The 57,671-nt window shown below is 36.5% G+C and carries 55 protein-coding genes (1 of these 55 only partly in view); all 55 read right to left on the bottom strand.

All coding sequences use genetic code 11. The features are described 5' to 3' along the window. Window positions 1–1,043 carry the 5' portion of an efflux RND transporter periplasmic adaptor subunit gene (locus tag M030_RS0119575; RefSeq protein WP_024566631.1) on the bottom strand. It extends 196 nt beyond the left edge of the window, so the window shows 1,043 of its 1,239 coding nt (coding positions 1–1,043); the start codon lies at window positions 1,041–1,043; the stop codon falls past the left edge of the window. Between the two features lie 20 nt (window positions 1,044–1,063). Continuing rightward, on the bottom strand, window positions 1,064–2,311 hold the full coding sequence (locus M030_RS0119570) for a TolC family protein (RefSeq protein ID WP_108721186.1): 1,248 nt from the start codon (window positions 2,309–2,311) through the stop codon (window positions 1,064–1,066). 16 nt (window positions 2,312–2,327) lie between these two features. Further along, complete coding sequence (locus M030_RS26000; protein WP_027374966.1) at window positions 2,328–4,274, bottom strand: efflux RND transporter permease subunit; 1,947 nt, start codon at window positions 4,272–4,274, stop codon at window positions 2,328–2,330. Further along, window positions 4,271–5,563 (bottom strand): efflux RND transporter permease subunit, encoded by a 1,293-nt coding sequence (locus M030_RS25995; protein WP_002981091.1) that lies wholly within the window; start codon window positions 5,561–5,563, stop codon window positions 4,271–4,273. The genes M030_RS26000 and M030_RS25995 overlap by 4 nt, the downstream gene beginning before the upstream one ends. A 15-nt stretch (window positions 5,564–5,578) precedes the next feature. Next, window positions 5,579–6,217, bottom strand: coding sequence for a DUF3347 domain-containing protein (locus tag M030_RS0119555; protein ID WP_024566629.1), 639 nt, complete (start codon window positions 6,215–6,217; stop codon window positions 5,579–5,581). A 6-nt stretch (window positions 6,218–6,223) separates the two neighbouring features. Beyond that, window positions 6,224–8,344, bottom strand: coding sequence for a heavy metal translocating P-type ATPase (locus M030_RS0119550; protein ID WP_027374965.1), 2,121 nt, complete (start codon window positions 8,342–8,344; stop codon window positions 6,224–6,226). 18 nt (window positions 8,345–8,362) lie between these two features. After that, the gene (locus M030_RS0119545; RefSeq protein WP_002981094.1) at window positions 8,363–8,668 is read right to left on the bottom strand and encodes a hypothetical protein; all 306 of its coding nucleotides are present in this window, start codon (window positions 8,666–8,668) and stop codon (window positions 8,363–8,365) included. Window positions 8,669–8,682: 14 nt separating this feature from the next. After that, window positions 8,683–9,558 (bottom strand): DUF3347 domain-containing protein, encoded by an 876-nt coding sequence (locus M030_RS0119540; RefSeq protein ID WP_027374964.1) that lies wholly within the window; start codon window positions 9,556–9,558, stop codon window positions 8,683–8,685. A gap of 268 nt (window positions 9,559–9,826) precedes the next feature. Next, window positions 9,827–10,006 (bottom strand): hypothetical protein, encoded by a 180-nt coding sequence (locus tag M030_RS0119535; protein ID WP_027374963.1) that lies wholly within the window; start codon window positions 10,004–10,006, stop codon window positions 9,827–9,829. A 261-nt stretch (window positions 10,007–10,267) separates the two neighbouring features. Beyond that, a complete protein-coding gene (locus tag M030_RS0119530; RefSeq protein ID WP_002981097.1) occupies window positions 10,268–10,489 on the bottom strand; it encodes a heavy-metal-associated domain-containing protein in 222 nt (73 codons plus the stop codon). Between the two features lie 99 nt (window positions 10,490–10,588). Beyond that, window positions 10,589–13,000, bottom strand: a complete 2,412-nt coding sequence (locus M030_RS0119525; RefSeq protein WP_027374962.1) for a heavy metal translocating P-type ATPase — start codon at window positions 12,998–13,000, stop codon at window positions 10,589–10,591. Between the two features lie 88 nt (window positions 13,001–13,088). After that, window positions 13,089–13,652, bottom strand: coding sequence for a helix-turn-helix domain-containing protein (locus M030_RS0119520; protein WP_024566623.1), 564 nt, complete (start codon window positions 13,650–13,652; stop codon window positions 13,089–13,091). 115 nt (window positions 13,653–13,767) lie between these two features. Then, window positions 13,768–14,592, bottom strand: a complete 825-nt coding sequence (locus tag M030_RS0119515) for an RteC domain-containing protein (RefSeq protein ID WP_002981101.1) — start codon at window positions 14,590–14,592, stop codon at window positions 13,768–13,770. Window positions 14,593–14,927: 335 nt separating this feature from the next. Continuing rightward, window positions 14,928–16,973: a heavy metal translocating P-type ATPase gene (locus tag M030_RS0119505; protein WP_002981102.1), complete on the bottom strand. Its 2,046-nt coding sequence runs from the start codon at window positions 16,971–16,973 to the stop codon at window positions 14,928–14,930. Window positions 16,974–16,990: 17 nt separating this feature from the next. Beyond that, window positions 16,991–18,268, bottom strand: coding sequence for an efflux RND transporter periplasmic adaptor subunit (locus M030_RS0119500; protein WP_002981103.1), 1,278 nt, complete (start codon window positions 18,266–18,268; stop codon window positions 16,991–16,993). Between the two features lie 7 nt (window positions 18,269–18,275). Next, window positions 18,276–22,643, bottom strand: a complete 4,368-nt coding sequence (locus M030_RS0119495) for a CusA/CzcA family heavy metal efflux RND transporter (RefSeq protein WP_002981104.1) — start codon at window positions 22,641–22,643, stop codon at window positions 18,276–18,278. Between the two features lie 152 nt (window positions 22,644–22,795). Continuing rightward, entirely contained in the window at window positions 22,796–23,122 is a 327-nt protein-coding gene (locus M030_RS26090) for a DUF6660 family protein (protein ID WP_002981105.1), read from the bottom strand. Between the two features lie 57 nt (window positions 23,123–23,179). Next, window positions 23,180–23,587 (bottom strand): Fur family transcriptional regulator, encoded by a 408-nt coding sequence (locus tag M030_RS0119485; protein WP_002981106.1) that lies wholly within the window; start codon window positions 23,585–23,587, stop codon window positions 23,180–23,182. A 6-nt stretch (window positions 23,588–23,593) separates the two neighbouring features. Beyond that, window positions 23,594–23,932 (bottom strand): hypothetical protein, encoded by a 339-nt coding sequence (locus M030_RS0119480; RefSeq protein WP_002981107.1) that lies wholly within the window; start codon window positions 23,930–23,932, stop codon window positions 23,594–23,596. A 79-nt stretch (window positions 23,933–24,011) separates the two neighbouring features. Further along, window positions 24,012–24,218: a GDCCVxC domain-containing (seleno)protein gene (locus M030_RS25930; RefSeq protein ID WP_081457773.1), complete on the bottom strand. Its 207-nt coding sequence runs from the start codon at window positions 24,216–24,218 to the stop codon at window positions 24,012–24,014. After that, a complete protein-coding gene (merTP, locus tag M030_RS0119475) occupies window positions 24,218–24,820 on the bottom strand; it encodes a mercuric transport protein MerTP (protein WP_002981108.1) in 603 nt (200 codons plus the stop codon). The genes M030_RS25930 and merTP overlap by 1 nt, the downstream gene beginning before the upstream one ends. Next, on the bottom strand, window positions 24,817–25,191 hold the full coding sequence (locus M030_RS0119470) for an ArsR/SmtB family transcription factor (RefSeq protein ID WP_002981109.1): 375 nt from the start codon (window positions 25,189–25,191) through the stop codon (window positions 24,817–24,819). Before M030_RS0119470 ends, merTP begins: the two co-directional genes overlap by 4 nt. Before the next feature lie 263 nt (window positions 25,192–25,454). Then, window positions 25,455–25,733, bottom strand: a complete 279-nt coding sequence (locus M030_RS24565; protein ID WP_002981110.1) for a hypothetical protein — start codon at window positions 25,731–25,733, stop codon at window positions 25,455–25,457. A gap of 89 nt (window positions 25,734–25,822) precedes the next feature. Beyond that, on the bottom strand, window positions 25,823–26,854 hold the full coding sequence (gene arsB / locus M030_RS0119460; protein ID WP_002981111.1) for an ACR3 family arsenite efflux transporter: 1,032 nt from the start codon (window positions 26,852–26,854) through the stop codon (window positions 25,823–25,825). Between the two features lie 7 nt (window positions 26,855–26,861). Then, window positions 26,862–27,239 carry a glycine cleavage system protein GcvH gene (gene gcvH / locus M030_RS0119455; RefSeq protein WP_002981112.1) on the bottom strand — a complete coding sequence of 126 codons (378 nt, stop codon included), beginning with the start codon at window positions 27,237–27,239 and terminating at the stop codon, window positions 26,862–26,864. A 17-nt stretch (window positions 27,240–27,256) separates the two neighbouring features. Then, window positions 27,257–28,030 carry a metallophosphoesterase family protein gene (locus tag M030_RS0119450; RefSeq protein ID WP_002981113.1) on the bottom strand — a complete coding sequence of 258 codons (774 nt, stop codon included), beginning with the start codon at window positions 28,028–28,030 and terminating at the stop codon, window positions 27,257–27,259. 26 nt (window positions 28,031–28,056) lie between these two features. Then, entirely contained in the window at window positions 28,057–28,548 is a 492-nt protein-coding gene (locus M030_RS0119445) for a GNAT family N-acetyltransferase (RefSeq protein ID WP_002981114.1), read from the bottom strand. A 10-nt stretch (window positions 28,549–28,558) separates the two neighbouring features. Beyond that, window positions 28,559–29,032: a DUF6428 family protein gene (locus M030_RS0119440; protein ID WP_002981115.1), complete on the bottom strand. Its 474-nt coding sequence runs from the start codon at window positions 29,030–29,032 to the stop codon at window positions 28,559–28,561. Between the two features lie 56 nt (window positions 29,033–29,088). Further along, window positions 29,089–29,415 carry an ArsR/SmtB family transcription factor gene (locus M030_RS0119435; RefSeq protein WP_002981116.1) on the bottom strand — a complete coding sequence of 109 codons (327 nt, stop codon included), beginning with the start codon at window positions 29,413–29,415 and terminating at the stop codon, window positions 29,089–29,091. A gap of 143 nt (window positions 29,416–29,558) precedes the next feature. Further along, the gene (locus tag M030_RS0119430) at window positions 29,559–34,667 is read right to left on the bottom strand and encodes an Eco57I restriction-modification methylase domain-containing protein (protein WP_027374961.1); all 5,109 of its coding nucleotides are present in this window, start codon (window positions 34,665–34,667) and stop codon (window positions 29,559–29,561) included. A gap of 2 nt (window positions 34,668–34,669) precedes the next feature. Then, window positions 34,670–35,350 (bottom strand): hypothetical protein, encoded by a 681-nt coding sequence (locus M030_RS0119425; RefSeq protein WP_002981118.1) that lies wholly within the window; start codon window positions 35,348–35,350, stop codon window positions 34,670–34,672. 75 nt (window positions 35,351–35,425) lie between these two features. Continuing rightward, on the bottom strand, window positions 35,426–35,851 hold the full coding sequence (locus M030_RS25925; RefSeq protein WP_228375291.1) for a DUF6449 domain-containing protein: 426 nt from the start codon (window positions 35,849–35,851) through the stop codon (window positions 35,426–35,428). Continuing rightward, on the bottom strand, window positions 35,833–37,449 hold the full coding sequence (locus M030_RS25075; RefSeq protein WP_228375289.1) for a hypothetical protein: 1,617 nt from the start codon (window positions 37,447–37,449) through the stop codon (window positions 35,833–35,835). Before M030_RS25075 ends, M030_RS25925 begins: the two co-directional genes overlap by 19 nt. A gap of 21 nt (window positions 37,450–37,470) precedes the next feature. Beyond that, on the bottom strand, window positions 37,471–38,169 hold the full coding sequence (locus M030_RS0119410; protein ID WP_027374958.1) for a hypothetical protein: 699 nt from the start codon (window positions 38,167–38,169) through the stop codon (window positions 37,471–37,473). 13 nt (window positions 38,170–38,182) lie between these two features. Beyond that, window positions 38,183–39,040: a M23 family metallopeptidase gene (locus M030_RS24555; RefSeq protein WP_002981121.1), complete on the bottom strand. Its 858-nt coding sequence runs from the start codon at window positions 39,038–39,040 to the stop codon at window positions 38,183–38,185. A 16-nt stretch (window positions 39,041–39,056) separates the two neighbouring features. After that, window positions 39,057–41,045 carry a type IV secretory system conjugative DNA transfer family protein gene (locus M030_RS0119400; RefSeq protein ID WP_027374957.1) on the bottom strand — a complete coding sequence of 663 codons (1,989 nt, stop codon included), beginning with the start codon at window positions 41,043–41,045 and terminating at the stop codon, window positions 39,057–39,059. Window positions 41,046–41,090: 45 nt separating this feature from the next. After that, the gene (gene traN, locus M030_RS0119395; RefSeq protein WP_027374956.1) at window positions 41,091–41,957 is read right to left on the bottom strand and encodes a conjugative transposon protein TraN; all 867 of its coding nucleotides are present in this window, start codon (window positions 41,955–41,957) and stop codon (window positions 41,091–41,093) included. A 5-nt stretch (window positions 41,958–41,962) separates the two neighbouring features. Further along, complete coding sequence (traM, locus tag M030_RS0119390; protein ID WP_027374955.1) at window positions 41,963–43,168, bottom strand: conjugative transposon protein TraM; 1,206 nt, start codon at window positions 43,166–43,168, stop codon at window positions 41,963–41,965. Beyond that, on the bottom strand, window positions 43,164–43,517 hold the full coding sequence (locus M030_RS0119385; RefSeq protein WP_027374954.1) for a hypothetical protein: 354 nt from the start codon (window positions 43,515–43,517) through the stop codon (window positions 43,164–43,166). The genes traM and M030_RS0119385 overlap by 5 nt, the downstream gene beginning before the upstream one ends. A gap of 1 nt (window position 43,518) precedes the next feature. Then, window positions 43,519–44,133 carry a conjugative transposon protein TraK gene (gene traK / locus M030_RS0119380; protein WP_027374953.1) on the bottom strand — a complete coding sequence of 205 codons (615 nt, stop codon included), beginning with the start codon at window positions 44,131–44,133 and terminating at the stop codon, window positions 43,519–43,521. 22 nt (window positions 44,134–44,155) lie between these two features. Beyond that, window positions 44,156–45,391, bottom strand: coding sequence for a type IV secretion system protein (locus tag M030_RS0119375; RefSeq protein WP_027374952.1), 1,236 nt, complete (start codon window positions 45,389–45,391; stop codon window positions 44,156–44,158). Window position 45,392: 1 nt separating this feature from the next. Further along, on the bottom strand, window positions 45,393–46,220 hold the full coding sequence (locus tag M030_RS0119370; RefSeq protein ID WP_027374951.1) for a hypothetical protein: 828 nt from the start codon (window positions 46,218–46,220) through the stop codon (window positions 45,393–45,395). A gap of 4 nt (window positions 46,221–46,224) precedes the next feature. After that, on the bottom strand, window positions 46,225–46,890 hold the full coding sequence (locus M030_RS0119365; RefSeq protein WP_002981129.1) for a hypothetical protein: 666 nt from the start codon (window positions 46,888–46,890) through the stop codon (window positions 46,225–46,227). Between the two features lies 1 nt (window position 46,891). Further along, the gene (locus M030_RS0119360) at window positions 46,892–47,572 is read right to left on the bottom strand and encodes a hypothetical protein (protein WP_002981130.1); all 681 of its coding nucleotides are present in this window, start codon (window positions 47,570–47,572) and stop codon (window positions 46,892–46,894) included. Window positions 47,573–47,582: 10 nt separating this feature from the next. Beyond that, a complete protein-coding gene (locus M030_RS0119355; RefSeq protein ID WP_002981132.1) occupies window positions 47,583–48,236 on the bottom strand; it encodes a hypothetical protein in 654 nt (217 codons plus the stop codon). Continuing rightward, window positions 48,223–51,294 (bottom strand): TraG family conjugative transposon ATPase, encoded by a 3,072-nt coding sequence (locus tag M030_RS0119350; protein WP_002981134.1) that lies wholly within the window; start codon window positions 51,292–51,294, stop codon window positions 48,223–48,225. Before M030_RS0119350 ends, M030_RS0119355 begins: the two co-directional genes overlap by 14 nt. Then, window positions 51,266–51,580 (bottom strand): DUF4133 domain-containing protein, encoded by a 315-nt coding sequence (locus M030_RS0119345; RefSeq protein ID WP_002981136.1) that lies wholly within the window; start codon window positions 51,578–51,580, stop codon window positions 51,266–51,268. Before M030_RS0119345 ends, M030_RS0119350 begins: the two co-directional genes overlap by 29 nt. A gap of 1 nt (window position 51,581) precedes the next feature. Then, window positions 51,582–51,902 (bottom strand): DUF4134 domain-containing protein, encoded by a 321-nt coding sequence (locus M030_RS0119340; RefSeq protein WP_027374949.1) that lies wholly within the window; start codon window positions 51,900–51,902, stop codon window positions 51,582–51,584. A gap of 119 nt (window positions 51,903–52,021) precedes the next feature. Beyond that, window positions 52,022–52,570 (bottom strand): hypothetical protein, encoded by a 549-nt coding sequence (locus M030_RS0119335; RefSeq protein WP_002981139.1) that lies wholly within the window; start codon window positions 52,568–52,570, stop codon window positions 52,022–52,024. Window positions 52,571–52,597: 27 nt separating this feature from the next. Next, window positions 52,598–53,248, bottom strand: a complete 651-nt coding sequence (locus tag M030_RS0119330; protein ID WP_002981143.1) for a ParA family protein — start codon at window positions 53,246–53,248, stop codon at window positions 52,598–52,600. 39 nt (window positions 53,249–53,287) lie between these two features. Continuing rightward, entirely contained in the window at window positions 53,288–54,745 is a 1,458-nt protein-coding gene (locus M030_RS0119325) for a relaxase/mobilization nuclease domain-containing protein (protein WP_002981144.1), read from the bottom strand. After that, window positions 54,742–54,966, bottom strand: coding sequence for a hypothetical protein (locus M030_RS25920; protein ID WP_228370545.1), 225 nt, complete (start codon window positions 54,964–54,966; stop codon window positions 54,742–54,744). The genes M030_RS0119325 and M030_RS25920 overlap by 4 nt, the downstream gene beginning before the upstream one ends. A gap of 170 nt (window positions 54,967–55,136) precedes the next feature. Further along, window positions 55,137–55,460, bottom strand: a complete 324-nt coding sequence (locus M030_RS0119315; RefSeq protein WP_002981146.1) for a bacteriophage spanin2 family protein — start codon at window positions 55,458–55,460, stop codon at window positions 55,137–55,139. 38 nt (window positions 55,461–55,498) lie between these two features. Beyond that, window positions 55,499–56,590, bottom strand: coding sequence for a hypothetical protein (locus M030_RS0119310; RefSeq protein ID WP_228370546.1), 1,092 nt, complete (start codon window positions 56,588–56,590; stop codon window positions 55,499–55,501). An 84-nt stretch (window positions 56,591–56,674) separates the two neighbouring features. Beyond that, complete coding sequence (locus M030_RS0119305; protein ID WP_002981148.1) at window positions 56,675–57,466, bottom strand: hypothetical protein; 792 nt, start codon at window positions 57,464–57,466, stop codon at window positions 56,675–56,677. Between the last annotated feature and the right edge of the window lie 205 nt (window positions 57,467–57,671).

Below are 57,671 nucleotides of genomic sequence, written 5' to 3'. Positions count from 1 at the left end.
GCTTCTTTAGGTATCCAATTGCCGGAAATTCCAGCCGTTGATATTTCAGATTTAACCTGACTTCCGATTGGTAACTGCATACGGTTATTATCAAAATAGACACGCACGGATAACGTTTTACTTCCGGGTCTGAAAAATGGTTCTATAAACCCAATAGTTCCTATAAATTTCTTCTCCGGAGCTACTTCCGGTATAATACTTACTGTTTGACCTGTCTTTACAAGCGGTACATCCTCGGGGAAAATATTTAACAACACCCACGATTTTCCCGGGTTAAATACATTAAAAATAGTTTGTCCTTTTTGAACATACATACCTTCTTTCAGGCTAAGTTCAGAAGATGTTTCAGATATTTCTCCCATCGAATTTGAGGGTGATGTACTACTGCCCATTGACCCGGCTGTGCCGGTTTCGTGAATATGTCCGGCATAGTTACTGTAAACAGATACGGATAAATCAGGCTTTCCTTTTTGGATGATACTCTGCAATTGGTTTTCGCTCATTCCAAGTAATAGCAATTTTTGCTTAGCCGCATTTATCATCATATTGTTCGTAGCATCATTTTTTAATAGAAACAATAAATTCACTTGCGCTTCCATCAGTTCGGGGCTATAAATATCCATCACTTTCTGCCCCTTTGCTATTTTTTGGAATTTATAACGTATATAAAGCTTTTCAATCCTGCCGGATATTCTGGCGGATATATTTCCCGTTTGTCGGGTATCATAAGCAATATTTCCAAGAGCCTGTACGGTTATGTCTTTATGCTCTGACTGCATCCTAATAGTAGGAATGTCTGATATAACAAATTCATTAGTCGGCTTAAGCAGTGTATTCAACTCAATACTTTCCGTTTCATTTGTATTTACTGTTTTTTGCACCAATTCCATTCCGCACTTGGGGCATTTACCGGGCTTGTTGCTGGTAACTTCGGGGTGCATGGGGCAGGTATATGTCGGGCTATTTTTAGCAGTGTGACTGTTGTCGGGATGACTGGTCTTGTCTGTATTGTTGTTACAACTATACAGTACAAGAATAATCATCAAAAAACAAATTATATATTTCATTTTCTTTCAATTAAACGGTCTATTGTTATTTGCATCTCAAATGCTTTTGATAAAATATCGAGGTATTCCAGTTGTGTCATGTTCAGTTTTTCCCATGCATCATACAGCATAAATAATTCCTCGGTATTTTGCTCGTAACCGAGCTGCATTGTTTTGAAATTATTTTTCAAAGCCGGAATGATGTCATCCCTATAAAGACTAAGCTGATTTTTTTTGAGGTCGAACTCATTTCTCATGCCATATGCCATACCACTGTATTCATTTATCATCATGTTTTTTTGAGAACTAAGGGCATCTGCTTTCCACTTCAAACTTGCAATATTAGCTTTGCTCATCTTTGAAGCCCAATTGACAAAAGGCAGTTTTACCATTGCCATTGCTGTGTATTGCATGGGCTGTCCTCCAAAGCCATACATATTTTCAAATCGAACACCAAATTCAGGTTTCAGGCTTTGTCGCTCTGTTTCCTGTTTCAGAGTTGTTAACCGTATCTGCTGGTCTAATGATTTCAGGTCACTCCGGTTTTTGTTGAACAGTGCAGTATCAAATACCATATCCGAATAATCGTTGAATGAAAATATTGTATCAATTTCAAAAGGAGCCATAGGGTTTCGCCCCATAAGGGTATTTAATCTGATGCGTTTTTCCTTGATATCATTTTCATACATAATCTGCATATTATGGGTGCTTCCGAGCGCTGCTTTAGCTTTATAATATGCACCTATTTTACCTACTCCGTTCTTATACCGTATTTCTGCATTCTTAATCATGAAGTTGAGCATCTTTTCGTTTTCGGCAACTACATCCAGTCGTTTCAGTAACACAATCCATTCGGAGTATAAGAGTTTGGCATCCTGTATAATTTCATTTATGCCCGCTCCTTTATTTTCTTTTTCTACGGATGACATTGCGTTCATATATGCTTCTTCAGCATCCAACTTTTTCTTATTGGGTATCATCTGTTCTATCGACAGCATAGCCGAACCCATTCCTTTCATCTCACCATCTCTTTTCCAAAGGTTCACGTTGTAAGGTGTCATAAACTGTCCAACACCAATTGTTGGCGGCATCCAGCTTCGTGCGCCTTTTGCTGCTTCATCCATAGAACGAATTTCATTGTCGTACATCTTCACAATGGGATGATTGGTTTGTATGCTGTCTATAACATTTTGGAGGCTTATAACCTGTGCATTTATATTGGTAAAAAGACATACTATAAATGCTGTAAAAATTATCTTTTTCATTTCTGATTTTTTGATTTTAATGTGCTGCATCTAATACGTCAATCTTTCCGAATTTTTTCAGCTCATATTCTTTTTGCATCAGGAAGATAATTGGTGTAACCAGCAGAATATGGATTGCTGAAGTAAATACGCCTCCAACCATCGGCAATACGATTGGTTTCATCATATCACTGCCTACGCCGGTACTCCATAATATGGGAACCAGCCCGAACAGGGTTACACACACGGTCATTATTTTTGGACGTAAGCGTTTTGCCGCACCGTGTATTACGTATTCTCTAAGGTCTTCGTTTGTAATGGTTTCACGACTATTTCCTTTTAATAGCACCAATTGTTGCATGGCATCATTGAGGTAGATGACCATAACAATTCCTGTTTCGACAGCAAGGCCAAACAGGGCAATAAATCCAACAGCTACAGCTACAGAAAGGTTTACACCCCATAGACTAATCATAAATACTCCTCCAATCAGAGCGAATGGAATACTGATGAGATTGAAGAAAGCCTCTCTCATAGAATGAAAAGCAAAATACATAGACAGAAATATGATAACTAATACAATGGGCATAATCCATTTCAGTGTTTGTTCGCCCCTTATAAGGTTTTCATATTGTCCACTCCACTCTAAAAAATATCCCTGAGGCATTTTAAGCATCATATTATTCAGCTTGGCTTTAGCTTCTTCTACTGTGCTGCCAAGGTCTCTTTCCCTAACGTTGAACAGAACTGTACCTCTTAACATTGCATTTTCAGAGTTAATCATTGGAGCCCCCTCTGATAGCTTAACTTCTGCAACACTTCCTAATGGAATAGAGCCAAAATCCATTGTTTGAACGGGCAGGCGTTTAAGTGCTTCAATATTATTTCTGAAATCCTGTCCGTAACGGGCATTTACAGAGAAGCGCTGCCTTCCCTCAATGGTAGTGGTCAATTTCATACCGCCCAACGCGCTTTCAACCAAATTGTTTACATCGTCTATGCTTATATTGTATCGGGCAATTTCATCTCGGTTTATAACAATATCAACATATTTACCTCCCGTTATTGGTTCTACATACATATCTTTAATACCTGCCACGCCATCAAGCTCCGTTTTAATTTTTTGCGATAATGAATAGATGCTATCGAGATTTTGACCATAAACTTTTATGCCGACATCGGTACGGATGCCGGTTGATAACATATTGATGCGGTTTATAATGGGCATTGTCCAACCATTTGTTACTCCGGGCATTTGAAGTTTCGCATTTAGTTCATTAATGATGTCATTCTTTTTTATTCCGTCCCGCCATTCATTTTGTGGTTTTAACAAAATGATAGTTTCAATCATACTGATTGGAGAATTATCTGTAGCAGTATTCGCCCTGCCAGCTTTACCTAAAACGTGCGCTACTTCCGGTACAGATTTAATAATCTTATCCTGAACCTGCAATATTCGTTTGGCTTCTGAATTAGAAACATCGGGTAATGTAACGGGCATAAATAACAATGAACCCTCATCGAGTGGTGGCATAAATTCCCTCCCAAGATTTAATATCATTGGAATACTTATAATAAGTGCAGCGATGTTGATACCCAATACGGTTTTTCGCCATTTTACACACCATTTTATAACAGGCTCATACAGCTTTTCCAAGCCCCGGTTTATTGGGTTTGAATGCTCACTTTTAAACTTGCCTTTCATAAAGAAAGAAATCAGCACCGGCGCAAGCGTAAGTACCAATAAAGCATCCACGACCAATATAAACGTTTTGGTATAAGCAAGCGGATGGAAAAGTTTGCCTTCCTGCCCTGTGAGTAGGAATACAGGTAAAAATGAAGTTATAATGATAATCGTTGAAAAAAATACGCCTCTTGAAACCTGCTTGCATGATTTCTCAATGATACTAAGTCGTACTTCCTCTGGAATTTTTTCGTAGCCAACATTTTTATTGGCTTTCTTTTTAAACCATTTTATTTTCATGATGGGTCGGATGTTTTTTGTTTACGCTCATTTTGCCAAACGGAAAGATTTCTATAAGAGTTCTCTGACATTATAATTCCGTTATCTACAATTACCCCGATTGCCAGCGCAATTCCGGTAAGGGACATAATATTGGATGATAACCCAAAAGCGTTCAATATGATAAAACTGATGGCAACGGTAACTGGAATTTGAATAATGATACTTAATGCACTCCGCCAGTGGAACAGGAAAAGAATTACAATAAAGGCGACTGCAATAATTTCCTCTGCGAGCTTATGTTTGATATTTTCGATAGCTGCTTCGATTAATGTACTTCTGTCATAAGAAGTTTTTAATGTTACGCCAGCCGGTAAACCTTTTTCAACATCTTTGATTTTTTCTTTAACGGCTTTTATCACTTGGTCTGCATTTTCGCCATAGCGCATTACTACAATTCCTCCCACAACTTCTCCTTCTCCATTTTGGTCAAATATACCCAGCCGCAAATCTCCGCCCATTTGTACGCTTCCGATGTCTTTTACTCTTACCGGAATGCCATTATAGTTGCCTACTGCAATTTTTTCAATATCAGCAGTATTCTTTATATACCCCAAACCTCGTATAATGTAAGCCATATCTGCCATTTCAAATTTGCGACCACCAACATCATTGTTGTTTGCTTTTACTTTATTCATTACATCCATAAGGGAGATATTGTAATACTGGAGCTTTACGGGGTCAACGACTAACTGATATTGTTTTTCATATCCTCCAAAGGAGGCTACTTCTGCAACACCTGGTACAGTTTGCAGTGCTAACTTGATATACCAATCCTGCAATGCGCGCTGCTCTCCAAGTTCCATCTGCGGTGCATCCAAATGATACCAGTATATATGACCAACGCCTGTCCCATCAGGACCAAGCGTTGGTACAACCTCCTGTGGCAATAGCCTTTGAGCATAATTAAGTCTTTCCATGACTCGTGTACGAGCCCAATAAACATCAACATCGTCATCGAAGATGATATACACGAAACTCATTCCGAACATTGATGTGCCTCTTACGTTCTTTACTTTGGGTATTCCCTGTAAGTTGCTTACTAAAGGGTAGGTTACTTGGTCTTCGATAGTCTGTGGACTGCGTCCCATCCATTCAGTGAAAACTATTACTTGGTTTTCACTTAGGTCAGGAATTGCATCTATCGGATTTTTCTTAACTGCTGAAATGCCCCAAACAAGTAAACCGGCTGCTATAAGCAGCACGATATACCTGTTTTTCAAGGACAGTTCTATTATTTTTTGTACCATGATTTATTTTTCATTTTAATACTGCTTTTTTACAGAACCACAGCTAATCATTTTTGAACCGTAGTAAGGATTTTTGATTTCCTTTGTTTCGCTTAACCAAACAGCACCCTTACCTTCATTGAACATTGGGCAATGGTCTTGATACAATGTTTGTGATGTACCGAACAAATCAATCAGGTCTTTCAAATCTTCGCCAAGTGAGGCTAAATGTTCCCGCTGGTGGTGGATATTACCAACATTTTCGCCAATATGTTCTGCATGCTCTTTTGCATCGTCTGCTATGTCCATGTACTTTTTGTGTTTATCGGCAGGAATGGATTTCATATCCATTTTGTTCAACGTAGCTAACAGTTTTTTCCCTGCACTGGCGGCAGCTTTGTCATCGTCCGAAACAAGAGCATTCTTTAATGATAGATAATCGGTAACTATAGGTGCAATAGAAAAGTTTTTAGCTTCTGCATCCTGACCGCTCGGTGTACCGCTAACGTCGGGGGTAGTTGCAGTGTCATCCCCTTTTAAGTGGGAAGCAGGATGTTCTTGTGATACAACAGTAGTATCTTTTGAAGACTGCTCGTTTTTGTTGGATGCCTGATTGCATGATACTGTTACAAATGCCATGATAACAGCAATGATTGATAATGTTAGATTTTTCATTTTTATTTATTTTTTGATTTTTAAAAAACTTGCGTTAATAGCCACTACAATGGTGCTTACACTCATCAGCACAGCACCCATAGCGGGACTTAAAACAAAATTCGGATAGAGTACGCCTGCCGCAAGCGGTATTGCCACCACGTTGTAGCCAACCGCCCATATCAGGTTCTGTACCATCTTTTTGTAGGTAAGTTTGCCGAAGTCAATCAGTTTGACCACATCCCTCGGGTCGCTGTCTACCAATATGATATCCGCTGTTTCGGCAGCCACGTCCGTACCGGAACCCACGGCAATGCCCACATCTGCCTGTGCCAGTGCAGGTGCATCATTTACACCATCACCAGTCATTGCTACGATTTCGCCTTTTGCCTGAAACTCCTTTACTTTCTCCTGCTTGTTGTGCGGAAGCACATTAGCCAAATACCCGTCCATACCCAATTTTCCGGCTACGGCAGCAGCAATCCTGTCGTTGTCCCCGGTGAGCAGAAAGGACTTGATGCCCATTTTTTTGAGTTCCTCAATCGCCTGTGCCGACCCCTCACGGATGCTGTCTGCCAAAGTAATGAGGCCGATTACCCGGTCATCAATGAGGACAAAGTTGACCGTTTCTGCTTCCTGATTGATTTCGTTTGGAATTTCAGGCAGGGAAAGGTGGTTTTCGGTGAAATAATTCGGGCCGCCAGCTACGACATTTTTCCCGTTCACAACACCTTTAACACCTATGCCCTGCATATAGCTGAAGTTTTCAGACTTCCATAAGGCAAGGCTCTTTTCTTTCAATGTAGCCATAATGCCTTTGGCGATATGGTGTTCCGAATTTTGCTGTACTGCGGCAGCATACTGGATAACCTCATCGGCATTATATTCGTCTGTTAACGGTATAACCTTTTCTACGGCATGGGAACCTTTGGTGAGCGTTCCGGTCTTATCAAAAATGACAGTGGAAAGTTTTCGGGTGGTTTCAAATGCTGTGCGGTTGCGGATGAGCAGACCATTGGTCGCCGATAGCGTTGTGGAAATGGCGACCACCAACGGGATAGCCACGCCCAATGCGTGCGGGCAGGCCGTTACCATTACCGTTACCATTCTTTCAAGCGCAAAGGCAATATCTCCACTGCTTGCATACCAATAGGCAAATGTGCCTATGCCAACGGCAATGGCAATAAAGGTGAGCCATTTGGCAACTTTGTCCGCAAGGTTTTGCGTATTGGACTTAGTAGCTTGTGCCTCCTGCACAAGATTGATAACCCTGTTCAGGTAGCTGTCTTTTCCAACGGCTGTTACCTTAACTTTCAGCGCACCATCGCCATTGATAGAGCCTGCGATGACCTTTCCGTCCTTTTCCTTTTTCACGGGAATACTTTCTCCGGTAAGCATACTCTCGTTGATATACGAAAGCCCCTCCAGTACCAATCCATCGGCTGGAATTTTTTCTCCCGGTTTTATGATAGCCGTTTCACCGCTTTGCAGGTCTTCGAGCTTTATCTTTACAGCTTCTCCGCCACGTTCCACGGTAACATCGTTGGGCAGCAAAGCCACCAATGACTGTAATGCCCGTGAAGCAGCCATTTGGGAACGCATTTCCAGCCAATGCCCTAACAGCATGATGTCAATTAGGGTTGCCAGTTCCCAAAAGAAGTCCATACCCTGCAAGCCAAATACAACGGCTACGGAATAAACATAGGCTACGGATATGGCAATGGCAACAAGTGTCATCATCCCTATGGCTTTGGCTTTCACCTCGCCAATCATTCCCTTTAGGAACGGTAAGCCTCCATAGCAATAAATCACCGTACCCAATGCCAGCAGCACATATTTATCGCCATTGAAAGCAAGGGAGAAACCCAACCATTGCTGTATCATGTGTGACAGGAGCAGGATAGGGATTGTAATGACAAGGCTTATCCAAAAACGTGTGAGGAAATCGCCTGTATGATGCCCCTCATGTTTATTAAAGTTTTCGTCAGCATGGCCATGTTGAGAATGCCCGGAATGCCCATGTCCTGATGTGTGTTCATGAGAAGCTGACGCACCGCCAACGGGAACCAATGCCATGCCACAGAGCGGGCATTTTCCCGGTTCGTCTTTTAGCACCTGTGGGTGCATAGGACACGTGTATTTTTTCATAATAAGGGGTTTTAAAAGTTATGTTGCACTTAATTTTTTTGCCATCTCATGGGTCATTTCTTCGGCATAAGCACCATAGGCATCCACAAGTACGCCTTTATTCTTACCATCATTGGACGATATGGCATAAATCACGGCATTGTTATCAGGACTGCTGTCGAGGCTTTCAAACCTATGGGTTTCCGTAACCGTAAAATCCTCCGGTTTTAGTTTCAGGCTCCTTGACGCACAGTACAGGCAGTCCGGCAACAGACTAAAGTCCATACTGTATCCACGCTGTCTTAGGTCTTTAAGCGCCTGCACCATGTCATTGTACTGTACCATAGCTTTCAGACCTGTTATTTAATGGTTTCAACGGTACTGCCGCAGGTAAGCATCTGTGAGCCGTAATATGGATTTTTAACCGCATTCTCTTTACTTAGCCAATTGGCTCCCTTACCTCCATTGTACATAGGGCAGTGCTGGTAATAAACGGGGGTGTCCTGTTTAGAAACTTTGGCAAGTGTGTAGATGCTTTCCGAAAGTGCCGCAAAAGCACTTCTTTGTTTTGCAACATCTTTTGATTTTGAAATGCTTTCCGCATTGGCCGTCAAGTCCTGCATCACTTTCATCCAAGCCGTATGTTCCTCTGCCGATAGCTTATTCATATCGACTGCTTTAAGGGATGCAGCCAATTCAGCGGCTTTGGCAGATGCGGTCGCCGCATCGGTTTTTATCAAAGCATCTTTCACTGAAAAGTAGTTGTCAAATACAGCCTTTAGCTGTGATTGGTTTTGGGCTGCATCTTTGTTAGCTGCCATTTGGCTATGGTCGTGATTGCCATGTCCGGCATTCATGTCCATTCCCGCCTCCTTGTTTTTGGCAACCGTCTTCACTGGTCTATCATACTGGCAGCAACCAGCCAGTTTAGCATATACGTCATCCGGCGCACGGAACTTCTCACTGTCATAACCAGCCAAAGCGATACGTTTCAGGATTTCATCCTGATTTGTTTTGTCGCCGTCATAGGTGAGCGTAGCCATCTTGGTATCTTTGTTCCAGTCAACACTGGCTACCTTTTTTACGTTACCTGCTTTTTCGATGGTGGTTTTGCATATACCACAATTGCCGTAAATCTTTACGGTTTCTGTTTTCGCATTCTTGATTTGTGCGAAGCCGTTTATTGATGATAGTAATACGGCGATTACCATCACTATTTTTGATAATGATTTCATAATAATTACATTTTGAGAAACGGGGGATTGATAAACCCATTTCTGTTTTAAATTTTGAATAAATGATACAAATAGGGGATTTGCAAAAGCCGGAACAGCTTCTGACAGGACACACCTATGGCTATCAGGCCATAGTTTTAGCTTATTTTAGGCGGTAGCCAAATGGAGAAAAAGCCCGAAGAATAGTAGGCTTCTTTAAAACCGAATTTGTGCTTTTTAGCCGCTGCTAAGTGATTTTTTGCCTTTAATTCGATTATGGTTGGGACATTTAGGGAAGTGGTTGAAGCACCGCACCTGCAAGAGCTGTGTGAACAACCGCCCCCGCATTTGTCACTTTTGCATTTTTTACAGGATTTGCTCTTGCAACCTTTTTTATGTTCTGATTTTTTGGATTTCTCCTTTGAGCAGGAAGACTGCTCGGTCTTTGTTGAATTTTTGGAACAGGCATAGCTCTGACTTGGCATCATAAAGAAAACCAAACAGAACAATGTCAAAATGCCTATATGTATTCTATAATTTTTCAACGCAACAAAGTTACAAATTAGATTGGTTTTTTATATAGTTTTACGTTTTTTTTGCTATATGGAAAAATAATGCCATATACGCAATAACCTATCGCCTTTTTTCAGAATTGATAAAATGCCCTTTTTCATCAACCCAACCTCATGGAAATTCGGTCGGAAAAAGGGCATTTCAAAAAGTTGCTGGCTTAGGCATCCAAAGGTTCTATTTTGAAGCCTGCCTTTTGCACGGTCGATATTACTTCCTGCTCGGTAATGCCCTCGGACTTCACGGTAAGTACCTTGTCCTTGTTGGCCGTGTCCACTTCCCAATGGCAGATGCCCTCTGCCTTGTCCAAGTGCGGCTTTACAGATGCGATACAACCGCCGCAATTGATGTTCGTCTTGAATTGAAATTGTTTATTTTCCATTGTTTACAAATTTTAGAGTTATCTGATAATGCAAATTTCCGTACTATTCAGTTAGTTATTGTTGTGTAATTTCTTGTTTGATTTGTGAGATTTACTGTTTTATTTCTTCCACTTCAACCGCAGGCTGTTACTGACCACGCTCACGCTGCTCAATGCCATTGCCGCACCCGCAATCATCGGGTTGAGCAGGAAGCCGTTAACAGGGTAAAGGATGCCTGCCGCTACCGGAATGCCGATTACGTTGTAGATAAACGCCCAGAACAGGTTTTGCTTGATGGTGGCTACGGTCTGTTTGGACAAGCGTATTGCCTGCGGTATCTTGGTCAGGTCGGACGAAATGATGGTCATCTTGGCTACGTCCATTGCGATGTCGCTGCCTTTGCCCATTGCGATACTTACATCGGCTGTTGCCAATGCGGTGCTGTCGTTGATACCATCGCCCACCATTGCCACTACCTTTCCTTTACTTTGCAGTTCTTTCACAAAGTCGGCTTTGTGCTGTGGCAAAACTTCGGCTTTGTAATGCTTGATGCCTGTCTGCTCCGCAATGGCTTTAGCGGTAGCTTCATTATCTCCGGTCAGCATATACAGGTCAATGCCCATTTCCTGCATTTCCCGGATAGCCTGCACCGATGTTTCCTTAATCTTATCGGCGATAGCGATTACAGCAAGAGCCTTTTTGCTGTTTGCAAACCAGATAACGGTTTTAGACTGTTTGCCCCATTCTTCGGCCTGGTCTTGTAATTCTCCGGCAATGGCAATGTTGTTTTCTGCCAATAGCTTTTTGTTGCCTACATAATAGGTTTCGTTGTCATGGTCTGCTTTTGCGCCTTTGCCCGTAATGCTGTCGAACATGGATAAAGAGGTGGTCGCTACATCGCCAAGATGCTTCACTACGGCTTCTGCCAATGGATGCTCGGATTGCTTTTCGATGCTCAAAAGGATTTCTTTTGCAGTGTCCTCATTGTTCAGCCATTTAATGCCCGTTACCTGTGGTCTTCCCTCGGTGATGGTTCCGGTTTTGTCCAAAACGATGGCATTTACTTTTTTGGCCAGTTCCAAACTTTCGGCATCCTTTATCAAAATGCCATTTTCAGCACCTTTACCAACGCCTACCATAATAGCGGTGGGTGTCGCTAAGCCTAAAGCACAGGGGCAGGCAATGACCAATACCGTAACGGCTGCCAACAGACCTTGAACAACCCCGTTTTCGCCTCCCAAAATCAACCATAGCGTAAATGTCAGGATGGCAATACCTATCACTGTGGGAACAAAGATGCCCGCAATCCTATCGACCAGTTTCTGTACGGGTGCTTTGCTTCCCTGTGCATCCTGCACCCTTTTGATGATGTGGGCAAGCATGGTTTCTTTGCCCACTTTTACCGCCCTGAACCGGAAGCTGCCTTTTTGGTTAATCGTTCCTGCAAATACTTTTTCTTTTTCTTTTTTCAATACAGGTACAGGCTCACCGCTTAACATGCTTTCGTCCACATACGAATTGCCCGATATGACCATGCCGTCTACCGCAATCTTTTCACCGGGCTTTACGAGTATCACATCGCCTGCGCTTACGTCTTCGATAGCGGTCTGCTTTTCCGTTCCGTCCGCCTGTACCACGATGACCGTTTTTGGCTGCAAGCCCATCAGCTTCTTAATGGCTGAAGAGGTGTTGCCTTTGGCTCTTTCTTCCAGCAGTTTTCCCAAGAGGATGAATGCGATAATAACGGCAGCCGCTTCAAAATATACGTGAGCATGCAGTCCCCGTTGATGCCAAAAGTCGGCAAACAGCATATTGAAAACACTGAACAGGTAGGCAATACCTGTACTCAATGCCACCAGCGTATCCATATTGGCGGAACGGTGCTTTGCCTGCTTCCAAGCGTTTACAAAAAAATCCCTGCCCAACCATATTACAACGGGCGTGGAAAAGAGCCACATTATCGGGTCTGCATAGGGCATATCCATAAAGAACATTCCTATGATTACCACGGGCAGGGAAAGGATAATTGCCCAAATGGTCTTGTTTTTCAAGGTTCGGAATTTCTTTTCGTGGATGGCTTCGAGCGTTTCCTGCTGCTTGGTTTCGTCTTCAATCAATAGGTCGTAACCTACTCCCTGAACCGCTTTTTGCAGGGTGGAGGCATCGGTCATATTGGGCAGATATTCCACGGTAAGATTGCCCGTTGCAAAGTTCACGGAAGCATTAACTACTCCCGGTTGGTATTTCACAATGCTTTCGGCACTGCCCGCACAGGATGCACAGGTCATGCCCAATACCGGAAAAGCACTTTTAACCGTAGGAACTCCGTAACCTAAATCTTTAATTGCCTTAACAGCCTCGCCTACGGTTTCATTGCTATCTACTGTAATCGCTGCCCTTCGGTTGTTCAGCTCTACTTTATGGGTTTCTACGCCTTTTACCTGTGCCAATCCCTTTTCAACGATTAATGCACAGTGTTCGCTTTCTACATCCTCCAATGGAATGTATATATTTTCTCTGTTTGTCGCCATATTTGCCTGCTTTAATTTACAATACAAAATTGGCTATTATATTTATGGGTACTGTTGTGAAATTTTGGATTTGATTTGTAAGATTTACTTACACTTTATCCAACGGTTTTCTTTTATCCTCTTTAATCTGTTTGAAATGGCTTGGTGTTAGCCCGGTAACTTTTTTAAACTGGTTACTCAAATATGCCACGCTCGAATAATTTAGGCGGTTCGCAATCTCACTTAATGACAACTCATCATACACCAACAATTCTTTGACTTTCTCCACCTTTTGGGCGATAAAGTATTTTTCAATGGTTGTACCCTCTACCTCTGAAAACAGATTGGACAGGTAATTGTAATCGTGATGCAATTTGTCACTCAATACATCGGAAAGGTTGGTTTTTACATCACTATCCTGATGGTGTACCAGGTCAATGATAATGTTCTTTATCTTTTCTATTATCCTGCCTTTTTTATCGTCAATTACTTCAAATCCTAATGGCTCTAAAGTTTTGGACAAATTCTCTTTTTCCAGAGATGTTATTTCTTTGGAAAGAATAACTTCGCCCAGTTTTATATTTTTAGCATCTAATCCCAGTTTTTCCAATTCGTTTTGTACCACCATAATGCAACGGTCGCAAACCATATTTTTAATAAAGATTGTATTCATATTTATTTACTGACTACGTTTAGTATTTAATACATAAGCAATAAACAAATTTACAATTTAAGTTTAATTACTCTGACTTCTTGCCAAGAGGAATAAAGCCTGTGTACATATATACTTACTGTTTTTCATCTTGTTCGTCCATTTTCTTTATCAGTGCTTCACACAGCCTGTCGAGGAATTTCGTTCGGTTTATTTTGCGGGCTTTAAGTTCCATAAACGTATGGTAAAAGTCGCCTAACTCAATATTGAAGGCATCTTCAAACGTTTTGGCTATCAATTTTATTTCTGTATTCCCATTGTTAAATGCACCGTGGGAGTACAGTGCATAAATGAGTTCCGTGAGTGCAGTTTTGCTTGCTGTCCATATCAACGAATTATCTGAAACCTTTTTAACGTTGATGTTATTTAACCTGTCTTCCAAATATACCTGTATCAGGTCATTAGCAATTATCTTGGCAACCTTATAATCGTGCGAAGTAGAAAAGCGATGGTCTGCCTCAAAATAAAAAGTGTCTAACCATAGTCTTATATCGTGCTTGCCACGTACAAAAAATTGTTCGTCAAAGAAAGAATTATTGCTACGGTAATACTTATAAAAATCAAGGTTATTTTCAAAGAACCTTTTTAGCTTTTTCAGTTCTTTGACAAAATATTTCTTGGTACGCTTATTTCCATACGGTCTTCTCGTTTCGATTTTATAGATGGCATTATAATAGATGAGCTTTGAAACGATAATTGGCTTTTGATATTTAAAAAAGCGAATTTCTTCATCAACATTCTTAAATCCTCTTTTTAAAATATATTTTTTTACGTCGAATAAACATTTGATAATAAGTTGTATAACTGCTTCAATGCGTTCTATCGAACAGTCTGCTTCAATCTCAAATTCTTTGATTTCGTTTTCCAGCTTAGCCAGCGTTTCGTTATAAAATTTATCCATCCGTTATCCTAAATCTATTTTTTAAACAATAATAGAGAAGCCCAAATACTGTCATATTTGAAAGAAATTTGCATTTTCGGGTTTCTCTTTTGGAACTTTGGTTTTTGCTCGATACAGAACTAATAAGTCCATTTTTAGTGATAGGGATAGATATAATAGTGTCTAATTTTATGTATATCAAAGCAATAAGACACAGAGCTAAAAAATATCCCAAAAAGTATCATAAAGAGCGAAGGTCTTTTCTTCTTCTTCTTCTCCTTCGACAAATTGACATTTGATAACTTTTGCCTTTCTTACGAATTGTCTGTTTTATTCATCATTAGGATGTTCTAATCTTAAAATTTCATCCGCTGTATCCTTACTGCGTTTAGTATAGCTAATAAGGCAACCCCAACATCTGCAAAAACAGCTTCCCACATAGTCGCTAAGCCCCCAGCTCCCAAAACTAGTACAATAGCTTTTACTCCGAATGCTAAAGCTATATTTTGCCAAACGATTTTCTTTGTCTGCTTGCCTATATTGATTGCCATAGGTATTTTACTCGGTTTGTCGTCTTGTATTACCACATCTGCCGTTTCAATGGTCGCATCGCTTCCCAAACCGCCCATTGCAATACCCGCATCGCTCAAAGCCACAACAGGCGCATCGTTTACACCGTCGCCAACAAAAGCAACGCTTCCGCCTTTGGCTTTAATTTCTTTAACTCTGTTTACTTTATCTTCAGGCAATAAATCTCCGAAAGCATTATCTATCCCCAACTGTTCCGCTACATACTTTACAACCGTACTTTTATCTCCGCTAAGCATAGTAGCTTTAACATTGAGCTTATGCAATAGATTTATGGTTTCCTGTGCGTCTTCTTTTATGCTGTCCGCAATGGTAATGTAACCAACAAACTTTCTATCATAAGCCACTGCGATTACCGTGTAGACAATGCTGTTCGGGTCTATGTCATAAGTAATAGAAAATTTATCCATCAGCTTAAAATTCCCTACCAATAATTCTTTCCCATTTACATTAGCCTTTAGTCCGTGTCCTGCAATTTCCTCTATATTTTCTAATGGGATATTGTGGTTTACATCGCCTACATATTCTTGAATGGCAGTTGCTACGGGGTGGCTACTATGGCTTTCCAAAGCATTGACCATTTCTAAAATTTCTTTCTCATCAAATGCCTTGTCAAATACAACTTCCTGAACTTTAAATACGCCCTCCGTCATTGTACCTGTCTTATCCATTACTACATTTTGTATGCTGGCAAGAACATCCAAAAAGTTGCTTCCCTTAACCAATATTCCATTTTTACTCGCTGCCCCAATTCCGCCAAAGTAGCCTAAAGGAATACTTATTACCAATGCACAAGGGCAAGAGATAACAAGGAATACCAAAGCACGATACAACCATTGGCTGAACACATAATTTTCTACAAAGAAGTAGGGCAATGCTGTAATTAGAATAGCTAACAGCACTACAATTGGTGTATATACTTTTGCAAATTTTCTGATGAATAATTCTGTAGGAGCTTTTTGAGAAGTAGCGTTTTGTACCAGTTCTAAAATTTTACTTAGTTTACTATCCGTATAGGCGGTTGTCACTTTTACCTGTGAAACGGTATTTAAGTTTATCATCCCTGCCAGTACCGTTTCACCTTTTGATTTAGTGTCAGGCTTGCTCTCACCCGTAAGAGCTGCTGTATTGAAAGATGCAGCTTCGGACAATAATTCTCCGTCCAATCCTAACTTTTCTCCAGGCTTCAATTGTATTATCTCTCCAATAGTAACTGTTTCAGCTTTTACAACTTTTGTTTGAGTGCCTTGTAAAATGGTTACTTCATCAGGACGTTGGTCGAGTAAAGATTTGATATTTGTTTTAGCTCTCTTTACTGCTAATGACTGAAAGACTTCACCAACAGCATAAAACAGCATTACAGCAACACCCTCGGGGTATTCACCAATGGTAAAGGCTCCAATAGTAGCAATACTCATCAGCAAAAATTCTGAAAAAACATCGCCTTTACCAATACTTTCAAAAGCTTCTTTAATTACAGGAAATCCGACTGGTGCATAAGCTATTATATACCAAACAGTTCTTACCCAACCTTGAAACCATTCAGGTTTCAAGACATTGTCTAAGTAAATAGCAATTAGCAATAGTACCAAAGAAATAATTCCTGGTAAAAACATTTTTATAACGCTGTTTTTATCAACAGCTTCACTTCGTTCATTGCTCTTTTGATTAACTTTTTCATCCGTTGAGCAACAAACATTATCAGTACTCTGCCCTGTATTTGTTTGGGCATCGTTTTTGTTTTCCTCCGTGCAGCAGAGTTGCTTGCCCTGCGCATCATAAATATGCTTGTGATTTTTATCTGTATTTATCATCGTTTAGTTATTATTGGTTAATCTTCGTCTTCTCCTGCATTAGATAATTTTGCATTTACAAAAAATGCTCCTTTTACAACGATTTTTGGATTGGCAGGAACTTGTTTGATAAAAGTAATTGCGGTATACCCCATATCAGATACCCCTTTCAATATTTCTATTTTTTCAAAATTTATACTTGCCTTATCTTCCTTTTCATTTTTATCAGCATCTTTATGATTTTCTTCTTCTTTACCTTCTTCGTGATGCTCTTCTGCTTTTTTATCGGTTTGTACGAAAATATAATATTTACCATCAGTATTTACGATGGCATCATTGGGAACAGCAGGTGTAGTTACATTGCTTAAGCTTACAACCCCTGTTATGTTCATTCCATCAATTAAACCAATTTTACTACCTTTTATACGACAACGTACAGCAATAGTTTTACTCTCGTTTTGAAAAGATGAACCGATATTGAAAACCGTAGCCTCATATTCTGTGGTTGGATTATTTGTCAATCTAAAATGAATAGTTTGCCCGATTTTTATTTGTGGTAAATCTTTTTCGAATACTTGTAAATCCAAATGTAATGAGCTGTTATCTACTATTTCAATTACCGGCGAAGAAACATCTACATAACTTCCAATTTTAGCGTAAACATTACTTACTGTGCCATTTAAAGGACTAATTACTGTCAGAGCAGATTTCAAATTACTGTTTGATAAGGTGCTGGGATTGATGCCCATTAATTGTAGTTGTTGATGTAAAGACGCTTTTCGAGTACGAAGGCTGTTCAATTCGGCTGTTGCACTTTGTAAATTTTTCTTTGCGCCAGCATTTCCTTCATTTAACTCTTTTTGTCTTGATAGCTCTTGCTCTGCAAAAGTTATCTTACTTACTACACTCAAATATTCTTCCTGTAATTGTATAAACTGCGGATTGGCAATAGTTGCTATTATTTCACCCTTTCTAACATAATCCCCAATTTGAACTTTCAATGTTCTTATCACTCCACCATATAAAGTTGTAGCGTTGGCTTTGTTGTTATTAGGAACATTCAGATTTCCATTTGCTTTGATAGTTGCAGACAGCTCTCTTTGTTCTATTGTGCCTATTTTTATTCCAACTATCTTTAATTGTTCCTCTGAAAGAGTGGCAATGGTTGGTACTTCTTCCTCGGCTTCTTCTCTTTGAATTTCTTTTGCTTCCTGGTTCTGCCCATTTCCATCTTTCTGATTATTGCAAGCGGAAAATGCAAATATTAAAACAGTTATCACTGTTACAATTGTGATTTTATTTATGTTGAATTTCATTTTTTACTTATTGATTAATGAGAGAATAAATATTGATTACAGACTGGTTTACCTGCTGAATACTTTTCAGATAATTTAATTGAATGTCGGTTGCGGTTTGCAATGCAAAAAGATATTCCACATAGCTAATTTCTCCTGTTTTATACCCTAATTGTGCCGCTGATACTATTTCTTTGGCATTAGGCAATGCTTCTTGCTGAAAATAATTAAACTGTTGCATATCCTGTTGGTATTGCTGCAAAGCATTTTGTAATTGTGTTGTTAATGCTTGCTGCTGCTGCTGAGCATTGGCTTCGGAAGCCTGTTTTCTGAAGTCCAAAGATTTTATCCTTGCTTTGGTAGCACCATAAGTGATAGGAATTGCAATGCCAATATTTACAGAATTGAAACGGTTACCAGAATTAAAATATTTTTCCATACCATTTACTGTGTGAAAACCTATTAAAGATTGATTTGTAAAACCAATTGTAAAATCAGGTAAACCTTGGGAACGTTCTACCTTTTTGGTCTGTTCTGCAATAACAGCATCCTGATACAAGGATTGAATGGCGGGATGACTTGCTACTACATCATTATCCAATAAATTGCTGATTTGTAAAGGTTGAAAAATTCCATTTTCTGCAATGAGAAAATCCTCTCTTGTATTCATCAAAGTTTTCAGACTGGCAACAGCATTATTTAAAAACACTTTATTCTGTTTTAACAATAAATTGATTTCCCCTTTCTTAGCTTCTGCCGTACTGATGTCCACTTTTTTTGTATCGCCGGTTTTATAACGAAGCTGTGCTATTTCTATAAAATCGCTGTACAGACTATCTAACTGTTGTAATTGCTTTTGGTTATGTTGCAAATATAGGATTTGATAATAGTAAGTTCTGACCTGCGTTTTTAACTCTAGTACGGTAAGATTTTTCTGTAATTCTTTCCCTTTTATTTCGGCATTAATCAATTGTTTTTTTGCTCCGAATAATGTAGGAAAAGGAATAGTTTGTGCCACTTCAAAAGACTGGTCGAATTTTGTACTGTTGTACTGCCCCAATTGTGCATTAAAACCTAATTTTGGTAATTCTCCGGCAGTTTTTTTCAAGGCTTTACTTGCATCAATTTCTAAATCTGAAGCCTTTATGGTTTGATTATTTTTCAGCGCGATGTTTATTGCTTCATCAACACTGGATAAATCTTTCGTTTGTGCGTTTGCTGTAAAACCTACCAATGATAGCAGTAACACAACGATAGTTGTAATGGGTTTCACTTTAAATTTTCTTTTTAAATTAATTTTTGAATTGAAGATGATATACAATAGAGGCAGTACGAATAGGGTAAGGAATGTTGCAGTTACCAAACCACCGATAACAACTGTAGCCAATGGTTTTTGTACCTCTGCGCCTGCACTACTGCTCAAAGCCATTGGCAGAAATCCTAAACTGGCTACTGTTGCAGTCATCAAAACTGGTCTCAAACGGATTTTAGTTCCTTCGATTACCCGTTTCAATACATCTTTTTCTCCTTCTTTTTCTAATTGATTGAAAATACCTATCAGTACAATTCCGTTTAGGACAGCAACGCCAAACAATGCAATAAATCCAATACCTGCGCTGATGCTAAAAGGCATTCCTCGAAGTAACAAAGCTAGTATTCCTCCAATTGCACTCATTGGGATGGCTGTAAAAATTAATCCTGCCTGTTTAAAGGAACTGAAAGTAAAGTAAAGCAGTACAAATATCAATATTAAAGAAACTGGAACAGCTATCAGTAATCTATTGCTTGCTTCCTGTAAATTTTCAAACTGTCCTCCATAAGTGAAATAATACCCTGATGGTAATTTTACTTGGTTGTTCAACTTTTTTTGAATTTCTTCTACCACACTTTGTACATCTCTGCCTGCAACATTAAAACCAATTACAATTCTTCTCTTTCCAGCTTCACGGCTTATCTGCGCAGGTCCTAATTTATAGTCAATTGTAGCCACCTGTGATAGAGGAATTTGACTGCCTGTGCTAGTTGGTATCATCATATTGTTTACATCTTCAATACTACCTCTATAGGTACTATCTAAACGCACAACTAAATCAAATCGCCTTTCATTCTCAAAAACCACACCTGCACTTTTTCCTGCAAAAGCAGTACTTACAACATTATTTACATCTTCTACATTTACTCCATAATTGGCTAAACGAGTTCGGTCGTATTCAATATTAATTTGAGGTAACCCGCTTACCAGTTCTACCTGAGGCACTGTAACTCCCTTTACTGTTTGTATAACTTTGCTAACCTTATCGGCATTTAACGCTAGTGTGTCTAAATTTTCTCCGAAAATCTTAATTGCAACATCTTGTTTTACCCCTGTCATAAGTTCGTTAAAGCGCATTTGAATGGGTTGGCTTTTTTCGACAATAATGCCAGGTATTACGGCTATTTTTTCTTCTATTGCATCGCCTAATTCATCGTATGTCCTTCCGGATTTCCATTCACTTTCAGGCTTAAGAATAATTATTAAATCTGTTGCACTTGGAGGCATTGGGTCAGTAGGTACTTCACCAGCTCCAGTTCTACCTACCACCATTTTTACTTCATCAAATTGTTTGGCAATTCTCGAAGCAAGCATCGAAGTTTCTATACTTTGTGATAATGAGGTTTCAATAGGCATTTTAAATTCAAACGCATATTCTCCTTCTTGTAGTTGGGGTATAAATTCTCCTCCCATTCGGCTAAACAAGAAAATACTAATTGCAAATATGGCAATGGCGATACCAACGAACCAATACTTTATGCTAATCGCTTTTTCAAGCAAAGGCTGATATTTTCTTTGTAACCAATTCATCATTCTATCGGAAAAGGTTTCTTTATGTGAAGGCTTTTTGGATAAGAACAAAGCACACATCATAGGTATGTATGTTAAGGATAAAATCAAAGCTCCAAAAATGGCAAAACCTACAGTCTGTGCCATCGGACGGAACATTTTGCCTTCTACGCCCACTAACGTAAGAATAGGAATGTAAACAATTAGTATAATGATTTCACCAAATGCTGCACTACTACGAATTTTGGAGGCAGACAGAAAAACTTCCTCATCCATTTCAGTTTGTGTAAGCCTTTGTTTAGATTTTCGTAAGCCTAAATGATGCAATGTGGCTTCCACAACAATTACTGCCCCATCTACAATCAACCCAAAATCTATGGCTCCCAAACTCATTAAGTTGGCGCTTACACCAAACACATTCATCATCGCCAAGGCAAACAGCATTGCTAAGGGAATAGCGGAAGCTACAATTAATCCTGCTCTAAAATTTCCTAAAAAAAGTACCAATACAAAGATTACAATCAATGCACCTTCTATCAGGTTTTTTTCTACGGTACTCATTGCCTTGTCAACTAAAACTGAACGGTCTATATAGGGCTCAATAATAATATCATCAGGTAATGACTTTTGTATAGTAGGAAGCTTTTCTTTTATTTTTTCAATTACATTATTGGCGTTTTCGCCTTTTAACATCATCACAACACCACCTACTGCATCAACATCTCCATTATATGTCATTGCTCCATATCTTACAGCATTACCAAATCGTACATCCGCCACATCTTTTATAAAAATTGGAACACTGCCAGGATTATTCTTTACACTAATGTTTTTTATATCATCTAATGATGTAACCATACCAATACCTCTAACAAAATAAGCACTTGGTTTCTTATCAATATATGCTCCCCCTGTATTTTGGTTGTTTCTTTCAAGAGCGTTGAAAATATCGGTAATACTTACATCCATAGCCTTTAAGCGACTAGGATTAACAGCTACTTCATATTGTTTTAGCTCGCCGCCAAAACTATTTACTTCTGCAATTCCGGGAGTACCATACAGTTGCCTTGCTACAATCCAGTCCTGCATTGTACGTAGGTCTTTGGCATTGTATTTATTTTCACTTCCCTTTTTGGGATGTATTATATATTCGTATATCTGACCAAGTCCTGTACTTACCGGAGCCAGTTCCGGCGTTCCTATTCCATTCGGAATTTTTTCTTCTGCTTCTTTCAGTTTTTCGTTAATGAGCTGTCGGGCAAAATAAATATCTACTTTTTCCTTGAATACAACTGTAATTACGGACAAACCAAACCTCGAAATACTTCTGGTTTCTTCTAAATCGGGAATATTAGCAATGCTTTGCTCTATGGGAAAGGTAACTAATTGTTCTACTTCCTGAGCTGCCAATGTTGGGCAAACCGTAATTATTTGTACCTGATTATTTGTAATATCGGGTACGGCATCAATGGGTAATTTTGTGGCACTCCACACTCCCCAAATAATGAGTAACAATGTCATTATTCCGATGACAAGTTTGTTCTTTATACTAAATTTTATGATACTGTCTAACACAATTCATATGATTAAAGATTAATAAATAGTGGATATAAATTCTTCCACTCCATATATGTGAAATGAATAGCTAAATGCTCGACTGAGGGGGTACGTTATTTAATAGTGAATGGATGCCCATACACCGACAATAAAATACAGTCGCTAAAAATTTAGGCATTAATCTTTGGCGGCTGCCAAATATTTCCGTGGTAGTTGGAATTGAACCCGAAATCCCAAAGTGGGAATTTTTGTATTTTGTCGAAACTAGACTTAGCTTCGCCTATTTTGAAAGTTTGAAATGTAAAAACAGCAACAGTGTGACAAGTGGCACAGGAGCAAAAAGGGCTACATACGTCAATGCTATTTTCTTGACCATCACCCGCTTGTATAAATTCTGATTTTGTAGTATTGTTTATGCTAATATCGCACGCATCAGTACACGGCATTACCGATAATGCCATAAAGTATATACTGAATAGGATTACAAATATTTTCATCAGACTACAAATGTAAAATATAATTAGTGCAATTGAATTGCAAAGTTTAAAGGTGTATTAACTACAGCTTGAGCATTTCCCCTTGAGAACCAAATTAGCTCCTTCTAATTTAAAGTTTTGAGGAATTTTGATGTTTGGAATTTCAGTTTCCGTAAGACAAAAGGTATGTTTGCAGTCGGTGCAATAAAAATGTGTGTGTAGTTCTGATAAATTGCAATTACATCCAGATTGACATAGTGCGTATTTTACAACTCCACTTCCATCATCAATGGTGTGGATGAGTTTGTGTTCCAGAAATATTTTGAGTGTTCTGAATAAGGTAACACTATCTGCTTTCTCAAACTGTTCTGCCAGCTCTTTATGGCTTACTGCGTATTGTTGTTTTAATAGCTTTTCTACCACCAACAAACGCATAGCGGTAGGCTTTATGCCTTTTTGGTTTAAAATTTTTTCTAATTCTGTCATTCTAATTCAAATTTCTTTTGTCCAATCATTGTTATCATCTTCGTTAACTGCTATTTGCTCTATGATGCTATTTGCTACACTGTCGGAGTACGTGCCATAGCCATTTACGAAAATACCTTTTGCTCCGTCTTTTTGGTTTCTCATTGCATACAAGATAGCTTCATCTTCCAAGTCATTCAGCCCTGTAAAACGATAAATTTTATCAATAACTATGTCACTTAAATTGACCTTTTCACCTCCTGTTTTATATGAGATATTTTCTTCCAATAGGTTAAAATCTTCAGTATAACCTCTTAGTCTTAATATTTCAATTACCTCTGATAATGTTTTTTCTGTTGATGCCATAAGTTATTCTTACAATTGTTTAAAAATAATTAGTAAAACCTACCGATTTTTTATGTGATTTATATAAAATGCGTTCTATTTAGCAACATTTTTTTTCTTTTTGTATTGGTGGACAAGGAACACTGGCATAACTACAATACACACAGCAGTCGCCTTGTAGTGGTTTTAACCTTGTTTTGCAATTTTTACATTCATAAAAATACTGACAAGTATCAGTTGGCATTGTTTCCTCTTTTTTGTGCCCACATTTTGGGCAAGTTATTATTGATTGTAATTTAATTTCCATTATGATATAACTTTACTTTTTAGTGATTTATAACCTGTCGAATTGATAGCTTTTTCGATTTCAGCAATACTGGTTTGCTTATTATCAAACTTGACAATAGCGTTGCTTTTCTCATAGGAAACGACAACTTCGATAATTCCTTTTAGTTTGCTAATCTCTGTTTTAATATGATGTTCACAACCTGAACAAGTCATTCCTTTAATTGTAAACTCAACTTTCTGAATTTTGGAACTTTGGGTAATAATTGTTTTGTTTTCGGGCTTTGGAAAAAAGATGTGAGCGTAAATTGGAAATGATAAAAGTAAAGCCGCCATAACGGTAATAATTCCTAAAAATGATTTTGTTTGCATAAAATTGGGTTTTTCAGTTATTTTACATTTACAGTCAATTTGCTTTTTGGGTTTCAACTTTTGAAACCAAGTAAAACCAAGCACTAAAATTGTCAAGCCAATAAAATATGGTCGGAAAGGTTCGAGCCAAGAAAATGTTGAAGCAACCCCGCTTGTTCCTACTATGAGAGCCAAAACAGGTGTAATGCAACATAATGAAGCAGCAATTGCCGTAAAAAGACCAGTACCGATTAGTTTGTTGTCCGTTTTCATATAGTTTCTAAAATTTTATTATCATTAAGTATTTCAAAAAATGGGGTCAGCATTTTTTCATACTCTTTTGTTAATGAATAAAAAATAGTTTGTGCTTTTCTTTCAGTTTCAATTAGTTTACGGTCTTTGAGTTTTCGTAAATGTTGAGAAATTGCAGAAATTGTCATACCGAGAATATCGCTTAAATCACAAACGCAAAGTTTTCGTTCTTCATAAATAAGAAACAGGATTTTCAGTCTTACATTGTTTCCCGCCAATTCCAGTCCGTTAGATAAATAGTCAAACGAACCTTGGAGTTCCGAAACTCGTTCTTTACAGCGATTGATTTGTTTAATGTCTGCCTGTTGTCTAATGCAAGAAATACTATCCATGGTGCAAATATAGCTAATTTGTTTATTTTAGCGTTTGCTTAAATAAACAATTTAACTTTCATTGTCTTGTTCTTTACAGTTTTAACAAGGCTCTTTTATACACTAACTCTTTCTATAATTATTTTTCACGCTATATCATATCCTCATAAAAAGTTATCAAATTCCTATACAAGTCTAATGTTGCAAATTCTCTTGTACCATAATATGTGCTTTTTATTTTCGTTTTTGTGTAAAACTTCTTTTTCTTTTAGTTCTTTATACAGTTAGTCAATGCCTTTTACTTCAATCCTGCAACTGTGTGTACCTGCCAAAAAACTTTCTGCTCCGCTACTAATCGGTTTTAGAAATAAAAAAACACTTTTCCATTTCCAACTGTAATTACAGGAAGCCCACAAATGCAGCTCTATACCACCCCTAACTAATATTGCAAAAGTTTCTTCCTGATGTCTGCATTCAAAACCAAATCGAGCTTTATAAAACTTAACTGCCTTATTAATTTTCCGTACAAGAAATGCGGGAATGGGTTTAATTAGTTCTATCATTTTGTACGCTTGTTTTAATTATTGAACCCTATATTTTTTGCACATCGGTTGAAATCCTATTGTCGTTTCATAACTTCTATTACTTATTTCTAACTGTAATATTTTTTCTTCAACCACAAACTTGCACGTACTAAAAGTATCAGTACCGGAACTTCTACTAAAGGTCCAATAACGCCTACAAATGCCTGTGGGGAATGAATACCGAAAACTGCTATAGCAACAGCGATTGCCAATTCAAAGTTGTTTCCTGTTGCTGTAAATGCGATGGATGCGTTTTTGTCGTAAGGTACTTTTAGAGATTTATTGATAAAGAAGCTGACAAAAAACATCAGTACAAAATAGATGATTAATGGTATGGCTACTTTTACTACATCCATTGGCAACTCTAATATTTTATCACCTTTCAGGCTGAACATTAAAACTATCGTAAACAGTAAAGCGTACAATGTAATGGGCGATATTTTGGGTACAAATTTTCGATTATACCATTCTGTACCTTTTGATTTAATAAGGAAGTAACGGCTAACGAATCCTGCTAAGAATGGAATACCTAAGTATATCAATACGCTTTCTGTAACATCTTTCATTGATACGCTTACATTGAAATTAGCTAATCCTAATTTTGAAGGTAAAACATTGATAAATAACCAAACTAAGAAACTGTAAGAAAGTACCTGGAAGATGCTGTTTAACGCAACCAACATAGCTGTATATTCTCTGTTTGCTTTAGCTAAATCGGTCCATACGATTACCATTGCTATACATCTTGCCAAACCTATCAGTATTAACCCTGTCATATAATCGGGTTCATTGCGTAAAAACAAAACGGCTAATCCGAACATCAATAAAGTACCAATGACCCAATTCAGCAATAATGACAGACCGATTACTTTTTTATCCTTAAATGCTTGGGGCAATAATGAATAATCAACCTTTGCCAATGGTGGGTACATCATTAATATTAAACCTATAGCCAATGGAATATTTGTAGTTCCAATGGATAAAGTATTTGTAATTTTTGATATTCCCGGAAAGAAATGTCCTAAACCTATACCTATTGCCATTGCAAGGAATATCCATAAGGTTAGGTAACGGTCAAGAAATTTTAGTTTTGGCTGCATTGTGTGTCTAATTTGTAAGTTCTCTATATTGGTTTGATGTCAATAATTTTTCTAATTCTGTAATATCTTTGATTTCAATTTTTATCAGCCAACCGTTTCCAAAAGATTCTGAATTGATTAGTGTTGGCTCTTCTAATAAGAGTTGGTTCGTTTCAATGATTTTACCCGATACTGGCATAAATAAATCACTGACCGTTTTAACCGCTTCAACAGAACCGAATACTTCGTCCTGCTGAAAACTATATCCAATGTTTGGTAAATTTGCATATACGATTTCGCCCAATTCACTTTGTGCAAATTCTGTGATACCTATTGTACCTGTGTTGTCCTGTATGCTTATCCACGTATGTTCTTTTGAATATTTTAAATCATTTGGAAATTCCATTTTTTAGATTTTTTAGATTAATAGCCACGTCTTAGATTCTCTGCGTACTCGTTTGGAAGAGGGCTGTCTTCCACAGCCTTTGCAGCTTTTTCAAAGTCATAGTCGAAACGGATAAATTCTACACTGATGCTTTCTTTGTTCAAAACAGAACTGTTTTCATTAATTGTCAACATCGCATAACCACCTCTTATATCGTTGTCTTTTGGCTTACCAACGGAACCGATATTCACTGCGTGGCGGAAATGATTTTCACCATCAACACCCGAATTTAAAACTCTGTGATAGGGCTTGTGCGTATGTCCGAAACACATAATGTCGGCATCGGCTTGTTCCATAATACGAAGCATACTTTTTTCCTCACGGTCTTCGAAGAGATATTCGTTTATTTTTCTCGGACTCCCGTGTACCAAAAGCAGGTTTAGTTTATCTTCGTTCAATTTGAATTCTACTTTTATATGTGCTGGAAGTGTGCGCAGGTAAGCCCTCTCATCATCTCTCATCAATGAATTGGTAAAAGATATAGAAATGTTTCCGTTGTCCTTCTCAGCCTCCGTTTTGTAGGCGCAACCACATTCATTGCTCATTCTCCCAATGCCAAAATCGTAGTTGCCTGCAATAGTTGGTATTTTTCTTTTACGAATTTCATTGACCACTTCGTTTGGCCAGATATTGTAACCTACTAAATCTCCCAAGCAATAAATGCTGTCGGGATTTCTTTTTTCAACATCTGCAAAGAATGCTTCTAATGCTGGGAGATTAGCGTGAATGTCGCTGAATAATGCAATTTTCATTTTTATTGATTTTATAATTTTAATTTTTAATCGATTCCGACAATCTTACTTCTGTACTCCATTAATATATTGTCTTTCCAAACCCCATTCTTCTTTCCAATTTTTTCTCTGTAGCCAACTATTCTAAAACCACATTTCTCGTGCAATTTTATACTACCTCTGTTTTCTGCAAATATCCCAGATTGTAATGTCCATATTTCATTTAACTCACTCTGCTTAATCAATTCATTCAACAACATTTCACCAATCCCTTTTCCTCTTGCAATTGTTGCAACATAAATACTTACTTCTGCTAAACCCGAATAAACACATCTGTTGGAGACAGGAGATAATGCAGTCCAACCAAGCATTTCGTTATTTTCATATATACTAATCCTGCAAAAATCAAGGTGTCCTTTATCCCAATCTTGCCATAGGGGCAAATCATTTTGAAAAGTAGCGATATTAGTCGCTAATCCCTGACTATAGATTTCTACCAGTTCTGAAAAATTGTCTTTGGTAATCGGCTTTATTTTCATAGAAATTGAATTAGCAACATCCAGAATTTGGCGGACAAGAATTGTTTTGATTTACACCAAGTTCAATTAGATTATTTTTTTCTTTTTCTGATGGGATTCCACAAGCGTCTTGTGCTAAACAAGCAGTAGTCTTACTTTTTAGAATAAATGTTTTCCCATTAAATTCTAAATCGTATTTTCCAATAGTATCACTTTGATACTCAACTTCAATATCAAAATCCTCGATTCCCAATTTATCCTCAGAGAGTTTGATAATGTTGAGTAACTTGTTAGGCTTTAAACGATGTTCAAAATCGTCTGCATTCCAAAGTTGAAAATTCACAACCTTCTCTGAACGAATGACACTGCCACAATCAATGAAGTTTTTATTAATCATTCCTACTTCTGTAACGTGAAAATGTTCCGGAACAAAAGTTCCATTTTCTAATTGAAATTCAACATTTTCTAATGTTGGCAAAATTTGTTTTACTTCTGATAATTTCATAATTGAATCTTTATAGCTTAAATGCAATATTGCGATATATTAAGGTAAAAAAATACTTAACAGCATTTTGATTTGGTCACAGTTTGTACTATAGCTGAAAAATAAGTGTTTAGAATTTCTATTGTCTTTTCGTCTATACAATAGCAGATAGCGTTTCCAGAAATGTTACCTTTTATAATTCCTGCGTTTTTCAATTCTTTTAAATGCTGAGAAACTGTTGGTTGGGCTAAAGGCAATTCGTTCACGATATCTCCACAGATGCACTCATTGACTTTCATCAAATACTCGATAATTGCTATTCGCGCAGGATGTCCTAATGCTTTTGCAATTGTTGCAATTTGGTTTTGTTTGTCCGTAAAATGCTCAGTCTTAGTTGCCCCCATATTTCATTATTTTATATTGCAATATTACGATGTACTTTTGAAATACAAAATAAAAATCATTTAATTTTTTATTGATTTTAAGTTGAGCCTAATTTTATAGATAATTAATATGTTATGATAATCATAGAATTTTAAAGGTTTCTTTACCTCTTTCTGTTTATGACAGAAACCTTTTCAACATTATTATTGGAGCTTACTGCTAAGAAACTATTATACAAAATACGATTATCAATGGTTCTTTCTCTTACATAGTCTCTATGCTTATTAATTTTCATTTGTTCCTCTTTTTCAATTTTGTATTGAATTACCAATTTACTTCTAATTTCAGGAAGATTTTCAAGTTTCTTATCAAACTCTACAATTTTATCTTCTGTACTTTTGGATTGAACTTCTATTTCTGCAACATTAACTCCTTTTTCAGCTAATAATTCTACTGTTTTTTGAACTTCAGCTTTAGCCAAGTCAATCGTTTTCTGATAAGATGGAAGTTGATTTTTCCAGTAATCAGTATTTCCATCAACATTTTTAGAATAACCTAAGATTCTGTTATATGACTCTTCAGCTTTGGTGACCATCTCCTTTACTTTTAGGAAGTCATTGTGTTTTCTGAGTACAAATGCAATGTCTGCAAGATGTTTATTTTTTTCAATTTCAATTTTCTTCTTTAAGAGTTCTATTTCAATATTTGCTCTCGTTTCCGGATCAGTAATAATAGAGGTCTTGAGTTCTTGGGTACTTATGTCAGAAATATCTAATACATTCGCTCCTTTCTTCATCGCTTCTAAATATCTTGCTTGTTTAGACTGTAACTTTTGTAGCATAAACACATCGATACTATCATTAGTGAGCATAAAATTGATTCTCACGTTTTCAAACTTGTTGCCCTGTCTCCAAGCACGACCTTCAACTTGTCTCAAGGTTGTAAAATTATAGGGAAGAGAAAGCATATACAGATCGGTCGTATTTTCCTGAAGGTTCATTCCTTCCTGAATGGCTTCACTGCCAATGATGATTTTAATTTTTCCGGAATTAAAATCATCCTGAATTTTCAATCTGTTTGGTTTGCTCGTTGCTCCTGTAATGACACCCACTTCTTCTGGTTTATAACCAACTTCTATTACAAGATACTCCTTAATTTTAGGGAACTCTGAAACTGCTAACTCAGAATAAATGATCTGGCCTGCATCGGGAATATCATTTCTATTCTGCCGTATCAGATTCATTGTATCAATAAGCTTTGGAGAATTTTCAATAAATTCTTTTACTGAAGGTAATTCTCCATCATAATATGGTGACAGATATGGTGAAATTGCAATAAGCCTCGCATTTAGTATGTGAGTTAAAATTGCTCCCTTTTGAGTTTCTTCAAAATTTTCTTTCAGTAAATCATACTGTTCTTGAGTTAAATCATTCTGCTCAATTTTATACTCTTTATTGATTTTCGTAGGACGAATCAGTTCAGGGTTATCATCTTCTCCTTTTATATCAATAAACTCAGACAAAAGCTGTTGAAACAAAGAATTATTTTTAAACCTCCGAACATTGGCCTTGAACTTTACATCTCCTATAGCATCAATTTCCATATCAGTATCCGCCTCCATAAAGGTTTCAAAGAAGTTGTTGACATTAAAGTAGCCAGATTCTTCCAACCTCTTATTGGCAATCAATGAAAGAATTGAATAATACTCCAGAGGCTTATTGGTAAAAGGCGTAGCTGAAAGTAACGTAACATTTCTGCCATTGTATTTATCCTGTATATATTGCGAAGCCATCCAAGTATTGATCCCAAGTTTGGAAGTCTGTTGATTTTGGCTTCTAAAATCGGATGCAAATCTTCGATCCTCAATTCTTACTTTTCCCACAATATGATTGGCGTTGTGAACTTCATCAAAAGTTAGATGATCAAAACCAAAATCTTCCCAGTCGTGGATTTTTCCACGTTTCATTTTGCCCTCCAGCTCCCTCTCTTTTTCTAATTCTATCTGAAAATCTCGCTCGCTGATGGAGTTCACACTTCTTAGTTCACTCTCTGAGATGTACGAAAACTTTGCGGCTAAATCTTGAGTAATATTTTCTGAAAAACCAATATTGTTAAAACCTTCATAAGTAACGATTGTGATTTCTCCATCTCTGTTATCAAATTTGGAAAGATCATAATCCTTTCCAAGATTGCCCAGCACATTTAGTTTTGCCTTCGGAACAGTTTCAAAAATTGTTTCTATCCATTGTTTTAAAATACTGTCGTTGGGTACAACAATCAAAGGTCTTTTAGCGTTTCCACGCTCCATCGCTTCGTGCATTGACAATATTCCAGAAAGTGTTTTTCCAAAACCAACTTCGTGAGCAAGCAACCCAACTCCCTTTGTTGTTAATCTTCCGATTCCCGCTTTTTGAACTTCAGTCAATCTAAGTTCTTTTCCTTTAAAATTCTGATAGATTTTCGAAAACAATGGGAATTTGGAATAATCCGGAACGTAAATGCTATTGAAGTTTCTATTAAATTCTTTTACAAAACGTTCTCTCAATTCATCAGATAATTCTTCACGAATGAATTTTTGAAACAGATCATTAGCTGCAGCTTTACGTCTTTCACGGACCAAAGCATTTCGTTCCTTGTCACTTCCAGTAACTGTTTCATTATCTACGAAACTTTTGACCTCCCAAGCTGAAGAACCTGCAAACGCATCACTTGATAAATCTCCTACAAAATCTTTAAACTTTTCTGCAAGATTGTAATCTACAATTACAGTTTCGACCAGTTTTGAATTTGGGTTATATTTCTCTTTTTCTACTTGACCAAGTGCAAACTTGTGTACAAATTCGTGATTGGGACTAATGGATATGTCATCCAAAGATTTAGGAATTGGTACAACACTAAGAAGCAGATTCATTTGCTTATCATACTGATCTTCTGTTCCGCCAACAGCATACTTATCAGCAAAATCTTTTTCTAACTGCTCCAGCTTTGCATAAATATTTCCTTCTGCATAATAAAAATCGTGCATCCACTTTCCATCAATAAAATTGGCAAATTGATAGTGTTTACCATAATTATTCAAAGTCCCGTCATAATTGGTATCACGAAAAGCATCAATTTGTTCTTTGGAAATTGAACTGCTATTTTGAAGAGAAGTATTTAGAACTTCATCAGATTTGAAAAACAGATATTTTAAAACCCCTTTTTTGATTTCCGGTTTTGTCTGAGTTCTATATTCTGAGTCTTTCCTTTTTTGAGTTTGAATTATTTTTTCGGATTTATCAAAAACCTCCTTTAGCTCTTTGGAATTAAAAGATTGAGCATCTTTTTCTATCTGTTCTTTGAGCTTGGAATATTTCTCAATTTCTTTGACAATAGCCGGAGATTTAAATTTGATTTCCTTTAAGGATGAAAGAACTTCAGTGATTTTGTCTGTAACATCATTCAGTGCTACTCCGCTTTCGGTTTCATTATCTATTTCCGTTTTATCATTGACTGTATTTTTGTTTTCCGGTTCAGTATTCTCTGGAATAAAATCTTCAAACAGATTTCCAATTCTTTCTGTCTCATTTTTGTTTTGAAGCCGGTGCAGAATATGTAAAGCATTATCCAAATTGCCGTGGACATATTGCTCCATTCTCCCAAAACGATTGCTTTTTTTCCGAATTTCTCCTAAGATATTTTCTGGGTTCTTTTCAAAATAATCAGATATATCCTGAGTGATTTTTACCGATGATTTTTTAAGGATAATAATGTCAGTTTCGATCTGAGTTCCGGCAAAAGCCCCTGAAGGTAATCTGTAGGCTTTCATAATCTCTACATTTTCTAATTTCTTCTGCCTGTTCAGCCAACCTGAAGGAAGTACCATTGCCAAAACACCATTTAATTTCAAAGAATCTAAAGAACGTTTGAAAAAATAATCTTCGTACTTACTAATTTTGGGTTCTTCCCCTAATCCTTTGTATAGACCTCGATGTTCTCCATAAGGCGGATTCCCAATAACCAAGTCATACTTTTCATTATAGTCATTTGCGTCAGTTTTTTGACCTTTTTCATTAATAAATTCAGTTTCAAACGAGCGCAGATTGATGTCAGCTTCAGGATGGAAAATTTTGGCAATTTTAGCTGTAGTATCATTGATTTCAAAAGCTGTAACATTTATTTTTACAGAGAGATCTTTTATAGCATAAAGAAAACTTCCGGTTCCTACGCTTGGCTCTAGAGCTGAAATCTCTTTTTGATTTTTGAATTGGTCTTTTATAAGATTGCGAATTGCCTCCACAATCTTTGAATCCGTGTAATATTCATCAAGGATTCCACGCCCTTCCTTCGCAGTACCACCACTTTTGTATTGATTGCAAATATTTTTTACATCGTCAGAAATCTCAACATTTGGATGTAAAGTAATTTTTCTATCCTCGGAAACAAAACAAGCTGCAGAAACTACTTCTGCAACTTGTTCATTGGTCAGTTTTTGACCTTTATATTTTGAAATAAGAGAATTTAATTCCTCAATATTTTTGGAATCATCTACTCTTCTTTCGATTCTATCGGATACAATTCTCCCGGATAGGATTCCGTCCAAGGAATGTTTTCTGTCTTCATTTTCTTCAACATTTTCAGGTTGTGCTCTGTCAATGGATTCTCTTCCTGTGTTTCCAAGATCGTTCCGTTCTGACTTTTCAAGTCCATTTCCAGCATCGTTGCTGCCCAAAGTTTGTCCTCCTGAGTAATCTCCGTTTTGTTCGGATTGGCTTCTTTGGAGAGACTCTCCAGAATTTCGTTCAGAAAATTTGGATCCCAAGTGCTGAGTGTCGGAAATTCTTGTTGGTCTAATGATAACTTCTGCATCCTCTGATTTTTTTGGTTCAACTAAATTAATATTTTTATTCTGAAGATTTAATTTGTTTTGTAGATATTCATTCAGATTCTTATTTGCGGTTTGGGATACCTCATACATACTTCGGATATCTTTAATATTCTTATTCTTCAGCTTCAATTCCATTAAAATTTTAAGCGTTGCAGCATCCCCTATTCTGCTTGCTTCCAAACATAAAAATATTTTCCCATCAAAATCTTTAAATCGGTTGAGAAATTTATTAGTATTACTCGCAGAATTAAGTGTAACAAGAGTTCTGTTATTGTTTTGATTATTCAACTTCAATAATTCGAGAAATGAGAGCGTATCAGTTTCCTTTTCAAATACAACAAGCTCATTCTTGCTTCCATTGATAACAGAAATATCATCTTTAAAATTTGAAGAATCCAATGACATACTCAATTGTTTTTTCTGCTTGTTACGAAGTTGTTGAACTCAAATAATTCTTTTGCCTGATCATCCCATTTTTTTCTGGGTAGCAGCTGAAGGGTTACGAAAATGTCGCTCTTCTTATTATAAGAATCAATGCGCTCCAGTCTACCATGGTAGTCTTTTTCGGCGTGTCTGTAAAAGGAATATGGTAAAATAGTATCTGTAGGATAAATGTAAAAACGCGTATAATTCCAAGGAGAGTTGATTTCAAAGCGTTTAAATTTTTTTTTGAATAATACTGTATCAGACAAATTTCTTCTGTTTCTGTAGTTGAGAATCCAATCCTTGGAAAATATAGCACCTACTTTTTTGTCCCAAACCGATAATGGTCTTTGTTTTTGAGAAACTGCTGAAAATATGATATTATTCTCTGATGGATCTACCTGGAAGTACAATGAATCTTTAATGTAGTAAGTTTGTTTATTAATTTCCGGAAACGAAGTATCGGGAACCAATTCTATCAAATGATTTTGAGAATAGTTTATTTTAGATAGATGAAAGCTTTCCATTTGGTCCAAACCTTTCGAAGCATCAAAATAGACATTGGAAATAAGATCAATCCCTCCACTTTCAGAAACGATTTCCTTGTGACAAGAACTTACTGTAAATAGAATTGCATTAAGTAGAAATATTAATTTTAGTTTCATTTCAATTGAGTTTATAAAAAAGCGGCAAATCATATTGACTTACCGCTTCCGATGGTATTATGGTAAGTAAAATTTTTATCTTTTGATGCTTTGTTCCCTAACATTGGCTTTATCGTTCTTGTTATCTTGCTCCAGGCCTTCTAAAGGTTTGTTAGTATTAAGCCTGTTCATTTCATTGTCATAAAGTTTAAGATTTCGATTTTGAGGATCCAGAACTGCTTTTCCTTCTATGACCTGATCATTCTCTTTGAATTTTACTTTTAATACATTCCCTTTTTCTAGAGATTTTATTGCGCTTTCTTTCCATTCAGGTCTGTCAAATACGAGATTAGATTTGTCAACAATCTTAGCCGTATTGACACCATAGTTTTTGTAGAAATTTTGGAAGTAATAATTTCCCTTCTCGGTCTTCGGTTCGTTGAAGTTAAATTGAACAAAAGCAGGTTCGACTTGTTGACTCTTTGGATTGAGAAACTCAATTTTCACGCTACGTCCCTCCAAAAGATTGACCGCTTCTTTTGCTGTAAAACTATTATCCCGGCTAACAGAAAATTATGAGAGATCTCCTCACTGTTGTCATTAGTCAATTTTGCATTGTAGGAATTAAGAAAAACACCTCCGCTTTCACTTTTATTGAATTTTAATATAAAATCAACCTTATTTGCGGGTAAGGTTTTATCTGAGCTAGTCTTAATTTCAAACTCTTGCTTTTTTGAGTTGATACCTTTTTCTAAATCTTTGTGAAGTTTTTCCTCTTCTCCAAAACCGAGATATTTCATTTGGTCTTTAAGATATTTTACTTGGTCAAAGTCTTGTTGTTTTTCCATAATATTTGGGTTTTGATTGTTAAAATTTATATCATTGACTGTTAATATTCTGAATATTGATAAGTTATCTTCATCGAGATAAGTTTTTAAAATTTCTCCATTTTGTAATAATTTATAGGATTCGCCATTCCCTTGTCTTTCCAATAAGCCAAAAGCCAAGGCGTATTTATCATTCTTTGATAAGTGATGTCCGTCAAGTACATCCGGAATTTTCTCTAATTGTTTATTTGTTAATGTGTAATCTCCCTCCGTCGTTCCAAATTCTACTTTTTCTGAAAAACTCTTTCTTTGCTTATCTGTTAAGTGCAGATTTTCTAGGATAAATTCATTTTCTTTATTAATAAGTACGTAATTGAGCAGATTATTTTTTTCATCTTCAGAAAGCTTAGGGGTAAGATTATTTTGAGGTGCTTTTCCCTTCAGGTCATTTTCCACATAGGTTTTGAATTCGTTCAAACTTTTCGGTCGATCATAAAGATCTTTCATATCAGTCCAACCATTGCCAAATGAGGATGACTTATATTCTTGGGTTTGTATATCATAACTATAATAAATATTACCAGTTGGACTTTTCAGAGAACCGCTCCCATCATCGTACTCGCGCCAAATCCATCCTTCAGGAAGACCAGATGCAGGAACCAAACTTTCATCAAAGTCATCTTTTGAAAACAGGTCATCAAATTCGAAACTGTCTTCTTCCCAATCAAGTTGACTACTATTTTCCCAGCTCTTGTGAAGTTCCTCAGTGAGTGGATTAATTTCTATTCCCAATTTTCCTGCTTCAATCTCATAATTCCGGTAATGGTGGGCCTGTTGTTCATCAATTTGTGTATTGGTCATCCCCAAACTTAAATCTGTTCTTTTCTCCAATTCTTTTGCCCAAGAATCTGAAAGAAATTTTTGCTTTGAAGCTTCATCGCTAATAGTTACTTCTTTAAAGGAAGTATTATCTTGTACTATTAAAAATCTGTCATCGATTCTCTGTTTATCAAGGAATCTTACAGCTTCACTAAAGCTTTTAAAGTTTGTTTTAATCAATGCTTTACTATCTGAATTAAAAATGGAATTCACAGTAAAAGCAGATCCCTGAATCATTTGACTTTCTCTGGATTTATAGATTTGCATAAATCTTTTTTCCTGATTGGAAAACCTTCTTTCTCCATCTCTAAAAAAATTTTCGGGAGCTGTATTTTTTATTTCTTTTTCAAAATCTTTATAAGTTTTGGTTTTTGGAGTAATCACTCTGTCGAACCAGGATAATTTATTCTCCACAATTTTTAATTATTTGAGATTTTATCTTCTGAATCCTCTTCTTTTCTCCTGTTCCTCAGATTGTTCTTCCTGCTCCTTCCTGTTTCTGTTAGCATCTTCATACATATCTCTATCATTCACATTCAGTTGAATATCTGAATCACCTCCTTTTGAAAGTTGTTTTTCAGTTTCAGTAATGTGACTTACAGCGTCAATCTCTCTCGAAACAATGTTTACATCGTTTGTGATTTCCTTTGCTATTTCAGGATATTGGTCGACTTTATCTTGTAGAAAGCCTTTAAGTTTTAGCAATTCGTTTTTATAACGATTAAGTTCCTGCGCATCCTTTTTATCAGCAATGATAGCAGTAAGCTCTGTCGCATTTTTGATGAAATCAAACTCTACAACTTTTCCTGTTTCACTATCGAATACAAAAGCCTTCTTTTCAAGTGAAGGAAATTCATTTGAAAGCTCTTTAATGTCCGTATATTGAACTTTCTCTTTACTATTTTCAAGAAGTTTAGTTAGGCTTTTATCTCGTTCAAGAAAGATGACCTTCAGTTTTGTATTATCTTCTGTGAGCTGAAAAGTGGCTCTATTCTTATCATTGTCGGCAACGATGGTATATCCTTGAAGAAATTTCTGAATATCATCTTCGCTTAGCTTTTTGGAAAATGTAAAATCGTCATTGATAATTCCAAAGTTTTTAAGTTCGTCCGTTGGTAAATTGTGATTTTGCATAATGTTTAGAAGTTTAATGTTGGTTGTATGAGTTTGCTCGTGATTCATAGTAGTTGGCAATTAAATTATTGGCATTAATAAGATCATTTAGAAATCGGATGGGGTTAATGTATTTTCCATTTTCTGTCACTGAAAAATGAAGATGCGCGCCGGTAGAATTTCCGGTATTCCCACTTTTTGCAATGATGAATCCGGCTTTTACAAATTCTCCAGCTTTGTAATACATTTCTGAAAGGTGGAGATATGAGGTTATAAATGAATTAGAATGCCTGATTTTAATATAATTCCCTCCTCCACCTAAATCCCAACCCGATGCAATTACAACTCCATCTAAAACAGCATATACATTTTCATAGTTGGCTTTAAAATCTGCACCGTTGTGTAATTTATTAGCTCCAAAAATAGGATGAACCCGCCATCCGAAAGGAGAAGTAACCATCATCCTATTGTTAAGTGGCATACTTATTTTTGAGATAGATTCCTCTTCATTAACGAAATCAAACTTTTTAATACGCTTTTCTGTATTTGAATTTTCCAGATTTGTTGATTGCTTTTTATAGTTTTGTAAGAGTGAGTCATTATCGATTTTTGAGTCTGCCTTACTTTCCTCAATTCTTGATACATTGTAACGAAGCATTAATGTCTTCAGAGAATCAATCTCCTTTTTCAGATTTTTTTTAGTTGGAGCATTGAAAAGTCTGTTAATAATGCTTTTTTGCTCCTTTTCTATTTTGAAGGTAGATTGCTTCTGAAAACTTTGTTGTTCTTTAAGAATCTCGTTGGATGTAACCTTTTTAGGAGTCAGTGTATTGAACTGTGTAAAAACCAACGAATAGCAACCTAAAAACAGCACTGTTATTATATTTTTCATTTTTAATCCCACTGTATTAATCTTTAATATTTTCGTTTACGATGAGTTCCACCTCTCTATTTATTTTTCTAAAATTGGTCATCAGAACTTCTTCTTTACGATTATTGCCCTTTTTATCGACGAATGAATAGTAATTAGGCATAGCTACATAGTTTTGTTCTTCCTCCTTGATAGCTTTCATATCAAGATTGATTTTTCCTCTTATTGCAGAAGTTTTATATTCCTCACTACTGTTCTCTTCTCCTTGCGCAATCATTCCAACCATTTCACCGGTTTTGAGTGCAGCAATTTTTCCTGCAGGAATCATAAAGTCCATTTTTTCATTGATGCTGGTCGATGTTCCTTGCTGCGAAATAGATTGGGAGTAAGACTTTTGTTTAATTTTTCCGAACAATTTTTCAAGCCAGTCCAAGGTATTTTTATTTCTTACAGAACCGGAAAGAACATTTCCGACAATCGCTGAAATAGTATCCGCGACTTCCTTTTTATAAAACTGTCGAAGCTGTGGAATTTCCTGAAGCCCTAATAAAACAGCTATCTTGTTACTTCTTGCTGTTGCTATTATATTGTCAATTTTATGAATGTATATTGTTGGGAATTCATCGCCAATAATTCCACCAGGTAAATTATGTTTAGAATTGATTTGGCGTAAGGTCCTATTAAGAATTGAAGAGTATAAGGCTGAATTAATGTCCTGTGTGCTCGGATCAGAAGCTAAAATCAGAATTGAAGGATTTTGCTTATCTGTTATTTTAAGCTCAACTTCATCTCCTGAGAATACCCAAAAACTCTCTTTAGTTGCCAATCGGGAAAGAAAGATTTTCAAAGTTCCAATTTGTCCTTCCAACTGATCAAAAGCCTTGTTGTCATAGGCTGTTTTGAATGGTGAAAGCAAGGAAAGAATCTCTTCATTGGTAAAAAGTGTATCAAAGATCTCTTTATAACTGCGGTTCATAAAAGATAGAATATGCGGCAGATCTGAATATTTCCCATTTTCCAACGTAGCAAAAAAGTAGACACAAGATGAAAGAAAGTTAATTGCTGACTGGGTAAAAAAAGCTTCGGAACCTCCTCCTGAGCTGGATCCTCCTTTTTGCAATGAAGAAACCATAGATTCAGCCATTTCCTGAGCTTCAGCCAATGTTTGAATGTACTTTTTATGGAACGGATTTACTCTTCTTGATTTTTCTACTTCATTAAGATTGATAATATGAAAACTGTAATTGTAATCTGATTCTCTACTTTTTTTCAATAAGTAATGATAATAAGCAATTTGCGCCAGGTCAGGAAACTTGAAATCGTATATACATAGGCAAAAACCTTTGGCAATCATCTGTCGAATGGAAGGATTAATTACCCCAAACGATTTTCCAGAGCCAGGTACTCCGATTACAATAGTACCTCTAAAAGGATCAATATTAATGTAGCCTTTATAGGTTTTGTTATTGTACCTGAAAACATATGGGATATTAATCGAAGTGTCGTTATTTACAAGCTCCTTATTTTGGTCAAAACTCTCTTCTTCCACATTCCATCGGTCTTTTCCCATTTTTTGCTGCATTAACTTTGAAATACTGTCTGCTCCCATCTGAAGGATGACTGCTCCTAAAAAAGAAAGAACGGCATAAATGATTTGGTATAAATTAAGCCCCGGAAAGATATGCGGAAGCTCTCTATTTCCAGCTTCATTTTGCCAGATCAAGGATGAGAAAATCATCAATAATCCTAGAACCATTGGAATTCCAATCTCTGTATAGATATTGAGATCTTTCTTTTTCTTAGCTTTTGTTCCAACCGCAACCAATCCAATCAAAACCACTGTAGCAAATTTTGCATTGATGGGCGGATATATAAAGCTCATCTTTGAAAAGTTCTTCAATAAGTTGGAAACTACAGGGACATCAGCATTCAGATAAAACAGCGAAGCACAATCCAATGCAACCACAGCATAGACTACCTTTTGCAGGAATCCATAGATTTTGATTTGATGTTGTTGCTCTTGCATAATAATTTATTATTGTTTCATTTAAATTGGAAGCGGAACTTCCGCTTAGAAAGTATCAGCTTTAAGAATGTCAGAATAATTGACTTTCAACTCAATGGTTCTACCCGAAAGTTGCTCCTCAATCAATCTTATCATCATTACCTTCGAATTTGGAAAAGTGAATTTTTTGAAGACATAAATATTTCTAAAATTCTTCTTGAAATGTTTTTGAAGATTAAGCTGAAAAAGTGGCATCATCTCGATGCTTTGGTTATTCGTAGCCTTATGTATTTTTTTATCCTCTATGGAAAATTTTAACGCCTCAATGTCATAGCTCAGATTCGAGTTGTTTTTAAAGGTCATATCGAGGAAAATGTAATCGCTAATGACATACACATTGTTGAGCTGAAAGCTGATTTTAAGATTTTTCTCTTCTCTAATTGGATTATTTTCAGATTTCTTCTGAATGATGCCCATTGCAAATCTTCTCAGTTCAAGATTAGAAAATACCATTTTGTCAAACTCAATAGGCTGCATCGCTTCAGGCTGAATGTGAATATTGGTAATTGTATTCAAATTTTCAGAATGTCTGTAAACCGCTTTATATTGGGCAATAAAAGATTGTCCGACAACGGTAATAATTCCCACGTTATCTCCATTAAAAAAGATGGAGTTCTTTTTCTTTTTATCTTTTTCTTCAGATGTTTGACTGTCTGTAATTTTGATTCTTGCAATATTGGTTGTTGGTAAATCTCCCGTCAGTTTTTCTGTAGACAAATCAACATACTGAATAGGTTCCGGAGAAATAATATGCAGGTTGATTCCTTCTGTGATTTCTATCTCTGGTAACTCAGAAATAATCTGCTCTTTGATTGCTGTTTGAGCATTGAGAGTCGCTGTAAATAGTAAAAGTGTATATAAAAATGATTTCATTGCTTTTAAGGTTTTGGTTGGTTTTGTGAATCTTTCAATTGCTTTTCGTCGATCAGAAATACATAAGAATTGTATTTCAGCTTAGCTTTATTGGTTTTAATAAGATTCGCGAGCGACTTAGAAGTGGATGTAAATAATTTGGAACCAATGGTGGTAAAAAATCCTTCTCCCCCCATATCCATCTGAGTTCCCTGAACAGAGTTGCTTCCCATTTCACGGATCATATCTCTAAATACACTTTGGGGAACATATAATCCTTTCATACCATCAACATCGTAGATAGACAGGTTGATGGGAAAGATCTCTCCATTAGCAAATACTGAAATGATTTTCAAGTCAACACGTTGCATTGTAAATCCAGAAATCTGTCCATATAAAATAGAACCTTTACCGATTTTTCTGTTTCCAACAAAAATGTCTTCCAACAATCGAAATCTGATCCTGCTTCCTAAAAACCCTTTGTTATTTTCATCGATAACTGCCTTGATAAAACTGTTTTCCTTCTCTTTATAAACGGCATTAAAGTCAGTATTGATACCCGATTTGCTCACATTAAAAGTAGAATTGAGAAACTCACTCATTTTTTCTTTATTGGCTTTGAGTTTGTTTTCCGCTGCCAGCTTATTCTGATATTCAGGATCTCTTGCTTTCTCCAATGAATCCATTACCAGCATTTGCTGCTTCAGATATTTTACAGGATCTTGCTGCGTATTTTGTTCTTTTGTTTTAGGCTTTTCAGTCTGATAATTATCTTCTGCTTTTCCGTAGGATTTGTCATTCAGCATCTTTATAATCTCAGTTGATCTTTTATAGTCCTGATCTTCTTTACCCTGCTTAGGATTATAATAGGATGAAGGATTTTTTGTAGCCTGATATTGATTCTGCCTTGAATTGACAGCTTTTAATGAATCAATCCTTCTTTTTTGAGCTAAGGACAATTGGTCGTCATAGCTTAGCAGACTGTCTTGTTCCTTATCTAATCCTCCAAGCATTGTTCTGTTATCATCTTTTTTGAAGAATGCATCATACGCATCATTTTTAGTCATAATGGAATCCTGCGATTCACCAAGTGTTATGGAAAGTTCCTTCGGTTTATCTACAGGTTTATCTTCTTTCACAAACTGAGCTCCTACATATGCGAACAGAAAAATGAACGGCAACGCAAGGAGAGGCAGAACATATTTCTTTTCTTTAAAGTTGATTTTCTTAATGTCCATTCTTTAATTTTTGGTATTGGTTAAACAGATATTCTATTCTCAAACTGTCTTCTTTTCTAAGATTTTGCCTGTCTCTTTTTACTTTCAGTGATTGGAGTTCAGTTACTATTTTTTCCATTTCTTTTTGGTTGTTAGCCAATGTGTTTTGAGTAATTGAACTTTTAGAATAAATAACAGGAGGCTTTATTTTGAATGTCATATCTGAAGGAAAGAAGACGCCTTGCACAATGGATATGATGAAGGAAACAGATAAGAAAGCCATAGAATACATAAAAAACTTTTTAGGATTTCTGACTGCCCAGCCAAACCATTTCTGTCCGTTTTTTTTAACAAAAGCATTCATTTTAGTATGAGTTTTTATTTTGGTTGGAAAGTTCTTCGTTGTTGATGATTCGCCAATTTTTAAGAAGTACACCGTGAGGATTGTTAGGGCTTCTAATGATGTCATCAAAAAATCCTTCAGTAAATAACTTTCGGGTAATGACAGAAGATTTTCTTGTTATCATCTGTTTTCCGAAAAATTGAAACTTCTTGTTTTCCATATTCAGGCTAATGGAATCAGTGTGGATACTGACCATTGAACTTGAAGCGACGATCTGATTATAAAATCCTTTTTCTCTTAGGTTGGTGTATTCCTTTTTCCCACTGTCATCAATTAGATATAATGACTTTTGGATATTCTCTTTGATATAAGAATCATCGGGAGCCAGCGTAAAAAATAGTCTATGGAATAGTTCGATCTGTGCTTTATATTCGACTGGTCTGTTCAGAAGTACATCGGTTTGCTTGGCGAGAACCGGAACTCCATTATCCAGAATGTAGATTGATTTTCTCGAATCCTGAATCATTCTGTAAGCAAAGAAAAAACCTGCAATGATGATAAAGAAAGCAAATGCAACTGCTCCCAATGACACTACTTTATTGATCTTGATTCTCTGCTCTATATTTTTTATAAGCATTTCTTAAATATTTTTAATCTGATTACTTTTTATTTTTCATTGCATCATTTACCCTTCTGGATGCAGAAGCTGTCGCTGCAGACTTCACTGCGGATGCTCCGCCTGTCTTAACTGCCAAAACTGCTGTTTTTGCTCCGCTGGCAATTCTGCCTGCTGCACTCTTCATTTTCGTCATCGCTCCTGCTCCACCCGCAGTTACAATTGTATCGGCAATAGTTGGGGTCATTAGAACTCCGATTCCTGTAACGATATAAGCCACGCAGGTAAAGAGCTGATTGTAGATCATTCCGGAATTTGAAACATAGACCATCAAAGCATCTAAATTGGTAATGGTTCCATTAGTGAGGAGCGTATCATATCTTTCTATTTCCATAGTATAGCCCGATGCAATCAACTGTTGACCGATATTGATAATGGTATAGGCAACAAAAGTGTAAAGATTGATGTTGATGAATTTTGAAACCCAACTATAAAAAGAGTTTTCAAATCCCGGAATCAGTGACATCCCAATAGCTATTGGACCAAGGATAATTAATATGTATGCCCAGATTTTTTGAATAAAGAAGATGAGATAAACGCAAATTCTTAGAATTGAAAGGCAGATAAATTCGATGACTTCCGCAACCAATTTTTGTAACTGGAATTCCATCCTGATTTGCCATTCCTTGATAGGCTGTAACAATTTGTCAATGCCTTCGCTGATATCATACCACGAATCGTCCACATCCTCGCTGGTATTATTGATTACTTCCTGCTTGGCATCCTCTTCAGCATTTAACCTGATGACTGCATCCAACAATTGCTGTTGTTTTTTGAACCTTTCAATTCTCAAATCGTTTACCTCAGATTCGATGTCACTAAAGATGGCTATCCCCGGTTCTGCAATGGCTTCAAAAGGTGCCTGAATTAGATTGACAAATCCAGTCCAGTAAATCAGTGTGAATCCAATTAAAATAGGTTTTAGCATTGGTACAATTTCCCATTCGCGATCTCCGGCTGCCATCTGCCATCCCATATATCCTAGATACATCAATGCTCCCAATCCGCCTATAGCCCGTCCTACCAAAGCTGAACCTTCCGCACTATCCTGTACACTGTTGTCCAATTTAGTAAACACCTCCATAAACCATTTTTCAAAAGCACCGTCGCCTTTTAAAAACTGCAACAGATTGCTGTAATCACTATCGGTCTGGGCAAAGCCCATTATTGGTAATCCTATTGCAAAGAGGCAAAAAAAGTATGTCAATTTTCTATTCATATTAGTATCTGTGTTTGTATTGCTGCATCACATTTTGAACAATCTGTCTATCTGAAGCAGGTGCCCATTGCGTCGGTAAAGCTGTGGGTAAATGGCTATTCAGTATATTTTTGTAATCCAGAAGCAAAGTCGTTTTGTTATTATGCTTTCTTAATTCCTGAACAAATTTTCTCCATTTCATAAGCGTTTCGTGATACATTACAAAGCGTTTTCCTCTTGGCATATCCATTGAGCGGGACATAGAATACTTATCTTTAATGAGATCAAGTTCTTCCTGCAGTCTTTTCAATGTACCAGTCGTATTGAGTGTTTCATAAGTCTGCTGATCTTTCAGTCTCCATTCAATAAAATTCTGTGGTGTGTCTGGAAACTCTGTGATGGGTTTCAGCATTCGCTTGTAGTATAAAAGCCAGAGCGGGTCTGCATCGACCGTAGCAGAAGTCCAATGGGCAAGATCCTGAACACTTCTCTTATAAATTGTATCGGAAGCAGCTTTGATCTTCTTCGCTTCTTCTTCCTGAAATTTCAGTTGAGCAAATCGTATATTCTGTTCTCCGGTTGGTTTCAGAGGTCTTATATCATCACCATCTTTATAATCCCTGTTAATTTTAGGAGCCCACATTCCCCAAACTGTTGCATAAGCAAAATTGGTTTGAATACCCAGAAAATATTTAGGATAAGGACGCCAATCACCCCAGCTTTCAAAAGTCATCCTTTTATGCTGCGCAACAATTGCAGGGTCATTCAATCTTTTCACACTTTGTCCAAAGCCATTTACCGCAACTAGTAGTAAGAGAAAAAGTTTTCCTTTTTTAAGTAGATTTTCCATAGTTTTAGTTGAATAGGTGTTTGTATTTTTGAATAATATCACCGACAATCGCCTTATCGACATTGAGGTAATTTCTTAGTACAGGGACTTGGAACAGATATGGGATTTTCTTGGCATTCTCTAATCGTAAAATGATATAAAGGATATTCCCATTGATATTTCTTACCCTTGTAAAAACTTTCTCAATCAGCATTTCTCTGTCCATTGCATCCATCAGGAAATCTTTGTCTTCGTTCAAGACATCTTGGGTAACTTCCTGTTGGAGTTTAATAACCTGTTTACCAATTTCAGTATAGTACTTTGAAACCAGAACTGCATATTCAGGATGTTGTGCCGACAGATCCAGCATCTTGTTGGAATTGGTAGCAATCTTTCCTAAATACTGATACAGATAGATTAATTTCTTGCTTTGTGTAAGCGCTGAATTGACATTTTTAAGCTGCTGATAGATGTATTCCTGAATCGCAATAATTTGAGTTGTCTTGTTGTTGATTTCGTCATACAGCTCCTTTTGTTTTTCATAGGAATCCAAAAAAGCCTGCTCACTTGCCAGTCGAACACCGTGATTAAGCGTGATTTGTGATAACAGTTTATCATTGATAACAATCTGCTGGCTTTTTACTAAAATACTAGATAACGCAACGACTCCAAGTATTAATATTTTTTTCATTTTAAAAAGATTTGATGTTATTCATTATACTTTCCACAACTTGTTTATCTCTGTTGACATAGTACTGGAATGCTCTTTTGTTACGTAAGACCTTTGCTTTGATGTCCCTTATCTTTAAAAGCATATGGGTAGAGTTTCTACTTATTGCTTTGACTTCATCCAATGCATAATCCAGCAAAATTTTTCGTTCCGATTTTTCCATTTGGTTGATTGCCCCATAAGACAGGATGATTCCTGTAATTAATCGAGTGACCATTTGGAGGTCATCCACAAACTGTACTTGCGATGGCAGAACAGTTATGATTGAATATGGTGCAGTAATGATTTCATTAATAATAGTGGTCTGATTATCCGTAATCTTCGTTATCTCTCTGCTCATAGCGATTCCTGTTGGTATTGCCTGAACAGCAAATGATACAATTCGTAACCTGTCCTGTACTTTGGTAATCTTATCCTTGAAATCTTTCCATTGTGATTGATTAACTGTTTCCACAGTGGCATTTGCAGTCTGCTTCTGTCTCATTTCTTTTTGTCGGTCGTGTTCTTTCATCGCTGCATTGATCTCCAGATCCATCATTGGAAAAGAAACATTTTCCTGTTGCCACGCAGGTGTAGAACCACCGCTTGAAGAAGTGATTAAGATGTAAATAGGAATGGTCAGCATTAGAAAAATCTTTTTCATTTTTTGACTTTTAAAAATTTCTCTTGTACTTATTCATTATGTTCTCCACAATGCCTTTATCGGTATTGATGTATCCAGCAAAAGGATTGATGGAATTCCAAAATCCCAATCGATTGGCTTTTTCCAGTCTTAGCTTTATTGCCAAAAGCCATAGTTTCAGATTTTTTACATTTCCTGAGATATTATGCAGGATTTTATATCGATCTCCTGCAGTAGCCAGATTCAGTTCTCCAGATGCCAGAATATCCGTAATATCGGTGACTATTTTCAGACTTTGCTCATAGGTTTTTTGTGAAGCTTTGGTACCGAATATGGCATATTGCGGATGCTGCGAAGCCAATTGGACAACCTGAGCAGAATAATCGTAGCATTTGTTCAACTCAGTGTAGATCTGTTGTACCTGAATACCGTTTTGTAGTGTTCCGGAAACTTCTTTCAAACCTTTTAATATTTTATTCTGAATATCATTGGCGGCTACCATTTGGGTTCCGACCCAGGTTTGTGCATCCTTTAATTTTGATGTTTCTTCGATAACCTCGTTCTGCTTGGCTTTCAGATTTTCTGAATACAGAATCATTGCAGCCGTTACCGTAGGATCGATGTAGGTATTCTGTGCAAATAAAAAACTACTGAATCCTAGAAATAGGAGACTAAACTTTTTCATACAGATAATTTTTATTGATTAATTCTGAAAAACTGATTTGATGATCTTCAAGCTCCTGTGAAATGACCTTGAAAACATTTTTGCCTTTGTTCTCATTTTTCATCCTGTTGTAATAGGAAACAATCTTTTGGTCTAGAGGATTCTGATACAGATTGACCAGTGAAACAAGATTTTCAAGGTTGTCTCCAAAAATTTTTAAATCAAATACAATTTTAATAAGGGCTTCATCATAGCTTCCGTACTTCTGCACATAATACTCTACTGCTGACTTTTCAGGCTTCTCTGTTGTATAGGTAAGGTACTGCTCTATTGAAACTTCATTACCGTAAACTTCTCCTTTGGAACCACGTTTCAGATAAAATTCTTTGAATCTGCTACGTCCGAATTTGTTGTTAAGGTTGTTAATTGTGAATATCTTGTTCTGCTCCACCTTATTTAATGAAAGCAAAGCTGCAATACGGTCAAAGTTGTCCTTGAACTTGGTCTGATCAAGAAGAATAAATGTATCCGAATTGTTGATGATACTGTCTTTTACAACAGCATTGCCAATAATGTCATCCAACTCCTGTGTTACCACCACCGCTTCTCCCCAAAATTTTCTTACTGTTTTATAGAGATACAAAATATATCCACCCATCAGTTTACTTGCAATGGCTTTCCACGCTTCTTCAATGATCAGAGCTTTTCTGCGGTCTTTTCTGAGTCTCATTTTTTGGATGAACGTGTCCATTATGATGAGTGTCACGATTGGAAAAAGCTTGGGATTATCCTTAACATTATCAATCTCGAAAACGATAAATGACTCATCAAATAAAGTATTATCTGCATTTTCATTGAGCGTTGTTCCATAACGTCCACCTTTGTAAAAATCCCTCAGAACGAATAGAAAAGTTCTCAGGTTAAATTCTCTTTCTGTGATGCTGTGTTTCTTATTATTCAGATAAAGAGGAAGAAATTTGTCGCAATAGTCATAGAAACCATTAAAGGAAAGTTCTTTTGCATCCAACTTCTCTTCAAGTTCTTTGATTTTTATGATAATGGCTTTCCTAAATGATTCATCCCAGTTTTCTTCCGTTTTGTCCTTTTTGATGATTTCATTGGATCTGATAAGAATCAATTGGGTTTCATTGTAAATTCTTCTTCTCTCTTCATCACCCAGCGTTTCATAAGCTTCATAAACTGTATAAAATTTTTCATTGTCATAATCAGGATTATTGATGTTCTTGTCAGGATGATAGAATTTTAATAGTCTTCTTCCTGCATCCTTGATCTCTTCAGTACTTGCATTGAAGGCAATTCCTAAAACATCGTAGTATGTCCGCCGTTCATTAACATTACTCTCATACTGAGCGTAAATATCTTCTTCGTGAATGTTGTATTTATTCAAATAAAGAATTAACTCTTCTGAAGTTTTATTCTCATACCATTCACTTCCCGAATTAAAATATTGATGATAATAGGACATCAGCACATTGTCCAATATTGATTTCTGGGCAGATGACATTGACGCATCCGGACCTTGCCAGATAAGGAAGATCAGATTGGTCAAAAATTCTATTTTCTCAATATTGAATTCTTTCTTATCCATCAGAAAAGGATTCATTGTGATCGGCTTTTCTTCAGTGTACTGAATGTATCTCCCACCTTTGTATTTGCAGGTTCCTGAATAAGAATCTCCGGTATCGACGATGACGACATCATAATTATAGGTAAGGTACTGCTCAATTATATTATTCATTAAGAAACTCTTTCCTGAACCACTTGGTCCTAAAACAAATTTGTTTCGATTGTTAATTCTGCCAATTTTCATCGGTACGTCAGCAGGATCAACTTTTAATGGAACTCCTTGTCTGTCTGTAAACCTCAAATAGAAATTGGATTCTTCATTCAGGGGGTAACTCTCTTTAAAAAAAAAACACAAGGCCGCTTCGCTTGTCGTCATAAAAAGATCGTATTCCCTGAGCTCTGTGGCATTCCCTGGAATGGCAGACCGGAAGAGTTCCAGTTGATTGTAGGCATTCTTGGAAACGATGATCCCTTTCGTGAATAGCTTATTTTCAATCAGGGATTGTGTTCCCTCCATTTTTTCCAATGTGTCTGTTGAAAATAGTAGGGAAAAATGCGCATTGACAACCAATTGCCCATCGATAGCGATGTTATGCAGAAGAGTTTGTATTTCTTCCGCTATAATGGCATTGGAAGGAGAATTATTGGCTGCACCTTCGTGCTTTTTCTTTTTCTTGTCGAGTTCTCTCTGTTGTTGTGCCTGAAGAGGAATCGTAATTACCTGATTGTAAATGATGGTTTCGTAATCCTCCAAATCATTGATGAATGTGAAATTATCAACAGCCGTTTCTGCAGCTGCGCCATTTCCACCAAGTATGGAATAAGGCTCTATCTCAGAAGGCAGATCAATGTTTTCAACATCGACATATGAAATATTCTTAACGAACTTATTTCCTATCTGCAGATATTCATTGGTTGATTTAATATTATCAAAAGTGGGAACATCTGAAAACTGCATCGACAATACGCCGGATATATAATGTTCAAACTCCTTTTCAAATAAAAATTCTGGTTCGCAATCGCTTTGCTTCAAAAGCATAAATACCTTTTGACATTTATCACGAAGCTCTTTATAACTCTTGTCAGAGAAATGGTAGTGCTTCATTTTCTTTTTCAGCTTATCATCGACAATATCTGTGAAGAAAAGTATGGTTTCAATAGTTTTGAAAAGCCTCCCCTCAAAATGCTCCGAATACTTCTGTTGCAGAAATTGATTGGATTGTTCGGCTGTATATCTCTTTTTTGAAAAAATATCAAGCTTTTGTACGATTCTACTCTCTCCTATAATAGATACAACCTGATTTAAAACCGTGTGGAAATTCAGATAATTGTCAGGATCTGCCGAATATTGCTCAACAGGATTTTTTATTTTGATTCCGATGATAGGATTTCCGTACTGCCCAAATAAAACATCAAAGTCCCATCCGAAATCTTTTCCAATATCAAAACCGATAAAAGGAATATCAAATGCTTGTTTCTTTATTTTGGACATAACCTAAAAGTGTTTTATTGTTTATTTTTTTGGGGAAAATCAAAACTTGATCGAAGTTTTTGGTCTTAGCGTACAGACCATATTTATCCTGTCTTTTGAAGATGAAATAGACGCCTCCTCCTGTACCTGCGAGTCCTAAAAGAGAACCCAGCAATCCGAATTTGGATAATATGAGTGCTGCGATGACACCGACTCCAATGACTCCTACTGCATAAAAGATGTATTTGCCTTTAAGCCCGAAGAATACAAGGGGTTTTTTAAGCCCCTTGTAGAGATAGAACCCCATATTAAGCAAAGAATGCTGTTACGAATTCCGGAACTACCAATAAGAAGATCATAGCACCTCCGTAGCCCAAGATCTCTTTGTTGACATCCTGATCGCCATTTGTCCATTTGTTGTACACTCTCAGACCTCCGATGAAACCGACCAATCCTCCGACAGCTTTGAGGATAAGCTTGATCGGATCCCAATAATCTTTGATGTCATTGGCTGCATTGGAAATTGCTGTTGCACCACCCTGTGCAAATGCTGGGGTTACAGCAAGGAGGATTACACAAGCAGTCAATAACTTTTTAAACAGCTTGTAATGTTTCGATTTGTAGTTCATAATGATTAAGGATTTATGTTTAGAATTGTGTTTATTTAGCTTAGAATTATGCATAAGGGGTGTGCTATCCGCCTTTTATAGGCGGATCATTTTAGTAGTGAAAAGTTTTGATTAACCTCTTAGATCATTGATTGATAGACCTTATGTCCATCTTGGTTTAGAATAACCTGAACGCTTGTTTCGGCGAGATTTAGAAAGTCTTTAAACTGTTTATGTAAGGCGTCGAGGTTTGGGGATGGAATCTCTTTTTTTTCTTGCTCTTGAATAATGTTTTCCTGTTGGGAATCAAGTGAAACAGTTTCCTTTTGTTCTTTTTCATTTGGCTTTTCTTGTATTTCGGGAACGTTATAAAAATCATCAATATTCTGCTCAGACTCAAACTTCTTTCGAAAGTGATCAAGGTCACGGCTTTCATCTTGTTGCTCTTCCTGATTAGCCCGAAATAGCTCTTTCTTGTTAAAAGAATTAGGAGTATTGATATTTTCTACATCATCGATCTCTATTCTTTGTACTTCGTTTTTGTTCTCTTCTGAAAATTCCGTTAAAGAATACTCTTCAGTTTCATCCGTTTTTTTTGAACTGTCTTTTTTCAAAAAAAGATCATACAATACATTCCCTGCATAATAAAGCAGATAAATGGCTATGATAGAGGTAATTATTTTAATCATATTTTGTAATGAGTTTATAGTGATCCGTTATAATGTAATTTCAAGGCATTTGTTAATGTGGTCAATTAATTCGTTGAATGATTTCTCCACAGCATATCTCTGATGATTCGTTAATTTTCTGGTATCAAGAATTTGTAGACAATTTCTTTTGAATACAGGATTCTTCAATAGCAGTCCATACCTGCTGATTTCGGCGTCCATTCCTTCTTGATTCTGGTATACATAGCCTTTATCAAATCGTGAGCGAATGAATACCCTTTCTGCCTGACTTTCCAACAATCCCAAAAAATTAATGAAGACCAAAGTTGATTTTGCTGAGACATTTGAATATTCAAAGGGAATGACAATAAAATCACTGTAAATAAGAAGGTCGCTGTACTTTACATCCAATGTTCCTGCAAGGTCGAATATGTTTATCTCTTCACTTTCTTTCAATGCTATCAAACTATCAAAATCCGTGAAGGGTTCTTCATTCTCTTCATCAATGATTTCAACATCATATATTTTTGGAATTTCCAGCAATTCATCTTCTTTCCATTTGTGGTAAAACGATTTTTGAAAATCGAAATCGAAGACCTTGATCATTCTTTTAGAATGAGCAGAAACATAATTGGCAAAAGCAATTGCAAGCGTTGTTTTACCTGTTCCTCCTTTCTGCGTTGCAAATGTGATTATCATAATTTTACATTGATTACAGGTTCTTGAAAGCCAGTCATTTCAGCGACCTTTCTTTTTCCTCCTCTTCTTCAATTCATTTTCTGCCGGGTCTTTAGAATTGGCTGAGCTTCTCATCAGTTCAAAAAACATCTCATTGACTGCTTTTTTCAATTCATTTCCTTCTTTATTTTCCTTGGTACTTTCTAATTGAGGATTTAGGAATTCCTGGTATTGCTTTTCTCCAATCATCGGTTTCAATTCTCCGATGTAGTGAAGTCTCGAATAAATGACGTAATATTTTCCTTCCTCCGACTTAATTATATTAACATCTTTATTATTTTGGATTTTCACGTATTCTTTTACATCGTTTCTGATAGCTGTGAATGTGTCCTTATTTTTCAGCTTTTTATTCTCAAAAAGCATAAAGTATTGTATTTCATTTTTTGGGTTTCTATCTTTCAAAAACCTTTGCAGTACTGCTTTAGTTTCATCATTTGGAATATTGTAATCCTTGAGACTTTCAAACAGTTTCTTGTCCATTTTCGCCGAAGTGAATTCAAACAACTCATTCATTTTCATTAGTTCGCTTCCTTTACAAACTGCGCCTGTTTTATGATCAATTACAGTATAGCCAAAAGGTTGAAATTCATCTTTATGGTGGAAAACCAAGTCAATCCCAAAAACATCTCTTAGCTTCTTCTGAAGTTCACTTTCAAATTCAATTTTCGGTGTCCAATCAGCTTTTTGCTTTTCTTCAGGAAGCATCGCTTCCTGCTTTCTAAAATCCTCAACTTTGAAAACCTTGTTGGAATAAATCTCTTTATACTTGGAAAAAATGGCTTTCAGTTGTTTTGTTCTTCTTTCATTCTTTCTATTATCATAAACAATCTGGTCTCCTGATAATGTTCGCTGGATTACTCCGTTTTTTAAAATGGTCAAAGATTTCGCATCATTTGTGTTTTTGCCCAGTTTATAGCCATTTCTGTTAAGTAAAGTTTCAAACTGATGGAGGGAACTCATTTTGTAGTTCAACAGTTTGTTCAATACTTCCTCCGGTTTGATTCCGTAAAGTTTTTCGAGAGTATTAGCTAAAGCTTTTTGAGCTTTTAACTTTTCGTAACTGTCATTAATCTTCTTTCCAGTCTGTTTATCTACTCGAGTCGTAACAATATGAATGTGATTGTTCTCTGTGTCATTATGGAAAGCCACAATAAATGGTTGCTTTCCATATCCCAATTCATCCATAAAGTCATCAGCAATTTTTGTAAGTTCTTCTTTGGAATGCTCCCTGAACTTGGTTGAAATTGTTGCGTGAAATTGAGGCTTAATTACTCTTTTATTTCCAGCCGAAATAGCTTTTAAATAATCTCTTACCTGTTGCTTATTGCTATGTTCATTAATGAAGGACGGAAAGTTTTTCATCATCATCAACTCCCCTTTTCCTTTGTCTATTTTTTTATCATTGTAATTAACTCCTGGAAAGTCGGATCCTGCTGGATTCATTATCTTAACAATCATTTAGATAGCAAAGAATAAATGTTTTCAAATATTTTGTTCTGCTCTTTTTTTAGAATTATTACTTCTGAAAGCTTTTCAGAAAAAACTTTTAAATCCTCAGAACTAATGAATTTTTGGGCATTTACAATCTTGGCAACTTGATTGATATTGGTTTCGATCTTTACAAAAACATTATCTTGTTTTTCAATGAATTCCAGAACTTTTCTTCTTTCATCTTCCAAAATTCTGTTTTCGACAGAATTGATGATTAAACTTGTAAGAGAAATATTTCTTGTGTCGCATATTTTTTTCCACTTTTCTTTTTTCTGATTACTGATTCTAAAAATGATAGTCTTATTCTCGGTTTCAATCGGACTCATTTGAAATAGTAAATAGTTTCATTCTGGTATATCTAAATTGGAATAAAAATTAGAGCAGCAATTGCTAAAGCGCCAACAAAAACAGAATTCAATACTTTCCATTTCTTCATTTGCCTAATGCCTGCTTTCTCAAGGCTAATCTGTTCTTTCTTAGCTGAAATTCCATAGATACAATCTTTATCAAATCCCGTTATTTTTAGATTAAGTACTTTTGCATTAAAATCTTGAACTTCATAGCTTCTGCCAACTTCTATTGAACTTTCAATTAATGGTTTCCCAGGATTAGCTACTATGGTTTTGCAGGAGGTCAATGAAATACATAATAACAGAATTAAAAATATTTGGTAATTTTTCATCACTCTATTTTTTTAAGTTCAATTAAATTTGCAATGCATTAAAGTGCTTCCCAGTTTGCCACACCATTTACACTCTTTAGAACATACGTTCCTACAGGTGGTGGTTGAGGAATTAATTCAGTAGCAAAACCAAATGATCCATCAGATTTAGCCACCACTCTTTTCGTATATGAAGAATCGTTATCTGCATTTGGCATTTGTGAAGGAGTGACACTTAATTTTCCATTGATATTGAGCCATCTTTCAGAAAAATCCCCCGAAATCAACGCGAATTTGTAATCAGTATAATTATTTGTGATACTATCCCAGAAGTTGGTTGAACTTGTTGTAACGGGGGTTGAATGTATAGCTAATTTATTGCTGACGCTTCTATTTCCAGAAGCTGGACTACCTGCTCCAACACCAATAAATACATTGTTTGAACCTGTTCGGTTTCCTGTACCTGACAAATATCCTATCGATATATTATCATTTCCGGAAGTGATGTATGACATTGCTCCTGCTCCGATTCCAATATTTCTGTTTCCTGAAATTATTCCGTTTGCAATTCCATTTAGTGCTGATACACCTGCTCCATAGTTTAACTTACCGGTTATTTCTCCCTGAGACATTGCGTAAAAACTAGCAGAATTTCCTTTTCCTGAAGTGATCTTCGAATCTGTTGCAACGATGGAATTATACTCGCCTGTAATTTGACTTCGGGAATTTCCAAGTGTATAATTTTCCTTACTATCAAAATCAAGATGGAGATTACTTTTGACAACGAGTTCGACAGTTGAGGAGTTTCCTCTGAGAGCAACGTTATTTAGAGGGTCTTCCTGAATAAAAGGTATCCACGCACTACCATCAAAATAATATAAACCTGATTTTGTAATATGAATGACTTGGCCAACTAAATTTGTAGCAGGTAATGTGACAAAGACTATTGTTCCCTTTTTCGCAGTTGAATAAGTTTTTGTTGCCAGTTGCTCTCCCGTGATACGTGGTGGAATAATTCCATCATAATGATTAGTATCATTGGGTTTGCCTACAACTTCTAATGTTGCTTCTGGTGTTTGGGTATTGATTCCGACTTGAGCGTGAACCGCTATACCAAAAAAGGACAAAAAAAGATAAATAAGTGTTTTCATTTTATTATTGTTTTTATTTAAATTCATTTGGTTATAGAATCGCTTTCTTTCATCACTTGTATCAGAATTTCAATTTTGAAAATTCTATTTTAGATATGGCTTCCTCCAGTTAGAATAACTTTGCACTTCTCCATATGTATAAAATGAGGGTGACATTGAACTTAAAGTGCTTTGCGGAATTTGAAAACCATAATTTTCAAGCAAGGCTGGAAAATATTGTGTTGAATTTTCTCGATGCAGTAGGGCGATTTGATACGGAACAAACCCTAAATCACTGCATATATCTCCAATGTTTATGAAAGTATTTCCTGTGATTGGTTCACTATCTAATCTGTATAACTGAAAACGGATATTGACAATACCATTAATTTTTTTAAAAGATATATTTCCATTTAATCCTCCAAAATTTTTTGTTCCTACAGAGTAAGATTTCGATGAAGTCAAATATGCGTTTGTATTACCCCACTGATTTCTCGGAGTTGACCAAGTTGATGTTGCAGTAAGACCTGCAGTACTGGTTGGGTCGAATGTCAGTAAAATGAAATATTCGATTGGATCTTTATCTTGTAAAAGTAGCTGCCAAAAACTTCCATCAAAACAGTATAATCCTGTTTCAACAACAGACTTAACCTGACCGACTAAATTGGTCGCAGGAGATGTCACAAAAACGATAGCACCCTTTTTACCTGAAGTATATACCTTAGCAGATAACTGGTCGCCTGTAATACGAGGAGGAATTACGCCATCATAATGATTAGAATCACTTGGTTTTCCTACAACATCCAAAGTAGCTTCTGGTAATTTGGTATTGATTCCGACTTGCCCTCGCATAGTTATCACAGTAAATAGCAGAAAAAAATAAAAAGGTATTCTCATTTCGTTTTTTGGTTAACATTTCTTCTGCAAAGTTGGGACATCAAAACCTTGAAAACAATAGTGTTAATGGGAGCTGGGCTAAATAAGATGAATTTGGATGATTCTGGAATCTCTGGAGATTAAAAAAGAATAATCTGGATTAATCTGGAATCTTAAACCTAATTTCACAGAAAACAAAAAAACAAGTTCCGCAGTTTTTTACCCT

The organism is Chryseobacterium sp. UNC8MFCol (assembly GCF_000482305.1).
GTDB lineage: Bacteria > Bacteroidota > Bacteroidia > Flavobacteriales > Weeksellaceae > Chryseobacterium > Chryseobacterium indologenes.
The sequence above is the reverse complement of the archived record's forward strand: the minus strand, read 5'-3'. Positions and strand labels throughout refer to the sequence as shown.

Excerpts from the sequence above, each read along its gene's own strand:
- M030_RS0119570 (WP_108721186.1), bottom strand. The coding sequence starts at position 2,311 with ATGAAAAAGATAATTTTTACAGCATTTATAGTATGTCTTTTTACCAAT.
- M030_RS26000 (WP_027374966.1), bottom strand. The coding sequence starts at position 4,274 with ATGAAAATAAAATGGTTTAAAAAGAAAGCCAATAAAAATGTTGGCTAC.
- M030_RS25995 (WP_002981091.1), bottom strand. The coding sequence starts at position 5,563 with ATGGTACAAAAAATAATAGAACTGTCCTTGAAAAACAGGTATATCGTG.
- M030_RS0119555 (WP_024566629.1), bottom strand. The coding sequence starts at position 6,217 with ATGAAAAATCTAACATTATCAATCATTGCTGTTATCATGGCATTTGTA.
- M030_RS0119550 (WP_027374965.1), bottom strand. The coding sequence starts at position 8,344 with ATGAAAAAATACACGTGTCCTATGCACCCACAGGTGCTAAAAGACGAA.
- M030_RS0119545 (WP_002981094.1), bottom strand. The coding sequence starts at position 8,668 with ATGGTACAGTACAATGACATGGTGCAGGCGCTTAAAGACCTAAGACAG.
- M030_RS0119540 (WP_027374964.1), bottom strand. The coding sequence starts at position 9,558 with ATGAAATCATTATCAAAAATAGTGATGGTAATCGCCGTATTACTATCA.
- M030_RS0119535 (WP_027374963.1), bottom strand. The coding sequence starts at position 10,006 with ATGCCTGTTCCAAAAATTCAACAAAGACCGAGCAGTCTTCCTGCTCAA.
- M030_RS0119530 (WP_002981097.1), bottom strand. The coding sequence starts at position 10,489 with ATGGAAAATAAACAATTTCAATTCAAGACGAACATCAATTGCGGCGGT.
- M030_RS0119525 (WP_027374962.1), bottom strand. The coding sequence starts at position 13,000 with ATGGCGACAAACAGAGAAAATATATACATTCCATTGGAGGATGTAGAA.
- M030_RS0119520 (WP_024566623.1), bottom strand. The coding sequence starts at position 13,652 with ATGAATACAATCTTTATTAAAAATATGGTTTGCGACCGTTGCATTATG.
- M030_RS0119515 (WP_002981101.1), bottom strand. The coding sequence starts at position 14,592 with ATGGATAAATTTTATAACGAAACGCTGGCTAAGCTGGAAAACGAAATC.
- M030_RS0119505 (WP_002981102.1), bottom strand. The coding sequence starts at position 16,973 with ATGATAAATACAGATAAAAATCACAAGCATATTTATGATGCGCAGGGC.
- M030_RS0119500 (WP_002981103.1), bottom strand. The coding sequence starts at position 18,268 with ATGAAATTCAACATAAATAAAATCACAATTGTAACAGTGATAACTGTT.
- M030_RS26090 (WP_002981105.1), bottom strand. The coding sequence starts at position 23,122 with ATGAAAATATTTGTAATCCTATTCAGTATATACTTTATGGCATTATCG.
- M030_RS0119485 (WP_002981106.1), bottom strand. The coding sequence starts at position 23,587 with ATGACAGAATTAGAAAAAATTTTAAACCAAAAAGGCATAAAGCCTACC.
- M030_RS0119480 (WP_002981107.1), bottom strand. The coding sequence starts at position 23,932 with ATGGCATCAACAGAAAAAACATTATCAGAGGTAATTGAAATATTAAGA.
- M030_RS25930 (WP_081457773.1), bottom strand. The coding sequence starts at position 24,218 with ATGGAAATTAAATTACAATCAATAATAACTTGCCCAAAATGTGGGCAC.
- merTP (WP_002981108.1), bottom strand. The coding sequence starts at position 24,820 with ATGAAAACGGACAACAAACTAATCGGTACTGGTCTTTTTACGGCAATT.
- M030_RS0119470 (WP_002981109.1), bottom strand. The coding sequence starts at position 25,191 with ATGGATAGTATTTCTTGCATTAGACAACAGGCAGACATTAAACAAATC.
- M030_RS24565 (WP_002981110.1), bottom strand. The coding sequence starts at position 25,733 with ATGATAGAACTAATTAAACCCATTCCCGCATTTCTTGTACGGAAAATT.
- arsB (WP_002981111.1), bottom strand. The coding sequence starts at position 26,854 with ATGCAGCCAAAACTAAAATTTCTTGACCGTTACCTAACCTTATGGATA.
- gcvH (WP_002981112.1), bottom strand. The coding sequence starts at position 27,239 with ATGGAATTTCCAAATGATTTAAAATATTCAAAAGAACATACGTGGATA.
- M030_RS0119450 (WP_002981113.1), bottom strand. The coding sequence starts at position 28,030 with ATGAAAATTGCATTATTCAGCGACATTCACGCTAATCTCCCAGCATTA.
- M030_RS0119445 (WP_002981114.1), bottom strand. The coding sequence starts at position 28,548 with ATGAAAATAAAGCCGATTACCAAAGACAATTTTTCAGAACTGGTAGAA.
- M030_RS0119440 (WP_002981115.1), bottom strand. The coding sequence starts at position 29,032 with ATGAAATTATCAGAAGTAAAACAAATTTTGCCAACATTAGAAAATGTT.
- M030_RS0119435 (WP_002981116.1), bottom strand. The coding sequence starts at position 29,415 with ATGGGGGCAACTAAGACTGAGCATTTTACGGACAAACAAAACCAAATT.
- M030_RS0119430 (WP_027374961.1), bottom strand. The coding sequence starts at position 34,667 with ATGTCATTGGATTCTTCAAATTTTAAAGATGATATTTCTGTTATCAAT.
- M030_RS0119425 (WP_002981118.1), bottom strand. The coding sequence starts at position 35,350 with ATGAAACTAAAATTAATATTTCTACTTAATGCAATTCTATTTACAGTA.
- M030_RS0119410 (WP_027374958.1), bottom strand. The coding sequence starts at position 38,169 with ATGCAAAATCACAATTTACCAACGGACGAACTTAAAAACTTTGGAATT.
- M030_RS24555 (WP_002981121.1), bottom strand. The coding sequence starts at position 39,040 with ATGAAAAATATAATAACAGTGCTGTTTTTAGGTTGCTATTCGTTGGTT.
- M030_RS0119400 (WP_027374957.1), bottom strand. The coding sequence starts at position 41,045 with ATGCAAGAGCAACAACATCAAATCAAAATCTATGGATTCCTGCAAAAG.
- traN (WP_027374956.1), bottom strand. The coding sequence starts at position 41,957 with ATGAAATCATTTTTATATACACTTTTACTATTTACAGCGACTCTCAAT.
- M030_RS0119385 (WP_027374954.1), bottom strand. The coding sequence starts at position 43,517 with ATGAATGCTTTTGTTAAAAAAAACGGACAGAAATGGTTTGGCTGGGCA.
- traK (WP_027374953.1), bottom strand. The coding sequence starts at position 44,133 with ATGCTTATAAAAAATATAGAGCAGAGAATCAAGATCAATAAAGTAGTG.
- M030_RS0119375 (WP_027374952.1), bottom strand. The coding sequence starts at position 45,391 with ATGAATAGAAAATTGACATACTTTTTTTGCCTCTTTGCAATAGGATTA.
- M030_RS0119370 (WP_027374951.1), bottom strand. The coding sequence starts at position 46,220 with ATGGAAAATCTACTTAAAAAAGGAAAACTTTTTCTCTTACTACTAGTT.
- M030_RS0119365 (WP_002981129.1), bottom strand. The coding sequence starts at position 46,890 with ATGAAAAAAATATTAATACTTGGAGTCGTTGCGTTATCTAGTATTTTA.
- M030_RS0119360 (WP_002981130.1), bottom strand. The coding sequence starts at position 47,572 with ATGAAAAAGATTTTTCTAATGCTGACCATTCCTATTTACATCTTAATC.
- M030_RS0119355 (WP_002981132.1), bottom strand. The coding sequence starts at position 48,236 with ATGAAAAAGTTTAGTCTCCTATTTCTAGGATTCAGTAGTTTTTTATTT.
- M030_RS0119350 (WP_002981134.1), bottom strand. The coding sequence starts at position 51,294 with ATGTCCAAAATAAAGAAACAAGCATTTGATATTCCTTTTATCGGTTTT.
- M030_RS0119345 (WP_002981136.1), bottom strand. The coding sequence starts at position 51,580 with ATGGGGTTCTATCTCTACAAGGGGCTTAAAAAACCCCTTGTATTCTTC.
- M030_RS0119340 (WP_027374949.1), bottom strand. The coding sequence starts at position 51,902 with ATGAACTACAAATCGAAACATTACAAGCTGTTTAAAAAGTTATTGACT.
- M030_RS0119335 (WP_002981139.1), bottom strand. The coding sequence starts at position 52,570 with ATGATTAAAATAATTACCTCTATCATAGCCATTTATCTGCTTTATTAT.
- M030_RS0119330 (WP_002981143.1), bottom strand. The coding sequence starts at position 53,248 with ATGATAATCACATTTGCAACGCAGAAAGGAGGAACAGGTAAAACAACG.
- M030_RS0119325 (WP_002981144.1), bottom strand. The coding sequence starts at position 54,745 with ATGATTGTTAAGATAATGAATCCAGCAGGATCCGACTTTCCAGGAGTT.
- M030_RS0119315 (WP_002981146.1), bottom strand. The coding sequence starts at position 55,460 with ATGAAAAATTACCAAATATTTTTAATTCTGTTATTATGTATTTCATTG.
- M030_RS0119310 (WP_228370546.1), bottom strand. The coding sequence starts at position 56,590 with ATGAAAACACTTATTTATCTTTTTTTGTCCTTTTTTGGTATAGCGGTT.
- M030_RS0119305 (WP_002981148.1), bottom strand. The coding sequence starts at position 57,466 with ATGAGAATACCTTTTTATTTTTTTCTGCTATTTACTGTGATAACTATG.